General features: G+C 70.9%; 51 protein-coding genes (1 of these 51 only partly in view). 17 read left to right on the forward strand and 34 right to left on the reverse strand.

Translation table 11 applies throughout. The annotated features are described in order from the left end of the window. The 4 genes from ACGFIK_RS15945 to ACGFIK_RS15960 all read right to left on the reverse strand — a co-directional run. Nucleotides 1-228 carry the 5' portion of a helix-turn-helix domain-containing protein gene (locus tag ACGFIK_RS15945; protein WP_327026777.1) on the reverse strand. The gene continues 366 nt to the left of window position 1, outside the view, so 228 of the gene's 594 nt are visible here — the first part of the coding sequence; the start codon lies at nucleotides 226-228; its stop codon lies off the left edge, out of view. Nucleotides 229-421: 193 nt separating this feature from the next. After that, a complete protein-coding gene (locus ACGFIK_RS15950) occupies nucleotides 422-1,237 on the reverse strand; it encodes a sugar nucleotide-binding protein (RefSeq protein ID WP_393339952.1) in 816 nt (271 codons plus the stop codon). 109 nt (nucleotides 1,238-1,346) lie between these two features. Then, nucleotides 1,347-3,152: an aspartate--tRNA ligase gene (gene aspS / locus ACGFIK_RS15955; RefSeq protein ID WP_393339955.1), complete on the reverse strand. Its 1,806-nt coding sequence runs from the start codon at nucleotides 3,150-3,152 to the stop codon at nucleotides 1,347-1,349. Between the two features lie 262 nt (nucleotides 3,153-3,414). After that, complete coding sequence (locus ACGFIK_RS15960) at nucleotides 3,415-4,467, reverse strand: S1 family peptidase (RefSeq protein WP_393339958.1); 1,053 nt, start codon at nucleotides 4,465-4,467, stop codon at nucleotides 3,415-3,417. A 246-nt stretch (nucleotides 4,468-4,713) separates the two neighbouring features. On the opposite strand from ACGFIK_RS15960, the gene ACGFIK_RS15965 reads away from it, so the two are divergent. After that, complete coding sequence (locus tag ACGFIK_RS15965; RefSeq protein ID WP_393339961.1) at nucleotides 4,714-5,544, forward strand: SGNH/GDSL hydrolase family protein; 831 nt, start codon at nucleotides 4,714-4,716, stop codon at nucleotides 5,542-5,544. A gap of 169 nt (nucleotides 5,545-5,713) precedes the next feature. On the opposite strand, the gene ACGFIK_RS15970 is transcribed toward ACGFIK_RS15965, so the two are convergent. Beyond that, nucleotides 5,714-6,184: a helix-turn-helix domain-containing protein gene (locus ACGFIK_RS15970; protein WP_327026782.1), complete on the reverse strand. Its 471-nt coding sequence runs from the start codon at nucleotides 6,182-6,184 to the stop codon at nucleotides 5,714-5,716. A gap of 54 nt (nucleotides 6,185-6,238) precedes the next feature. Here ACGFIK_RS15970 and ACGFIK_RS15975 point away from each other — a divergent pair, with 54 nt between their 5' ends. Beyond that, nucleotides 6,239-6,757, forward strand: a complete 519-nt coding sequence (locus ACGFIK_RS15975) for a PaaI family thioesterase (RefSeq protein WP_327026783.1) — start codon at nucleotides 6,239-6,241, stop codon at nucleotides 6,755-6,757. 97 nt (nucleotides 6,758-6,854) lie between these two features. Here the strand turns inward: ACGFIK_RS15975 and hisS are convergent, their stop codons facing one another. Continuing rightward, nucleotides 6,855-8,183 carry a histidine--tRNA ligase gene (gene hisS, locus ACGFIK_RS15980; protein WP_327026784.1) on the reverse strand — a complete coding sequence of 443 codons (1,329 nt, stop codon included), beginning with the start codon at nucleotides 8,181-8,183 and terminating at the stop codon, nucleotides 6,855-6,857. 54 nt (nucleotides 8,184-8,237) lie between these two features. Then, nucleotides 8,238-8,957 carry an MBL fold metallo-hydrolase gene (locus ACGFIK_RS15985; RefSeq protein WP_327026785.1) on the reverse strand — a complete coding sequence of 240 codons (720 nt, stop codon included), beginning with the start codon at nucleotides 8,955-8,957 and terminating at the stop codon, nucleotides 8,238-8,240. Nucleotides 8,958-9,203: 246 nt separating this feature from the next. Between ACGFIK_RS15985 and ACGFIK_RS15990 the strand changes: the two genes are divergently transcribed. Both ACGFIK_RS15990 and ACGFIK_RS15995 read left to right on the forward strand, forming a co-directional pair. Continuing rightward, entirely contained in the window at nucleotides 9,204-10,103 is a 900-nt protein-coding gene (locus tag ACGFIK_RS15990) for a peptidylprolyl isomerase (protein ID WP_327026786.1), read from the forward strand. Nucleotides 10,104-10,150: 47 nt separating this feature from the next. Beyond that, complete coding sequence (locus ACGFIK_RS15995) at nucleotides 10,151-10,978, forward strand: peptidylprolyl isomerase (RefSeq protein WP_327026787.1); 828 nt, start codon at nucleotides 10,151-10,153, stop codon at nucleotides 10,976-10,978. A gap of 277 nt (nucleotides 10,979-11,255) precedes the next feature. On the opposite strand, the gene ACGFIK_RS16000 is transcribed toward ACGFIK_RS15995, so the two are convergent. From ACGFIK_RS16000 to ruvC, 8 genes are all read right to left on the reverse strand, one after another. Then, the gene (locus ACGFIK_RS16000) at nucleotides 11,256-13,706 is read right to left on the reverse strand and encodes a bifunctional (p)ppGpp synthetase/guanosine-3',5'-bis(diphosphate) 3'-pyrophosphohydrolase (RefSeq protein WP_327027170.1); all 2,451 of its coding nucleotides are present in this window, start codon (nucleotides 13,704-13,706) and stop codon (nucleotides 11,256-11,258) included. A 195-nt stretch (nucleotides 13,707-13,901) separates the two neighbouring features. Further along, nucleotides 13,902-14,468, reverse strand: a complete 567-nt coding sequence (locus ACGFIK_RS16005) for an adenine phosphoribosyltransferase (protein WP_327026788.1) — start codon at nucleotides 14,466-14,468, stop codon at nucleotides 13,902-13,904. Between the two features lie 105 nt (nucleotides 14,469-14,573). Beyond that, on the reverse strand, nucleotides 14,574-15,785 hold the full coding sequence (gene secF, locus ACGFIK_RS16010) for a protein translocase subunit SecF (protein WP_327026789.1): 1,212 nt from the start codon (nucleotides 15,783-15,785) through the stop codon (nucleotides 14,574-14,576). A 1-nt stretch (nucleotide 15,786) separates the two neighbouring features. Then, complete coding sequence (gene secD, locus ACGFIK_RS16015; RefSeq protein WP_327026790.1) at nucleotides 15,787-17,682, reverse strand: protein translocase subunit SecD; 1,896 nt, start codon at nucleotides 17,680-17,682, stop codon at nucleotides 15,787-15,789. A 285-nt stretch (nucleotides 17,683-17,967) separates the two neighbouring features. Further along, the gene (gene yajC / locus ACGFIK_RS16020; protein ID WP_327026791.1) at nucleotides 17,968-18,306 is read right to left on the reverse strand and encodes a preprotein translocase subunit YajC; all 339 of its coding nucleotides are present in this window, start codon (nucleotides 18,304-18,306) and stop codon (nucleotides 17,968-17,970) included. Between the two features lie 136 nt (nucleotides 18,307-18,442). Beyond that, nucleotides 18,443-19,513, reverse strand: a complete 1,071-nt coding sequence (ruvB, locus tag ACGFIK_RS16025; protein WP_393339968.1) for a Holliday junction branch migration DNA helicase RuvB — start codon at nucleotides 19,511-19,513, stop codon at nucleotides 18,443-18,445. 112 nt (nucleotides 19,514-19,625) lie between these two features. After that, nucleotides 19,626-20,228: a Holliday junction branch migration protein RuvA gene (gene ruvA / locus ACGFIK_RS16030; protein WP_327026793.1), complete on the reverse strand. Its 603-nt coding sequence runs from the start codon at nucleotides 20,226-20,228 to the stop codon at nucleotides 19,626-19,628. Next, complete coding sequence (gene ruvC, locus ACGFIK_RS16035) at nucleotides 20,225-20,752, reverse strand: crossover junction endodeoxyribonuclease RuvC (protein ID WP_327026794.1); 528 nt, start codon at nucleotides 20,750-20,752, stop codon at nucleotides 20,225-20,227. The genes ruvA and ruvC overlap by 4 nt, the downstream gene beginning before the upstream one ends. Before the next feature lie 203 nt (nucleotides 20,753-20,955). Between ruvC and ACGFIK_RS16040 the strand changes: the two genes are divergently transcribed. Continuing rightward, nucleotides 20,956-21,738 (forward strand): 3-hydroxybutyrate dehydrogenase, encoded by a 783-nt coding sequence (locus ACGFIK_RS16040; protein WP_393339971.1) that lies wholly within the window; start codon nucleotides 20,956-20,958, stop codon nucleotides 21,736-21,738. 14 nt (nucleotides 21,739-21,752) lie between these two features. Then, nucleotides 21,753-23,666, forward strand: a complete 1,914-nt coding sequence (locus ACGFIK_RS16045) for a helix-turn-helix domain-containing protein (protein ID WP_393340163.1) — start codon at nucleotides 21,753-21,755, stop codon at nucleotides 23,664-23,666. A gap of 22 nt (nucleotides 23,667-23,688) precedes the next feature. Here the strand turns inward: ACGFIK_RS16045 and ACGFIK_RS16050 are convergent, their stop codons facing one another. The 3 genes from ACGFIK_RS16050 to ACGFIK_RS16060 all read right to left on the reverse strand — a co-directional run bounded on the left by ACGFIK_RS16050 (nucleotide 23,689) and on the right by ACGFIK_RS16060 (nucleotide 26,770). Then, nucleotides 23,689-24,402 carry a VTT domain-containing protein gene (locus tag ACGFIK_RS16050; RefSeq protein ID WP_327026797.1) on the reverse strand — a complete coding sequence of 238 codons (714 nt, stop codon included), beginning with the start codon at nucleotides 24,400-24,402 and terminating at the stop codon, nucleotides 23,689-23,691. 186 nt (nucleotides 24,403-24,588) lie between these two features. Next, nucleotides 24,589-25,188 (reverse strand): TetR/AcrR family transcriptional regulator, encoded by a 600-nt coding sequence (locus tag ACGFIK_RS16055; protein WP_327026798.1) that lies wholly within the window; start codon nucleotides 25,186-25,188, stop codon nucleotides 24,589-24,591. Between the two features lie 19 nt (nucleotides 25,189-25,207). After that, on the reverse strand, nucleotides 25,208-26,770 hold the full coding sequence (locus tag ACGFIK_RS16060; protein ID WP_393339974.1) for an MFS transporter: 1,563 nt from the start codon (nucleotides 26,768-26,770) through the stop codon (nucleotides 25,208-25,210). A 337-nt stretch (nucleotides 26,771-27,107) separates the two neighbouring features. Between ACGFIK_RS16060 and ACGFIK_RS16065 the strand changes: the two genes are divergently transcribed. Then, nucleotides 27,108-27,971 (forward strand): SPFH domain-containing protein, encoded by an 864-nt coding sequence (locus ACGFIK_RS16065; RefSeq protein WP_327026800.1) that lies wholly within the window; start codon nucleotides 27,108-27,110, stop codon nucleotides 27,969-27,971. Between the two features lie 125 nt (nucleotides 27,972-28,096). Here ACGFIK_RS16065 and ACGFIK_RS16070 read toward each other — a convergent pair whose 3' ends face one another. From ACGFIK_RS16070 to ACGFIK_RS16085, 4 genes are all read right to left on the reverse strand, one after another. Continuing rightward, nucleotides 28,097-29,134: an aminotransferase class V-fold PLP-dependent enzyme gene (locus ACGFIK_RS16070; RefSeq protein WP_393339976.1), complete on the reverse strand. Its 1,038-nt coding sequence runs from the start codon at nucleotides 29,132-29,134 to the stop codon at nucleotides 28,097-28,099. Between the two features lie 213 nt (nucleotides 29,135-29,347). After that, complete coding sequence (gene dnaE, locus ACGFIK_RS16075) at nucleotides 29,348-32,881, reverse strand: DNA polymerase III subunit alpha (protein WP_393339978.1); 3,534 nt, start codon at nucleotides 32,879-32,881, stop codon at nucleotides 29,348-29,350. Between the two features lie 264 nt (nucleotides 32,882-33,145). Beyond that, nucleotides 33,146-34,726 (reverse strand): MDR family MFS transporter, encoded by a 1,581-nt coding sequence (locus ACGFIK_RS16080; protein WP_327026803.1) that lies wholly within the window; start codon nucleotides 34,724-34,726, stop codon nucleotides 33,146-33,148. 79 nt (nucleotides 34,727-34,805) lie between these two features. Further along, nucleotides 34,806-35,420 carry a TetR family transcriptional regulator gene (locus ACGFIK_RS16085; protein WP_327026804.1) on the reverse strand — a complete coding sequence of 205 codons (615 nt, stop codon included), beginning with the start codon at nucleotides 35,418-35,420 and terminating at the stop codon, nucleotides 34,806-34,808. Between the two features lie 175 nt (nucleotides 35,421-35,595). Here ACGFIK_RS16085 and ACGFIK_RS16090 point away from each other — a divergent pair, with 175 nt between their 5' ends. The 8 genes from ACGFIK_RS16090 to ACGFIK_RS16125 all read left to right on the forward strand — a co-directional run bounded on the left by ACGFIK_RS16090 (nucleotide 35,596) and on the right by ACGFIK_RS16125 (nucleotide 43,726). Further along, on the forward strand, nucleotides 35,596-35,937 hold the full coding sequence (locus ACGFIK_RS16090; protein ID WP_327026805.1) for a PadR family transcriptional regulator: 342 nt from the start codon (nucleotides 35,596-35,598) through the stop codon (nucleotides 35,935-35,937). After that, nucleotides 35,934-36,878, forward strand: coding sequence for a permease prefix domain 1-containing protein (locus ACGFIK_RS16095; protein ID WP_327026806.1), 945 nt, complete (start codon nucleotides 35,934-35,936; stop codon nucleotides 36,876-36,878). Before ACGFIK_RS16090 ends, ACGFIK_RS16095 begins: the two co-directional genes overlap by 4 nt. Nucleotides 36,879-37,025: 147 nt before the next feature. Further along, a complete protein-coding gene (locus ACGFIK_RS16100; protein WP_327026807.1) occupies nucleotides 37,026-37,622 on the forward strand; it encodes a LemA family protein in 597 nt (198 codons plus the stop codon). After that, on the forward strand, nucleotides 37,622-39,637 hold the full coding sequence (locus tag ACGFIK_RS16105; RefSeq protein WP_327026808.1) for a M48 family metalloprotease: 2,016 nt from the start codon (nucleotides 37,622-37,624) through the stop codon (nucleotides 39,635-39,637). The genes ACGFIK_RS16100 and ACGFIK_RS16105 overlap by 1 nt, the downstream gene beginning before the upstream one ends. Nucleotides 39,638-39,707: 70 nt before the next feature. Then, nucleotides 39,708-40,991 (forward strand): sensor histidine kinase, encoded by a 1,284-nt coding sequence (locus ACGFIK_RS16110; RefSeq protein WP_327026809.1) that lies wholly within the window; start codon nucleotides 39,708-39,710, stop codon nucleotides 40,989-40,991. Continuing rightward, on the forward strand, nucleotides 40,988-41,692 hold the full coding sequence (locus ACGFIK_RS16115; RefSeq protein WP_327026810.1) for a response regulator transcription factor: 705 nt from the start codon (nucleotides 40,988-40,990) through the stop codon (nucleotides 41,690-41,692). Before ACGFIK_RS16110 ends, ACGFIK_RS16115 begins: the two co-directional genes overlap by 4 nt. Before the next feature lie 82 nt (nucleotides 41,693-41,774). After that, nucleotides 41,775-42,668 carry an ATP-binding cassette domain-containing protein gene (locus ACGFIK_RS16120; RefSeq protein WP_327026811.1) on the forward strand — a complete coding sequence of 298 codons (894 nt, stop codon included), beginning with the start codon at nucleotides 41,775-41,777 and terminating at the stop codon, nucleotides 42,666-42,668. Next, nucleotides 42,665-43,726: an ABC transporter permease gene (locus tag ACGFIK_RS16125; protein ID WP_327026812.1), complete on the forward strand. Its 1,062-nt coding sequence runs from the start codon at nucleotides 42,665-42,667 to the stop codon at nucleotides 43,724-43,726. Before ACGFIK_RS16120 ends, ACGFIK_RS16125 begins: the two co-directional genes overlap by 4 nt. A 61-nt stretch (nucleotides 43,727-43,787) precedes the next feature. Here ACGFIK_RS16125 and ACGFIK_RS16130 read toward each other — a convergent pair whose 3' ends face one another. Next, nucleotides 43,788-44,411: a DUF402 domain-containing protein gene (locus tag ACGFIK_RS16130; RefSeq protein ID WP_327026813.1), complete on the reverse strand. Its 624-nt coding sequence runs from the start codon at nucleotides 44,409-44,411 to the stop codon at nucleotides 43,788-43,790. A gap of 12 nt (nucleotides 44,412-44,423) precedes the next feature. Continuing rightward, complete coding sequence (locus ACGFIK_RS16135) at nucleotides 44,424-44,612, reverse strand: hypothetical protein (protein WP_327026814.1); 189 nt, start codon at nucleotides 44,610-44,612, stop codon at nucleotides 44,424-44,426. Between the two features lie 106 nt (nucleotides 44,613-44,718). Here ACGFIK_RS16135 and ACGFIK_RS16140 point away from each other — a divergent pair, with 106 nt between their 5' ends. Beyond that, a complete protein-coding gene (locus ACGFIK_RS16140) occupies nucleotides 44,719-45,453 on the forward strand; it encodes a nuclear transport factor 2 family protein (protein WP_327026815.1) in 735 nt (244 codons plus the stop codon). Nucleotides 45,454-45,484: 31 nt separating this feature from the next. Here the strand turns inward: ACGFIK_RS16140 and ACGFIK_RS16145 are convergent, their stop codons facing one another. The 9 genes from ACGFIK_RS16145 to pgsA all read right to left on the reverse strand — a co-directional run bounded on the left by ACGFIK_RS16145 (nucleotide 45,485) and on the right by pgsA (nucleotide 53,534). After that, nucleotides 45,485-46,756, reverse strand: coding sequence for an MFS transporter (locus ACGFIK_RS16145; RefSeq protein WP_327026816.1), 1,272 nt, complete (start codon nucleotides 46,754-46,756; stop codon nucleotides 45,485-45,487). Beyond that, nucleotides 46,749-47,366, reverse strand: a complete 618-nt coding sequence (locus ACGFIK_RS16150; protein WP_327026817.1) for a helix-turn-helix domain-containing protein — start codon at nucleotides 47,364-47,366, stop codon at nucleotides 46,749-46,751. The genes ACGFIK_RS16145 and ACGFIK_RS16150 overlap by 8 nt, the downstream gene beginning before the upstream one ends. Before the next feature lie 145 nt (nucleotides 47,367-47,511). Continuing rightward, entirely contained in the window at nucleotides 47,512-48,261 is a 750-nt protein-coding gene (locus ACGFIK_RS16155) for a YebC/PmpR family DNA-binding transcriptional regulator (protein ID WP_327026818.1), read from the reverse strand. A gap of 321 nt (nucleotides 48,262-48,582) precedes the next feature. Then, nucleotides 48,583-49,170: a pyridoxal 5'-phosphate synthase glutaminase subunit PdxT gene (pdxT, locus tag ACGFIK_RS16160; RefSeq protein ID WP_327026819.1), complete on the reverse strand. Its 588-nt coding sequence runs from the start codon at nucleotides 49,168-49,170 to the stop codon at nucleotides 48,583-48,585. Between the two features lie 76 nt (nucleotides 49,171-49,246). Beyond that, entirely contained in the window at nucleotides 49,247-50,158 is a 912-nt protein-coding gene (gene pdxS / locus ACGFIK_RS16165) for a pyridoxal 5'-phosphate synthase lyase subunit PdxS (protein ID WP_327026820.1), read from the reverse strand. A gap of 129 nt (nucleotides 50,159-50,287) precedes the next feature. Further along, a complete protein-coding gene (locus tag ACGFIK_RS16170; protein WP_327026821.1) occupies nucleotides 50,288-50,794 on the reverse strand; it encodes a hypothetical protein in 507 nt (168 codons plus the stop codon). Nucleotides 50,795-50,820: 26 nt separating this feature from the next. Next, entirely contained in the window at nucleotides 50,821-51,981 is a 1,161-nt protein-coding gene (locus ACGFIK_RS16175) for a glycosyltransferase family 4 protein (RefSeq protein ID WP_327026822.1), read from the reverse strand. A gap of 13 nt (nucleotides 51,982-51,994) precedes the next feature. Continuing rightward, nucleotides 51,995-52,873 (reverse strand): phosphatidylinositol mannoside acyltransferase, encoded by an 879-nt coding sequence (locus ACGFIK_RS16180; RefSeq protein WP_327026823.1) that lies wholly within the window; start codon nucleotides 52,871-52,873, stop codon nucleotides 51,995-51,997. Between the two features lie 28 nt (nucleotides 52,874-52,901). Continuing rightward, nucleotides 52,902-53,534 (reverse strand): phosphatidylinositol phosphate synthase, encoded by a 633-nt coding sequence (gene pgsA, locus ACGFIK_RS16185; RefSeq protein WP_327026824.1) that lies wholly within the window; start codon nucleotides 53,532-53,534, stop codon nucleotides 52,902-52,904. A 241-nt stretch (nucleotides 53,535-53,775) separates the two neighbouring features. Here pgsA and ACGFIK_RS16190 point away from each other — a divergent pair, with 241 nt between their 5' ends. Continuing rightward, entirely contained in the window at nucleotides 53,776-55,926 is a 2,151-nt protein-coding gene (locus tag ACGFIK_RS16190; protein ID WP_327026825.1) for an elongation factor G-like protein EF-G2, read from the forward strand. A gap of 66 nt (nucleotides 55,927-55,992) precedes the next feature. Here ACGFIK_RS16190 and ACGFIK_RS16195 read toward each other — a convergent pair whose 3' ends face one another. Continuing rightward, entirely contained in the window at nucleotides 55,993-56,991 is a 999-nt protein-coding gene (locus tag ACGFIK_RS16195) for an aldo/keto reductase (protein ID WP_327027171.1), read from the reverse strand. Nucleotides 56,992-57,193 lie beyond the last annotated feature (202 nt).

Below are 57,193 nucleotides of genomic sequence, written 5' to 3' on the forward strand. Positions count from 1 at the left end.
CCCCCGGCCGGGTTCCTCGACCACCAAGCCCACCTCGGCCAACTGCCGCAGGTGATAGCTGGTCGCCCCGGTGTTGGTGTCGAGCAGCTCAGCGAGCCCGCTGGCCGTCGCCGGCCCCTTTACCCGCAGGGCCCCCAACAGCCGCGTCCGCAACGGATGCGCCAACACCCGCACCTGCCGCCGATCGATCCGCACCCGCCGAGGCCGATCCCCCGCACTGTACTCCATAAATCCACAATACTTATGCACAACTCCTCTGCACAACTATTGTGCACTCCCCCCTCCCCGTCGATCTTGCACTTTCGGTCGCTCTTTTGCGGCTTATGTCAGCTTTACCCCGACAGAAAGTGCAAGATCGACGGCCCGGGGCGGGCTCGACGGGGCCGGGTGGGGCAGGGGTGAGCTCGGCCCGGGGTGGGGGCTAGCGGGCTAGGAGTTCGGTGATGCCGCGTAGGCGGGTGTGGAGCAGGGTGGTGGCGCGGGTGGTGTCGAGGCGGATCTCGGCTGGGCGGACCAGGCCGCGGCCGGCGGCGGTGGTGGTCGTCAGGGCACTGGTGGCCAGGCCTTCCCGGCGGGCCAGCAGTCGACCCAACTCCGCCCGGCTGACCGGGTCCGGGCCGGCCACGTTCAGCGGTCCGGCGTAGTCCGAAGCCGCCAGTTCGAGCACGGCGGCGGCCAGGTCGGTGACGTCCACCGGGCAGCGCAACTCGCCGGTGAAGAGGGCTCCGCGTCCGGCCAGGGCCTCCCGGCAGAGTCGAATCTGCGGGCTGCCCTCGCCGACGATCAGCGAGGTACGCACCAGCACGGCCCCCGGGTCGATCGCGCGCACGGCCGTCTCCGCAGCTGCCTTCGCCGCACCGTACGGGAAGATCGGGGTGGGTGGATCATCGTCGGCGTACGGCTCGGAGCGCCCGGCGTGCAGCGCGTCGCTGGAGATGTGCACCAGGCGGGCACCCACCTCGGCGGCGGCCCGGGCCACGTACGCCGCCCCGTCGGCGGTGACCGTCCAGTCGTCGTACCGGTAGGAGGTGTTGACCACGACCTCCGGGCGCACCTGCGCGACCAGGGTGCGCACCGCGAGCCGGTCGGTCACGTCCAGCCGCCGGACCGCCACCCCCGGCACCCGCACCGCACCGGAGTGACACGTCCCGACCACCGACCATCCCGCGCCGACTCCCCGCCGGCACACCTCCCGCCCCAGAAACCCGCTACCCCCCCCCACCACCAAAACCCGCATGCTCGCCCTTCCCCGGTTGGCCGATCAAGAAGTTCGCGTCGCCGAGGGCTCAGATCATGACGCAAACTTCTTGATCAACCAGGAATCCGAGGAAGGGCGGGTGGGTCGGTCAGGTGGGGTCGGCCACCGGGGCGGCGGGGCCGGCGGTGCCGGGGTGGGACGGCGCCTGAGGCTTGGGCTTGGCGTCGACGCCGGCCTCGGTGCGCTGCTGGGCGGTGATCGGGGTGGGGGCGCCGGTGAGGGGGTCGAAGCCGCCCCGGGTCTTCGGGAAGGCGATCACCTCGCGGATCGAGTCGGCCCCGGCCAGCAGCATGCAGACCCGGTCCCAGCCGAAGGCGATGCCGCCGTGCGGCGGCGGGCCGTAGTTGAACGCCTCCAGCAGGAAGCCGAACTTGTCCTGCGCCTCCTCGGGCGTGATGCCGAGCAGGTCGAAGACCCGCTGCTGCACGTCGCGGCGGTGGATACGGATCGAGCCGCCGCCGATCTCGTTGCCGTTGCAGACGATGTCGTACGCGTACGCCAGCGCCCGGTCCGGCGCCTCCTCGAAGCGGTCCACCCACTCGGAGTTCGGCGAGGTGAAGGGGTGGTGCACCGCCGTCCAGCCACCCTCGTCGGTCTTCTCGAACATCGGCGCGTCGACCACCCAGCAGAACGCCCAGGCACTCTCGTCGATCAGACCAGCGCGCCGCGCGATCTCGATGCGGGCCGCCCCGAGCAGCTCCTGGGCCTCCCGGGCCTCGGTGCTGGCGGCGAAGAAGATCGCGTCGCCCGGCTTGGCACCGACCGCGTCGGCCAGCCCGTTCAGATGCTCGGCCGACAGGTTCTTCGCCACCGGGCCGCGTGCCTCGCCGGTCTCGGCGTCGAGCACCACGTACGCCAGGCCCTTGGCGCCGCGCGCCTTGGCCCAGTCCTGCCAGCCGTCCAGCTCCTTGCGGGTCTGGGCGGCGCCACCGGGCATGACGACCGCGCCGACATAGCCGCCCGCGTCGATCGCCCCGGCGAAGACCCGGAAGGTGGTGCCGCGCAGGTACTCGGTCAGCTCGGTCAGCTCGACGCCGTAGCGCAGGTCCGGCTTGTCCGAGCCGTACCGGGCCATCGCGTCGTGCCAGGTGATCCGCGGGATCGGCCGGGGGATCTCGTACCCGGCCAGGTCCGACCAGAGGGCGGACACGATCGCCTCACCGAGGTCGATCACGTCGTCCTCGGTGACGAAGGACATCTCGATGTCCAGCTGGGTGAACTCCGGCTGCCGGTCGGCCCGGAAGTCCTCGTCGCGGTAGCAGCGGGCGATCTGGTAGTACCGCTCCATGCCGCCGACCATCAGCAGCTGCTTGAACAGCTGCGGCGACTGCGGCAGGGCGTACCAGCTGCCGGGCTGCAGGCGGACGGGGACCAGGAAGTCGCGGGCACCCTCCGGGGTGGACCGGGTCAGGGTCGGGGTCTCGATCTCCAGGAAGTCCCGCTCGTGCAGCACGGCCCGGGCGAGCTGGTTGGCCCGCGAGCGCAGCCGCATCGCCTTGGCCGGGCCGCCGCGCCGCAGGTCCAGGTAGCGGTACTTGAGCCGGATGTCGTCGCCGGCCACCACCTGGTCGTCCACCGGCAGCGGCAGCGGCGCCGCCTCGGAGAGCACCTCCAGCTCGGCGGCGGTCACCTCGATCTCGCCGGTGGGCAGCTCCGGGTTCTCGTTGCCCTCGGGCCGCCGGGTGACCTCACCGACGACCTTGACGCAGTACTCGTTGCGCAGGGCGTGCGCGTCCTCCTCCCGGAAGACCACCTGGACCACGCCGGAGCCGTCGCGCAGGTCGACGAAGATGACACCGCCGTGGTCGCGCCGGCGGGCCACCCATCCGGCGAGGGTCACCGTGCTGCCGGCGTCCGTCGCGCGCAGGCTGCCGGCGTCATGGGTACGGATCACGGCGTGCGTCTCCCTCGTGAAGCTCTACGTCTGTTGCGGGCATTCTCGCAGCACTCCCCCGCGGCCGTTTGCCGGGTGCAAGGAAGGGCCCCTTCTTAACGCCTCAGGTAGCAAAAGGGTCCCCTGTTAACAGCCAGCCCGCACCCCGTTTACCCCCTGCTCCCGACCCGACGGCACCTGGAACCTCGGCACACGCGGGCGGGCCGCCGGAGGAGGAATCCGGCGGCCCGCTGCGGTGAGGAGGGTCAGGGGGTACGGCAGATCAGTAGACGCTGACGCCGTAGCGGCTCAGCACCGGCCCGACCGGCTGGAAGAAGGTGGTGCCGCCGATGGAGCAGTTGCCACTGCCGCCGGAGGTCAGGCCGAGCGCGATGGTGCCGCTGAACAGCGAGCCGCCGCTGTCACCGGGCTGGGCGCAGATGTTGGTACGGATCAGACCACGGACCTGGCCCTCGGCGTAGTTGACGGTGGCGTTGAGCGCGGTGACCGAGCCGCTGCGCAACCCGGTGGTGCTGCCGGAACGCTGCGCCGACTGGCCGACGTAGGCGTTACCGGAGGCGGTGATGTCGCGGAAGCTGCCGTTGTAGAGGGAGACGTTGCCCGGCTGCACGGTGCTCTGGTTGCTGTACCGAACGATGCCGTAGTCGCTGCCCGGGAAGACACTGCCGGTACGCGAGCCCAGCAGCGCGCTCTGGCTGGAGTTGCTGTACCAGTTCGCCGCGATGTTGGTGCAGTGCCCGGCGGTGATGAAGTAGTACGTGCTGCCGGCCCGGACGTTGAAGCCGAGCGAGCAGCGCCCACCGCCCTGGGCGTAGATGGCCTGGCCACCCGAGATCCGGGTGCTCAGCACACCGGCCTCGGCCTCGATGCGTACCGCGCCGTTGGTCCGCGCCGCAGCGGCCTTGACCCGCTCCAGCTTGGCACCGGTCACGGTGCTGTCGACGGAGACGACGACCTGGTTGGTGGCCGGGTCGACCCACCAGGCGGTGCCCGGGATGGCCGCGGAGCGGTCCAGCTCGGCGGTGGCCCGGTTCAGCTCGGCCGCACCTCGCTTGACCAGCTTCGGGGTGGCGCCGGCCGACGCCACCTGGCGGGCGGCGAGGCTGTCGGTCACCGCGACGACCATCTTGCCGGTCGCGTCGGCGTACGCACCGGCGGCGCGGGCACCGAGCCGCTCGGCCAGGGTGGCGGCGGAGTCAGGCGTGGCGGACCCGGGGGCCGCCTGGGCGGGGGTGCCGGCCAGCACACCGGCGACGAGGGTTCCGGCCGCGGCGACGGTGACCGCGCGGCGCAGCATTGACCTTGTGGGTCGCATGTAACAGCCTCCCGAAGGGGGTTGGAGAGCCCTGTCATGCCGACAGGGCAGGGGGAAACTCGGCCACCTGGGGAAACGGCCAAGCGAAGAGAAGTATTCACACATTTAAGATCATAGACAAGGCCGCCCTTTGCCCCAGTTTCACCGTTCGGTCGAGGTAACCTGCCGGCAACGTTGTGGATACAGACGGTCGTCTATACGCTCTGGTCACCGCCACCACCCGGCAACCGTGACCCGGAGGCCACCATGACCCTCGTCCGACGCGCGCTGGCCACCCTCGCCGGCGTCACCGCCCTCGTCTTGTTCGCCACCAGTCCCGCCGTCGCCGACCCCGGTCCACCACCGAACTCGATGGCCAGCCTCGGCGACTCGATCACCCGCGGCTTCAACGCCTGCGGGTGGTACGTCGACTGCACCAACCGCTCGTTCAGCACCGGCGGCGACGCCACGGTGAACAGTCACTACCTGCGGATTCGCCAGAGCAACCCGGCCATCAACGGCCGCAACCACAACGCCGCCCGCACCGGGGCCAAGTCAGCCGACCTGTACGGCCAGGCCGGCACCGCGGTCAGCCAGGGGGTCGACTACGTCACCGTCCTGATCGGCGCCAACGACGCCTGCACCAGCTCGGAGTCGACGATGACCTCGACGACCACCTTCCGGGCGAACATCGACTCCGCGCTGGCCCGCCTGAAGTCCGGCCTGCCCAACGCCAAGCTCTACGTGATCAGCATCCCGGACGTACACCGGCTCTGGTCGGTCGGCAGGGGCAGCAGCAGCGCCCGTACCGCCTGGTCGGTCTTCGGCATCTGCCAGTCCATCCTGGCCAACCCGACCTCGACCGCCCAGGCCGACGTCGACCGACGCGACCGGGTCCGGCAGCGGGTGATCGCCTTCAACGCCCAACTGGCCGCGGCCTGCGCCGCCTACGGCGCGAACTGCCGGTACGACAACAACGCCGTCTTCAACTACCCCTTCACCCTCGCCCAGCTCTCCACCTGGGACTACTTCCACCCCAACGCCACCGGCCAGCAGATCCTCTCCACCATCTCCTACCCCGCCGGCTACCCCTGGTAGCCCCCCTCCCCGCACGCCCCGCGCCCGTACCCTCCCCGCGATCTTGCACTTTCTGTCGGTGCACACCTGGGCAAAAGCCCCGAAAGCGCGACCGAAAGTGCAAGATCGACGGGCGCGGGGCGGGCGGGGCCGCGCGGGCGGGAGGCCTGCGTGGGGGGCGGGTGGGCTGCTAGCGGGGGTGGGCGCCGGGGCCGGGGCGGGGGATGAGGTCGCGGGGGTCGGTTACGGGGTGGCCTGCGGTGCAGTGGAGTTCCGCGTGGACCTCGGCGCCGCAGTCGCGGTGGCCGACGCTCAGCGGGGACCCCTCCGGATCGGCCAGGTAGCGGTCACCCCAGGCCAGGACGGCGACCAGCACCGGCCACAGGTCGAAGCCCTTGGGGGTGAGCCGGTACTCGTGGCGGATCCGACTGCCCGGCTCCTGGTACGGCTCCCGGCGTAGCACGCCCTGCTCGACCAGGCCGGTCAGCCGGTTGGTCAGCACCTGCCGGGGGATTCCTGTCCGCACCCGCATGTCGTCGAAGCGTCGGATGCCGTTGAACACCTCACGCAACACCACCAGGGTCCACTTCTCGCCGAGGATCTCCATGGCGCGGGCGACCGTGCAGTTGTCCACCGACCAGTCCAACGCGGCGGGTCTCATCCCACCAGGCTAAGTCTCGTTGACAGACTCAGCAACCGCTGCCAGGCTGAGTCCATGACGCAGACGCAGGATGCGACGCGCAGCCGCACCTTCTCGTGGTCCGACCCGAGCATCAACGCCGCGCAGATCGGCCGGCGCAGCGGCCTGGACCTGCTCCGCGCCATGGTCGCCGGTGAGCTAGCCGCCCCTCCGGTGATGCGCCTGATCGACATGGCCAGCATGACCGCCGAGGAGGGGCGGGTGGTGGTCGAACTGGAGCCGCAGGAGTTCCACTACAACCCCCTGGGCACGGTGCACGGCGGGGTCATCTCGACCCTGCTGGACACCGCCGCCGCCTGCGCCGTACACAGCACCCTGCCGGCCGGCATCGGCTACACCACCCTCGACCTGAACGTGAAGTTCCTCCGCCCGGTGACGGTGGACTCCGGCATGCTGCGCTGCGAGGGGACGGTGCTCCAGCAGGGCCGCCGTACCGCCCTGGCCGAGGCTCGGCTCACCGACGGGCGGGACCGCCTGGTCGCCCACGCCACCTCCAGTTGCCTGCTGATGCCCCTGGAACCTCCCGCCGCCTGACGAACCGCAGCACCGCAGGCACCCCGGCGTGGTCGTCGCCAGAGCCAGCGACGACCACGCCCGGGGCTTCACCGGGGTACGGGCACAGCCAGCCCGGTCAGCCGATCAGCGGCTTGAGGTCGGCCTGGGGTGGGGTCCACTCCCCTGCCGCTGCGGCTACCTGGTCGCCGGAGCGGATGTCCTTGACCTCGTCCGGGGCGCCGTCCGTGCCGGGGAACCAGACGTACGGGATGCCGCGCCGCTCGGCGTACCGGATCTGCTTGCCGAACTTCGCCGCGCTCGGCGAGACCTCCGTGGGGATGCCCCGCGAGCGCAGCGCCTCGGCGACCCGGTTGCTGGCGCCACGGTGCTCCTCGCTGGTCACCGCGACCAGCACACAGGTGGGCACCGACCGGGACACCGACAGGGCATCGGCGCCGAAGAGCAGGCCGAGCAGCCGGGTCACCCCGATGGAGATGCCCACCCCGGGGAACCGGACGTTGCCGGCGCTGGCCAGGTTGTCGTACCGGCCGCCGGAGCAGATCGAGCCGAAGCGCTCGTACCCGATCATCTGGGTCTCGTAGACCGTGCCGGTGTAGTAGTCCAAGCCCCGGGCGATGCGCAGGTCGGCCACGCAGAGGCCGGGCGAGTGGGCGGCGGCGGTCTCCACCACCCGGACCAACTCCTCGACGCCCTCGTCCAGCAGCGGGTCGCTGACCCCCAGCCCGCGCACCGCGTCGGCGAAGGAGGGGTCCGGCGCGGAGATCTCGGCCAGCGCCAGCACCGCCTTGGCCTGCGCCTCGCTGGCCCCGGCCGTGGTCGCCAGCAGCTCCGTCACCCCGGCCGGGCCGATCTTGTCGAGCTTGTCGACCGCGCGCAGCGCCGCCTCCGGGTCGGTCAGCCCGATGCCCCGGTAGAAGCCCTCGCAGATCTTGCGGTTGTTGACCTGGATGCGCACCGGCGGGATCGGCAGCGAACGCAGCGCGTCGCCGATGACCAGCGGCATCTCCGCCTCGTGGTGCGGCGCCAGGGTGTCCCGGTCGACGATGTCGATGTCGGCCTGGAGGAACTCCCGGTAGCGCCCCTCCTGCGGGCGCTCGCCGCGCCACACCTTCTGGATCTGGTACCGCCGGAAAGGGAAGTTCAGCTTGCCGGCGTTCTCCAGCACGTACCGGGCGAACGGCACGGTCAGGTCGAAGTGCAGCCCCAGGGTGTCGTCGCCGGAGGGGCCCTCCGGATCCCCCTGCAGCCGGCGGATCACGTAGACCTCCTTGGAGGTCTCCCCCTTGCGCAGCAACTGGTCCAGCGGCTCGACCGCCCGGGTCTCCAGCGGGGCGAAGCCGTACAGCTCGAAGGTCGACCGGATCCGGTCCAGGACGTACTGCTCGATCATCCGCTGGGCGGGCGTCCACTCCGGGAAGCCGGAGATGGGCGTGGGCTTGCTCATGATGCTCCGTTCGGGAACCCGCACGGTCCGCGCGGGTGAGCGTGGCAGCGGCCGCTACAGGCCGCGGGTGGGGGCCGCCGGTCGCCCGCCGCCCATCCCGGCCACCTCGGCGAGGTACGGGTTGGTGGCGCGTTCGCGGCCGATGGTGGTCGCGGGGCCGTGGCCCGGCAGTACGACGGTGTCGTCGGCCAGCGGAAGGATCTTGTCCCGCAGACTGGTGAGCATCGTCGGCATACTGCCGCCCGGCAGGTCGGTGCGGCCGATCGAACCGGCGAACAGCACGTCACCGGAGAGGCAGAGCTGCTCGGCCTCCCAGGGCGAACCGGCACCGGGCAGCCGGAACAGCACCGACCCGCCGGTATGGCCGGGCGCGTGGTCGACGGTGATCTCCAACCCGGCGAGGGTGAGCGTCGTACCGTCGGCCAACTCGGCCACGTCCTCCGGCTCGGCGTACGGCAGCCGCCCGCCGAACAACTGGCTCAGGTCCATCGACAGGCCCTTGGCCGGATCGGCCAGCATCTCCCGGTCCCCCGGATGCACGTAGGCGGTGATGCCCCGCGCCCCGCAGACCGGCGCCACCGAGAAGGTGTGGTCCAGGTGGCCGTGGGTGAGCAGCACCGCGGCCGGATGCAGGCGATGCTCTGCCAGTAGCGCGTCCAGCCGGTCGACCACCCCGATGCCGGGGTCGACCACCACGCACTGCTCCCCCGGCCCGGTGGCGACCACGTAGCAGTTGGTGCCGAAGGCGTCGGCGGGAAAGCCGGCTACGAGCACGTCCGCTCCTCTTTCATCGAACTGTCCGTCGACCGCAGCCTAACCGGCCCGTCTCGCCCATTTCCGCCGCCGCCCCAGCAGCCCATCGGGACGAACCAGGTCACGATCAGCCCGCGCACGGACCTCGTACACGACTTTTCCAGCCAGTACCCGTACACTCTGGCGGGCGTGTGGCGTGGCGCACCCGCCGCCCGACGGGTACGCGCACCAGCGACTGACAACCAGGGTAGAGGAAGGGGAGCACGGGTGGCTTCCAGCAGGGATCGGCAGCGCAAACTCGCGCGGGCCAAGCTCGACCGGCAGATGGCTCGTCGGGCCGCCGCCGTCAAACGGCGCCGACAGATTCGCGCCGGGGTCGGCACCGCCCTGATCCTCGTCCTCGTCGTCGTCGGCTCAGCCTGGGCGCTGGGCGCGTTCGACCGGGAACCGACCGAGGACACCGCCAGCCCGGAGATCTGCCTGTGGACCCCGCAGAACACCCAGGGCAACAGCAACCTCAAGGAGGTCGGGGAGCCGGCCACCACCGGTCTGCCGACCACCGGCACCCGCCCGATGACGGTGACCACCAACCAGGGCGCACCGATCAACATCGAGTTGGATCTCGCCAAGGCCCCCTGTGCCGCCGCGAGCATCGCCCACCTGGCTAGCCAGTCGTTCTACGACAACACCAACTGCCACGAGATCACGGCCGAGGGTGCGCTGCGCTGCGGCGACCCGAGCGGCACCGGGCTCGGCGGCCCGGCGTACTCGTTCTACAGCGAGAACGTCCCCACCGCCCCGGAGAGCAGCCCGGCCCCGGCCACCGAGCCGCCGACGTACCCCAAGGGCACGGTGGCGATGATCTCGAACCCGCCGGGTGCCAACAGCAGCCAGTTCCTGATCTTCTTCAAGGACTCCATCAGCCACGAGCCGGCGTACCCGATCATCGGGCGGGTGACCGGGGGCCTCGACGTGGTGGAGAAGATCGGTGCCCTGCCGACGGTGGACAATGGGGCCGGGGAGAAGGTAAAGCCGGAGAACGACGTGGTCATCCAGAGCCTGACCGTCGGTGAGCCGGTGCTGGACCCGGCATCGCCCACCGACCCCACGGGTACGCCGAGCCCGGCGGTCTCCGGTTCACCAGAGGCCAGCCCGAACGCCGGCTGACCCACGACGGGCAGCGGCATCCACAGACAGTCCAGGAGGATCGAGGCGTGACGTCCACCAGAGAGCGGCAGCGCGCGGCGGCCCGCGCCCGGCTCGAGAAGGAGATGGCCGAGCGGGCCGCCCGGGCCCGCAAGCGCCGGCAGACCCAGGCGGTCGTGGGCGGCGGCGTGGTCCTGCTGCTGGTGGTCGCCGGCACGGTCTGGCTGGCCACCAGCCTGATCGGCGACGACAGCGGCACCGACACCACCGCCCAGAGCGCGGACACGGTGCAGTGTGACTGGGTCGAGCTGCCCAACGGCGAGCGGAGCCCGACGACCAAGGACGTCGGGTTGCCGCCGGTCGAGCAGAGCAAGGTCGGCAGCCAGACCATGACGATCACCACCAACCTCGGTCCGATCACCGCCCGGATCGACCGGTCGGCGGTGCCCTGCACCTCGGGCAGCTTCATCCACCTGGCCGAGCAGAACTTCTTCGACAACACCAAGTGCCACCGCCTGGTGACCGAGGGCATCAAGGTCCTTCAGTGCGGCGACCCTAGCGCCACCGGCGAGGGCTGGCGGGACAGCGACGGCACCGGCGGCCCCAGCTACCGGATGGCCGAGGAGAACCTGCCCACCGACAAGCGCCCGCCGTACCCTGCGGGTGTCATCGCGATGGCCAACTCGGGCCAGCCGGCCAGCAGCGGCAGCCAGTTCTTCATCGTCTACGGTGACTCGCCGCTGGATCCGAACTACACCGTGCTCGGCACCATCACCAGCGGCATGGACATCGTCGAGGACGTCGCCAAGGCCGGCGACGACGGCGCCTTCGCCCAGCAGGCCGGGGGCGGCCACCCCAAGAAGGAAGTCGTCATCACCGACCTGACGATGAGCTGACCCAAGCCCCACACCTTCGAAGCGCCCGCCGGCTGGAGCCGGCGGGCGCTTCCGCATCCCGCCGTCGCGTGCCCCGCACCCGCACCCGCACCCGCACCCGCACCCGCACCCGCACCCGCGATCTTGCACTTTGTGTCGCCCTTATGCGGCATTCACCCCAATATGCGGCGACGAAAAGTGCAAGATCGCCGCAGAGCTCGCCTGACACAGAGCTCGCTCGACGCACAGTCCCGCCCGACGCAGGGCGTGGGCGGGGTGCGGTGGAAGGGTGGGTGGGTTAGGAGCCGGAGGTTACGCGGTAGGCGTCGAAGACGCCGTCTACCTTGCGTACGGCGGCGAGCAGGTGACCCAGGTGCTTGGGGTCGGCCATCTCGAAGCTGAACCGGCTGACCGCCACCCGGTCCCGGGTGGTGGTGACCGTGGCGGAGAGGATGTTGACCCGCTCCTCGGAGAGCACCCGGGTGACGTCGGCCAGCAGCTTGTGCCGGTCGAGGGCCTCCACCTGGATGGCCACCAGGAAGGTCGAGGCGGAGGTGAGCTTCCAACTCACCTCGACCACCCGTTCCCCCTGGGCGCGCAGGTCCTCGGCGTTGGCGCAGTCGTCGCGGTGCACGCTGACCCCGCCGGAGCGGGTGACGAAGCCGAAGACCGAGTCCGGGGGCACCGGGGTGCAGCAGCGGGCCAGTTTGATCCAGACGTCGCTGACCCCGCGTACGACCACACCCGGGTCGTGGCTGGAGACCCGGCTGCGCGGCGGCCGGGTGGCCACGGCGGTCTCGGCGATGTCCTCGGCCGCGCCCTCCTCCCCGCCGTAGGTGGCCATCAGCTTCTGCACCACCGACTGGGCGGAGACCTGGCTGTCGCCGACGGCCGCGTACAGCGAGGCCACGTCGGCCAGGTGCAGGTCCCGGGCGATCGCCATCAGGTTGTCGGAGGTGAGCATCCGCTGCAGGGGCATGCCCTGCTTACGCATCGCCTTGACGATCGCGTCCTTGCCCTCCTCGATCGCCTCCTCGCGACGCTCCTTGTTGAAGTACTGCCGGATCTTCGTCCGCGCCCGGGGGCTCTTGACGAAGCCCAGCCAGTCCTGCGTCGGGCCGGCGGTCTCGGACTTCGAGGTGAAGATCTCGATCACGTCGCCGTTGGACAGGGTCGATTCCAGCGGCACCAGCTTGCCGTTGACCCGCGCGCCGATGCACTTGTGCCCGACCTCGGTGTGCACCGCGTACGCGAAGTCCACCGGGGTGGACCCGGTAGGCAGGGGGATGACGTCGCCCTTGGGGGTGAAGACGTACACCTCCTGGCTGGACAGGTCGAACCGCAGCGCGTCCAGGAACTCGCTCGGGTCGGCGGCCTCCCGCTGCCAGTCCAGCAGCTGCCGCAGCCAGGTCATCTCGTCGATGTGCGCCGGTGGGCCGACGATCTGGGTGCCCTTGTGTTCCTTGTACTTCCAGTGCGCCGCGATGCCGAACTCCGCCGTGCGGTGCATCGCGTACGTGCGGATCTGCATCTCCACCGGCTTGCCGGTAGGCCCGATCACGGTGGTGTGCAACGACTGGTACATGTTGAACTTGGGCATGGCGATGTAGTCCTTGAACCGGCCCGGCACCGGCTGCCAGTTGGCGTGGATGACCCCCAACGCCGCGTAGCAGTCCCGTACCGTGTCGACCAGGATCCGCACACCTACCAGGTCGTAGATGTCGTTGAAGTCCCGACCCCGCACGATCATCTTCTGGTAGATCGAGTACAGGTGCTTCGGCCGACCGGTGGTCTCCGCCTTGATCTTGGCGGCCTTCAGGTCGGTCTGCACCTTCTGGGTCACCTGCCGCAGCAACGCCTCCCGCTGCGGCTGGTGCTCCCCGATCAGCCGGTTGATCTCCTCGAACCGCTTCGGGAACAGGGTGCCGAAGGCCAGATCCTCCAGCTCCCACTTGATGGTGTTCATACCGAGGCGGTGCGCGAGTGGGGCGAGGATCTCCAGGGTCTCCTTAGCTTTCTGCTCCTGCTTGGGCCGGGGCAGGAAGGTCAGGGTACGCATGTTGTGCAGCCGGTCGGCCAGCTTGATCACCAGAACCCGGGGGTCCTTGGCCATGGCCACGACCATCTTGCGGATGGTCTCCGCCTTGGCCGCGTCACCGAGCTTGACCTTGTCCAGCTTGGTGACCCCGTCGACCAGCAGGGCGACCTCGCCACCGAAGTCGGCACGCATCTGGTCGAGGGTGTACTCGGTGTCCTCGATGGTGTCGTGCAGCAGCGCGGCGACCAGGGTGGTGGTGTCCATGCCCAGGTTGGCCAGGATGGTGGCCACCGCCAGGGGATGGGTGATGTACGGGTCGCCGGACTTGCGGTACTGGCCGGAGTGCCAGCGGGCCGCGGTGTCGAAGGCGCGCTGCAACAGCCGCGCGTCAGCCTTGGGGTGATTCTCCCGATGGGAGGAGATCAGAGGCTCAAGAACCTCGCTGACCTGCGAGGACTGCCAGGGGGCGTTGAACCGGGCCAGCCGGGCCCGGACCCGCCGCCCGGTGGGCGCGTTGGACAGGGCGAAGCCACTGCTGGGCGGGGAGTCGACAACGGGGTCGACCGGTGCCACCTCGGCTCCGACACCCGTTCGGGCCACATCGCCGGTGGGCAGCACCGTGGCGGGCCCGCCGCCCGGCGCCGCAGCGGCGCTGTTGCGATCGGTCACCGAGCCGTCCGCGTCGCCTGTCGGGTGCACCGTGCCCTCCACCGGAGGGGCGACATCGTGGGACACCGGCCTCCTCACCGCTCGCCGGAACGAACCGACCGTGCGCCGGCCGGCCTGGTCTCGTGCCGCTCGGACGGGTCACCGTCCGGTCAGCAATGGGCAATGCTACCCGCACCCGCAGTGCCCTGCCGCTCCGCCGGACGTACCGTGCCGACTCCGCCCGGTGGCAGTCGGACCTCAAACGGTCAACAGGGCATGGACGGTACGCGGCGCCAGCCGCTCCCGCCCCTTGAGGAAGGCCAACTCCAGCAGCACGGTGAACCCGGACACCGTGCCACCGGCCCGTTCCACCAGATCCAGGGTCGCCGCGGCGGTCCCCCCGGTGGCCAGTACGTCGTCCACCACCAGGACCCGATGGCCGGCGGTGAAGGCGTCCTGGTGCACTTCCAGGGTGGCCTCGCCGTACTCCAGGGCATAGGAGGCGGCGTACGCGGGGCGGGGAAGCTTGCCGGCCTTGCGGACCGGCACCACCCCTACCCCGGTGGCGTACGCGATGGCCGCGGCGACGACGAAGCCCCGGGCCTCGATGCCGACCACGGTGTCGAAGGACTCCGGTCCGTGGTACGCGACGATCCCGTCGATCACCTCACGGAAGGCCGCACCGTCGGCGAACAACGGCATGAGGTCCTTGAACATCACACCGGGCTTGGGGAAGTCGGGCACGTCGAGCACCCGGCCGGCGACCAGCTGGGCCACCTCCGGGCCGAAGTCTCCCCGTACCCCGCTGCTGTGGGTCTCCGTCACGGTAGCTGCGCTCCCCTTCCATGACGCCGACGGCGTCCGGCATTCTGCTCGCACAGCATGCCGGACGCCGCCGGATCAGTTCCTACCGGGTGTACCCGGGGTCGCTCAGCGTCGCTTTGCGCCACCCGGGCGGTTGCCCCCGCCGGGCCGCCCACCGCGGGCCCCGCCGGAGCGCTTGCCGGCCGGACGGGCACCCACCTTCGGGGCTGCCGCACCGGCCAGAGCCGCATCGGCCAGAGCCGCATCGGCCTGCGCCGGTACCGGCTCCTCGTCCTCCCGCTCGGCCGCGGCGGCCGGAGCCGCCTTGCTGCGGGTCTCCTTGACCGGCACCGGGTTGGCCCGGCGGGCCTCCACCCGCTTGTTGTGCGCCTGGATCCGCGGGTCGCGGTTCTTCAGCACCACCAGCAGCGGGGTGGCCAGGGTGATCGAGGTGACGAACGCCATCGCCATACCGACGAACAGCACCAGACCCAGGTCCTTCAGGGTGCCCGCACCGAGCAGGCCGGCACCGATGAAGAGGATGCCGCCGACCGGCAGCAGGGCCACCACGGAGGTGTTGACCGAGCGCATGAGGCTCTGGTTGACGGCCAGGTTGGCCGCCTCGCCGTAGGTCTGGTTGTTGCTCGCGGTGATGCCCTTGGCGTTCTCCTGCACCTTGTCGAAGACCACCACCACGTCATAGAGCGCGAAGCCCAGAATGGTGAGGAAACCGATGATCGTCGACGGGGTGACCTCGAAGCCGACGATCGAGTAGATGCCGGCGGTGAGCGCCAGGTTCGTCAGCAGGGAGAAGATGGCCGCGGCCGCCATCTGCCACTCGAAGCGCATAACCAGGTAGACCGTCACCAGGGCGATGAAGATGACCAGACCGAGCACGGCCCGGTTGGTCACCTGGCTTCCCCAGGCCTCGCTGACCCGGTTGGCGCTGATCTCGTTCGGGTCGATGCCGAACCGCTCGGCCATGTCGAGCCGGACGGTCTCGGCCTGCGTCTGGTCGAGCTGGGTGGTCCGCAGCTCGTAGAAGGAGCCACCGGCCCCACCGACCTGCTGGGCGGTGACCACGTGGGCACCCTCGGTGCTCAACGACTCACCGGCAGTGGTCTCGGCCTGCTGCATGCTGCCCACACTGGTGGGGATCTGGAACGAGTTGCCGCCGGCGAACTCGATGCCCGGGTTGAACCCCTTGATGAGGATGCTGCCCAACGCGATCAGCACCAGGATGGCCGCCGCGGTGAACCACATCTTGCGCCGGCCGACGACGTTGAGGCCGGCGTCGCCCCGGTAGAGGCGGCTTGCCAGAGAGTTCTCAGCAGCCATCTCAGGCCTCCTTGACACGCGGGTTGCGGGACTGGGGCTGCTCCGTCTTGGCCGGTAGCACCCGGCCCAGACCACTGACCCGCGGGGACAGGAACGCCCGGCTCCGGGCGAGCATCGTCATCATCGGGTGCCGGAAGAGGAAGACCACGACCAGGTCCAGCACGGTGGCCAGACCCAGGGCGAAGGCGAATCCCTTGACCGCGCCGACCGAGACGACGTAGAGGACCACCGCCGACATGATCGTGATGGCGTTCGCCGAGATGATCGTACGGCGGGCGCGGACCCATGCACGGGAGACCGCGCTGCGCGGGTTGCGGCCCTCGCGAATCTCGTCCTTCAATCGCTCGAAGTAGATGACGAAGGAGTCCGCCGCCACACCTAGCGAGACGATGATGCCGGAGATGCCGGCGAGGGTGAGGGTGAAGCCGATCTGCCGGCCCAGCACCACCAGGGCGCCGAAGAGCAGCAGGGCCGACAGCACCAGGCTGGCGAAGATCACCGAGCCGAGCAGTCGGTAGTAGAAGAACGAGTAGATGATGACCAGCAGCATGCCGATGCCGGCCGCGAGCAGACCGGCCCGCAGGTAGCTGGCGCCCAGGGTGGCGGTGACGTTCTGCTGCTCCTGCGCCTCGAAGGTGACCGGCAGGGCGCCGTAGTTCAGGTAGCCGGCCAGCTCGCTGGCCTCGGCGTTGCTGAAGTTGCCGGTGATCTGGGAGTTGCCGGTGAGCACCCCCTGGATCTGCGGCGAGGAGATGATCGCGTTGTCCAGCACCACGGCCACCCGGCACCGGCCCTCGTCACCGAGCGCGGAAGGGTCACAGGCCTGGCCCTCGTTGTTGAAGGCCTCGCGGGTCAGCGCGGTCCACTTCTCCTGGCCGTCGCGGGTGAAGTCCAGGCTGACCACCCACTGGCTGGTCTGGTCGCGCACCGCGGCGGCCGAGTCGACGTCGGTACCGAGCACCTTGGCCTGGTCCAGCAGGTTCTTGGCGTAGCCGCCCTCACAGGCGACGACCTGCTGGTCCGGGGCGGAGATGGACGCCGGGGGCCGGTCGTCGAGCTGAAGGCAGCCGATGGTCGGCACGTTGAACTGCATCTGGGTCGGGAGCACCGCGACCTCACGGCCGGTCAGCTCGGCGAAGGGCTTGAGCTTCTCGGCCAGCGACGGATCGGCGCTGAAGTCGGCCGGGGCCTGCAGCCCGCTGGCGGCGGCCCAGGCCTCCGCGCCGACCTTCTCCTCGACGGCCTTGCGCTGCTCCTCCAGGGTCTGCGGCACCGGCTCCTCGCTGGCGCCCGGCGACGGGCTGGCGCTCGGCGACGGGGCGGCGCTCGGGCTCTGCGAGGGGTCCGGGGTGGGGGCACCGCCGCCCTGACCGCCGGACGGCGAGGCGCTGGCCTCGGCGTTCGGGGTGGGGCTGGTGCTGCCGGAGGGGCTCGGGGTGGCCGCGGGCTCCGCGTCCTCGGACGGGGCGGGTGCCGGTGCCGGAAGGGCACCGCTGCCGTCCACGATCTTCAGGACCTTGCGGAAGCGCAGCTCGGCGGCGCTACCGATCTCGGTCAGGTCGCGGTTCTCGCCGGGCAGGGAGACGACGATGTTGCGGTCGCCTTCGGTGACCACCTCGGCCTCGGCCACGCCGTAGGCGTTGACCCGGCTCTCGATGATCTGGCGGGCCTGTTCGAGGTTGTCCGCCGTCGGGGCCCGACCGTCGAGGGTGTTCGTCGCCTCCAACGTCAGCCGGGTACCACCGACGAGGTCAAGACCGAGGCGGGGTTCGAGCCGGTCCTTCCAGCCTCCGCTGGCACCGCCCGCAAAGAACACCAAAAGATAGAGGACGACGAAGATGCCGCCCAGTACGGCCAACTGCCGTCCCGGGCGCATCTGTCCCTGAGGTGGTGCCACGGCTGTCTTGTCTCCCTGTACGGTCGCGCCGCCGCAGGCGCGACGGCGGGTCTGCCGGTCTCCCGGCCGACGATCTGCCTTCCGACGGCGCCCGGGGCTGACGCCGCCGCCTGGAGTGGTCGACGCGGGCGCGTGGACCGGAGGCGAGCCGGCGCGCCGACGCCCGGCGTCGGCCTGCTATTCAGTTGTCGGCGCCGCCGCGGCGGCGGCCACCCGCCGGGGACGCGGCGGGTGTTCTCCCACCTGGTCGTGCCGGGGCACCGGCAGACCAGGTGGGTGCGATGCTCACTCCTTGACGGCGTCGGTCTCCTCGGCCGCTGGCTCAGTGGCACGCTCCGCCTTGGTCACCACACGGGCGATCGCGGGTCGGGCGTACCGGGTCTGCACTCCGGGGGCGACCTCGAGCAGGACGCTGTCGTCCTCGACTCCGGAGACCGTGCCGTACAGCCCGCCGATGGTCACCACCTCGTCGCCGACGGAGAGACCGGTCTGCATCGCCTCGGCCTCGCGGCGGCGCTTCTGCTGGGGGCGGATCATCATGAAGTACATGACGCCGAAGAGCAGCGCGATCATGAGGATCGGGGTGAAGTTACCCGCTCCGCCGCCTTCTGCTGCGTGAAACACGGTTGTCGACCTTCCCATTAGCCCCGATCCGGCACGTGGCGCCGGAGCGGAGGCGGATTTTCACATCCTGTACAGACCGCGGCGAGTCTAGTCGCTGTATCTGGGAACGCCGAACGCGCCGCAGATCACGAACAGATCACGGCTCCCCCGTGTCCACGGAAAACAGATCGGGCGCGAGGGGAGCTTCAGCAGCAAATGTACCATTTGGCGGAGTACGGCCAAGGTGCCGCCAAGCGGCCTCGGTGGCCACCCGGCCCCGCGGCGTACGGGCCAGCAGTCCCGCCCGCACCAGGAACGGCTCGCACACCTCCTCCACCGTGTCCGGCTGCTCCCCCACCGCCACCGCGAGGGTGGACAGGCCGACCGGACCACCCCGGAACGAGTCGACAAGCGCGGTGAGCACCGCTCGGTCCAGCCGGTCCAGCCCGAGCGCATCCACATCGTAGACCGTCAATGCGGCCCGGGCGGTATCCAGGGTGACCACTCCGTCGGCGCGTACCTCGGCGTAGTCGCGCACCCGGCGCAGCAGGCGGTTGGCGATCCGGGGGGTGCCCCGGGACCGGCCGGCGATCTCGACGGCCCCCTCCTCGGTGATCGGTACGCCGAGGATGCGCGCCGAGCGGTGCAGCAGGATCTCCAGGTCGGCCGGGGAGTAGAAGTCCAGGTGGGCGACGAAGCCGAACCGGTCGCGCATCGGGCCGGTCAGCAGACCGGACCGGGTGGTCGCGCCGACCAGGGTGAACGGCTCGACGTCCAACGGGATGGCGGTGGCCCCAGGACCCTTGCCGACCACCACGTCGACCCGGAAGTCCTCCATCGCGCTGTAGAGCAGCTCCTCCGCGGGTTTGGCGATGCGGTGGATCTCGTCGATGAAGAGCACGTCCCCCTCGGCGAGGCTGGTCAGGATCGCGGCCAGGTCACCGGAGCGCTCGATCGCCGGCCCGCTGGTCACCCGGATGCCGGAGCCCAGCTCCGCGGCGACGATGTTGGCCAGGGTGGTCTTGCCCAGGCCGGGCGGCCCGGACAGCAGGATGTGATCCGGCGGCGAACCGCGCCGCATGGCCCCCTGCAACAGCAGATCGAGTTGGTCACGGACCCGATGCTGGGCGATGAACTCGTCCAGGCGCTTGGGCCGGACGCTGACCTCCGCGTCCCGCTCGGCCTCGTTGACGTACGCCGAGACCAGGCCGCCGTCGGGGCCGGTCACGGGATCATCTTCATTCGCGACTGCGGGGCCGGCAAACCCGGCTCACTCCTCGCGCACGCGATCATCTTCATTCGCGACTGCGGGGCTCGCAAACCCGGCTCACTCCTCGCGCTCATCGGGTGCGGCCCAGCATCCGGATGGCCTGCTTGAGCAGCACCGGCACCGGCGGGGTGGCCCCGTCCACGGTCTCCGCCACCGCGGCCACCGCCTGGTCGGCCTGGCCGGCCGTCCACCCCAGGCCGATCAACGCCTGGCGGACCTGCTCCGGCCAGGCACCACCGGTGACCCCGGCCGCGCCGTCGGCGCCCACGGCCACCGGGCCGATCCGGTCCCGCAGCTCCAGCACCAGCCGTTCGGCCCCCTTCTTCCCGATGCCGGGGACCCGGGTCAGGGCGGCCGTGTCGGCGTTGGCGATGGCCTTGCGTACCGCGTCCGGGGTGTGCACGGCCAGCACCGCCTGGGCCAGGCGGGGGCCCACCCCACTGGCGGTCTGCAAGAGCTCGAACAGGGACTTCGCGTCGTCGTCGGCGAAGCCGTAGAGGGTCAGCGAGTCCTCCCGGACGACCAGGCTGGTGGCCAGTCGGGCCTGCTGGCCGACCCGCAGGTCGGCGATGGTGCCCGGGGCGCACTGCACGGCCAGGCCGACCCCGCCGACCTCGATCACCGCGTGATCCGGGCCGGTGGCGGTCACCACGCCACGCACACTGGCGATCATCTCGCTCCTCCTCGTCTCGCCCGGTCCGCGGCGGCGGCCAGCTTGGAACGGGTACCACCCCGCCACACGTGACAGATGGCCAGGGCCAGGGCGTCCGCGGCGTCGGCCGGGCGGGGTGGCTCGGGCAGCCGCAGCAGCCGGGTCACCATGGCCGTCATCTGCGCCTTGTCGGCCTGACCGGAACCGGTCACGGCCGCCTTGACCTCACTGGGGGTGTACGTCTGCACCGGCAGCCCGGCCCGGGCCCCGGCGAGTACGGCGATCCCGCTGGCCTGCGCGGTGCCCATCACCGTACGCACGTTGTGCTGGCTGAACACCCGCTCCACGGCCACGCTGTCCGGCCGGTGCTCGGCCACCAGATCGGTCAGCGACCGGTCCAGGTGCAGCAGGCGGGTCGGCAGTTCGTCGGCCGGATCGGTGTAGATCACGTAGTAGGCCACCAGGGTGCAGGGACGTCCGGGCACCCCCTCGACCACGCCGACCCCGCACCGGGTGAGCCCCGGGTCGACGCCGAGCACCCGCACGCCTCCCCCTCCCAGCCGTCGAGCAGTACGTGTGTTCGACACCCTACCGATGCCGTCTCCCGGCCGCGCCCCGGGACACGCGGCACCGCCTCAGGCGGCGACCTCACCCGCCCCGAGATGTATCCGTCGGCCACCTGATCCCACCGGAGTATGTGCTGCGCCGCCATGTGCCCTCGGCCGTACAGCTCGTAGTTTCATGCGCCATGACGGCAGAACCCGTGGCGCTCCCCCACGTCGTGAACGTCGACCTCACCGGCCGCACCGCGCTGGTGACCGGTGGCGGCAGCGGCATCGGTCGGGCCTGCGCCCTGCGGCTGGCCGCGGCCGGCGCCGAGGTGCTGGTGGTCGACCGCAACGCCGAGGCGGCCCAGGTGGTGGCGACCGAGGCCGGCGGGCGGGCCGTCGGACTGGACCTGGCGGACGTCGCCGAGGTGGACCGGCTCGACGCCGAGGTGGACATCGTGGTCAACAACGCCGGCCTCCAGCACGTCGCCCCCGTGCAGGAGTTTCCGGTGGAACGCTTCGAGTACCTCCAGCGGGTGATGGTCGAGGCGCCGTTCCTGTTGATCCGGCGGGCCCTGCCGCACATGTACGCCCGGGGCTGGGGTCGGATCGTCAACATCTCCTCGGTGCACGGGCTGCGCGCCTCGCCCTACAAGGCGGCGTACGTCGCGGCCAAACATGCCCTGGAGGGACTGTCCAAGGTGGTGGCCCTGGAGGGGGCGGCGCACGGGGTCACCGCCAACTGCATCAACCCCGCCTACGTGCGTACCGCCCTGGTGGAGGGTCAGATCGCCGACCAGGCCGCCACCCACGGCATCCCGGAGCACGAGGTGATCGAGAAGATCATGCTGGCTCGGGCCGCGATCAAACGCCTGATCGAACCGGAGGAGGTGGCGGAGCTGCTGGCCTACCTGTGCGCACCCCCGGCGGCCTTCCTCACCGGCACCTCGATCGCGCTCGACGGGGGCTGGACGGCGAACTAGTGGCCCCCCGCACAATGTCGGTCATGTCCTCGCCGCTGGAGTTCCTGGAACTACTGGCCCGGGAAGCCGCCCCGGTCGAGTTCGAGGGGCCGCTGGTGGCCGCCCGCTCCGCCGGGCTGCCGGCCGACCGGATCGCCGAGTTGGAGCAGGCCAAGACGGTGGCGCTGCGGGTCCGGGCGCTGCTGGAGCGCCGCCGCCGTCGGGAGAGCGAGCTGCTCAGCCTGTACGACACCGTCAGCGACCTGGCCGGGCTGCGTGACCTGGACGAGGTGCTGCGGGCCATCGTGCACCGGGCCCGGCATCTGCTCGGTGCCGACGTCGCCTACATGACCCTCAACGACGCCGAACGCGGCGACACCTACATGCGGGTCACCGACGGCTCGGTGTCCGCCCGGTTCCAGCGGCTGCGGCTGCCGATGGGGGCCGGACTGGGTGGGTTGGTGGCCCAGTCCGGGGCCCCGTACGTCACCGCGAACTACCCGCAGGACGAACGTTTCCACCACACCCGGGAGATCGACGCCGGGGTGGGTGAGGAGGGGCTGGTAGCCATCCTCGGGGTGCCGCTGCGGCTCGGCTCCACCAGCATCGGGGTGCTCTACGCGGCGAACCGGTCGGCCCGACCCTTCGCCCGGGAGGAGGTGGCCCTGCTGCTCTCCCTGGCCGCGCACGCCGCGGTGGCGATCGACACCGCCCGGCTGCTGGCCGAGACCCGGGCCGCCCTGGCGGAGCTCTCCTCGGCCAACACCACCATCCGGGCGCACAGCGCCTCGGTGGAGCGGGCCGCCGCCGCCCACGACCGGATGACCGCCCTGGTGCTGCGCGGGGGCGGGGTGGAGGACGTCACCGCGGCGGTCACCGAGGTGCTGGGTGGGGCCCTGCTGGCGCTGGACACCGAGGGTCGGCTGCTGGCCCGGGTCGGTGAACTCGACGAGCCGGACCGGGCGGACATCGTGGAGGCGGTGGCCGCCTCCCGGACCGAGGGACGCAGCGTACGCCGAGGTCAGCTGTGGTACGCCGCCGTGGTGGCCGGAGCGGAGAACCTGGGTGCCCTGGTGCTGCACCCCGAGGGGGAACTGGCCGACGCCGACCAGCGCATCCTGGAACGGGCCGCGCTGGTGACCGCCCTGCTGCTGCTGTTCCGGCGTACCGTGGCCGAGGCGGAGGGGCGGGTCCGGGGCGAGTTGCTCGACGACCTGATCGCCCGCCCGCTGCGGGACATCGAGGCGCTGCGCGGCCGGGCCCGCCGCCTCGGCGTCGACCTGGACGCCCCGCACGTGCTGGTGGCCGTCGACGACGACGCCATCGCCGCCACCGGTTCAGCCCGACAGCGGGTGCTCTCCTGGGCCACCACGTACGCCTCGACCCGGGGTGGGCTGGCCGCGGCGCGGGACGGGCGGGTGGTGCTGATGCTGCCCGGGCAGGATGCCGGCGGCAGCGCCCGGGCGGTGTCGCGGGATCTGTCCCGGGTCACCGCCCGACCGGCGACCGCCGGGGCCAGCGGCCCGGTGACCGGCCCCACCTCGCTGGCCACGGCCTTCCAGGAGGCCGACCGTTGCCTGGCCGCGCTGGGCGCTCTGGGCCGGGCCGGGCAGGGTGCCAGCACCGCCGAGCTGGGCTTCGTCGGCCTGCTGCTGGGCACGGCCTCCGGCGGCGGTGACGCCGAGGTCAGCCGGTTCCTGGCCAGCACCATCGGCCCGGTGGTGGACTACGACGCCCGGCGGGGCACCGCCCTGGTACGCACCCTGGAGTCCTACTTCGGGGTCGGTGGCAGCCTGGCCCGGGCCGCCGAGGTGCTGCACGTGCACGTCAACACGGTGACCCAGCGGCTGGAGCGGGTCGGGCAGTTGCTCGGCGCGGACTGGCAGAAACCCGAACGGGCCCTGGAGGTGCAGTTGGCCCTGCGGCTGCACCGGCTGCGGACCGGCTGAGCCGACCGACCCGGGCCTGCGGTCAGTGCTTGCCGTAGTGCTCCCGGGTCTCCCGGATCGCCTCCTCGGCGGCGGCCCGCTCCTCGGGGGTGACTCCCCGCCGGGCGCCCAGCCAGGCCCGCAGCAACTCCACCGCGATCGGCAGGACGGAGATCCCCACGATGCCGATCAGGATGAACTCGATGTTGGCCTTGACGAACGGGATCTGCCCCAGGAAGTAGCCCAGCACGGTCACCCCGGTGCCCCACAGGATGCCGCCGACGACGTTGTAGATGACGAAGGTGCGGTAGTTCATCCGGCTGACCCCGGCCACGATCGGGGTGAAGGTCCGCACGATCGGCACGAACCGGGCCAGCACGATCGACCGGGCACCGTACTTCTCGAAGAACTCGTGCGCCTTGAGCAGGTTCTCCTGTTTGAACAGGCGGGAGTTCGGCCGCCGGAACAGGGCCGGGCCGACCTTGCGGCCGAACAGGTAGCCGACCTGGTCACCGGCGATCGCGGCGATGGTGATGAGCAGACACACCAGCCACAGCGGATATTTGAGGTACTGCCCGTCGGCCACCAGCAACCCGGTGGTGAACAGCAACGAGTCACCCGGCAGGAAGAAGCCGATCAGCAGCCCGGACTCGGCGAAGACGATCACCAGGATGCCGATCAGCCCGAAGGTCGAGATCAGCCACTCCGGGTCCAGCCAGTCCGGCCCCAGGGCCAGGTTGGTGACGGGTGACAGCACGAAGACCTCCGATGGCTGGGAACGATCCCGATGACTGTGGGACGCCCGTAGTCTAGGCCCCTACCGACCGCCCGTGGCCCCGACACCGACGCATGCCGATATCCCACCCCGCACCGGATCGTCCGTCCTGGTCACCCCCGGTCGGGTACCCCCGCCCCGGCGCATCGCGGACGGCCAGCGGCCCTTTCAGCGGGCCCGGATGCCTGCCAGCACCTGGTCGACGACCTTGGCGGCGAGGGTCGACTCGTCGAGTTCGGGGTTCCAGTTCATCACCCGCTGGATCAGCATCGGACCGGTGATCATGGCCAGGGTGACCTCGATGTCCAGGTCGGCCCGCAGTTCCCCGTCGCGGATGCCTCGCCGCAGCACCTCGCGCATCACCGCCCGGCGGGGCTCGACGATGCTCTGGTAGAGCGCGTACCGCTCGGGGTTGCGTTTCACCTCGGGCACCAGACAGGGCATGATCTTCGCCGCGCGGGGGTCGACATTCTGCCCGACCGCCCCGACCAGGGTGATCAGGTCCTCCCGGACGGACCGGCCGGTCGGCTGCGGCTGCTCACCCTTGAGGGTGCGCAGGGCGTCGTGCAGCAGGGCGTCCTTGCCCGACCAGCGACGGTAGATGGTGGCCTTGCCGACCCCGGCCCGAGCGGCGATGGCCTCCACCGAGATCGCCTCGATCGTGCTGCCCTCCGCCAGCAGGTCGAGGGTGGCCTCGATGATCGCTCCGGCCGCGTGGACGCTGCGCGGCCGACCGGGCGGCCGCGGCGCGTCTGCCGTGCTAGTCATGCCCGCATTGTTCCCGACGCTACGCCGCACCAGCCAGTTCGGGTTCACCGACCGGGTCCGGCACGGCTGCCCCGGGCCGGGCCGGCATCCAGCGCAGCGCCACCAGGGCGCCGCCGACCGTGATCACGGCGGCCAGCGCCGCGGAGACGTGCATCGCCGAGACGAAGGCGTCGTTGGCCGCCGTGATCAGCTGCGGCGCCGCCGGCCCGAGCTGACCGGCGACGGCGTACGCCCCGGCGATCGACTCCCCGGCCGACTCGCGCGCCCCTGGCGGCAACTCCTCCAGGGTCGGCGCCATGCCGTTGCGGTAGCCGGCGGCCAGCACCGAGCCGAGCACCGCCACCCCCAGCGCGGCGGCCGTCTGCCGGATGGTGTTGCTGACCGCGGAACCGACACCGGCCTTCTCCCTGGGCAACGAGGACATGATCGACTCGGTGGCCGGGGGCATGATGTTGGCCATCCCGGCCCCCTGGATGAAGAAGAAGACGAGCACCACCCAGATGGGGGTCACCGCGTCGATGAAGGCGAAGGCGGCCAGCGACACGGCCGCCAGCAGCAACCCCACCACCGACACCGCCCGGGGGCCGTACCGACGCACCATCGAGGCGCTGGTCGGGGCGAAGACCAGTTGGGCGACCGCGAACGGCAGGAAGATCAGACCGGTCTGCAAGGGACTGTAGCCCCGCACCATTTGCAGGTAGAACGAGCTGAAGAACATCACCCCCATGGCGGCGAAGAAGACCAACCCGATCAGAGCCACCGGTACGGCGAAGCGCGGCTCCCGGAACAGCCGTACGTCCAGTGCGGGATGGCTGCTGCGCCGTTCAAAGGCGACGAAGGAGGCCAGCACCACGATCCCGGCCACGATGGTGGCCCAGACCACCGGCCGACCGAAGCCGTGCTCACCACCGTCGATGATGCCGTAGGTCAGGGTGACCAGACCCACCACCGACAGCAGTACCCCGACCACGTCGACCCGGCCCGGGTTCGGATCCCGGGACTCCGGCACCAGCAGGGCCACCAGGACTATGCCGAGCCCGATGACCGGCACGTTGATCAGGAAGACCGAACCCCACCAGAAGTGCTCCAGCAGCAGGCCCCCGAGGATCGGGCCGATCGCCATCGCCAATCCCACCGCGCCGGCCCAGATGCCGATGGCCCGGGCCCGCTCCCGGGGGTCGAAGACATTGGAGATGATCGACAGGGTGGCCGGCATGACGGCCGCGCCGCCGGCCCCCATCAACGCCCGGGCCGCGATCAACTGGGTGGGATTCTGCGCGTACGCCGAGGCCAGCGACGCCAGGCCGAACAGCACCAGGCCGATGAGCAACATGCGACGCCGACCGGCCCGGTCGCCGAGCACCCCGAAGGTGAACAGCAGTCCGGCGAAGGCCAGGGTGTAGGAGTTGACCGACCATTCCAGCTCGCCGTGGCTGGCCCCGAGACCGTGTACCGGATCGGCGATGGTCCGCAGGGCGACATTGAGGATCGTGGTGTCCAGGACGACCACGAGCAGACTGACCACCAGCACCCCGAGGATCGCCCATCTCCTCGGATGTCCGGTGTTTTCAGCAGGCGGCATCCCCGCACCCCCGGTTTTCGATACGGCCGCGTCCGTAATTAAGTCCGAGCCTAGGCTGACGAGTATCGATACGGAACCGTTTCGTATCTGATGTGACCGCCGTCACTCCTCGGTCCGCTCCCGCTGTGCGCGTCGATGCGCCACGGGCGGGCGCGGGCCTTTGGGTGCACTTGTTGCTGCCCCAGCGACAACAGACGCACCCAAAGGTCGAGGGAGCTTCCCCGGGCGCCGAGAAGGAGCCCTTCCTTACACCTGCGCCGGCGGGTGGGCGGAGGGGTTGCCCAGGGTGAGTAGGTTGATGATCCACTCAGCAATTCGCCCCGGAAGGTCCGCACCCATGCCCCTCGGCTTCATCCTCTCGATCGCCACGGCGGTCATCACGGCCATCGCGGTAGCGGTCGCTCTGCTCGGCGGCCAGCGAAACGTGCGACAGTTCGGTGCCCTCGCGGCGGTCGTCGCACTGGGCGTGACGCTCCTGCTCACGGTCACCTCCAGCGCCCACTCGGTACCGATCCGCTCGGTCGGGATCGTCACCAGCTTCGGCAAGCCGACCGGTGAGGTCACCGGCTCCGGGCTGAAGTGGGTCGCGCCGTGGCAGCGGGTCGGCGAATGGGACGCGGGCCGGCAGAAGTACGACCACATCGGCAACGATGCCTGTGTGCGGGTGCGTACCGGCACCCTCGCCGACGCCTGCGTCGAGGTGCTGATCGAGTGGCAGGTCAAGCCGGAGAACGCCCCGCAGCAGTTCATGGACTACAAGGGCGACTTCGGCAGCTTCCGGGGGCAGCGGGTCGGGGTGCAGCTCGACAGTGCGGTCAACGACGCCTTCGCCTCCTACAACCCGCTGGAGCGCATCGACGCGAAGACCGGCAACCTGAACGTCGACCTCAAGCCCTTCGCCGAGAGCATCAAGTCCAGCGCCGAGACCCGGTTGGGCAGCGACGTCGACATCCTGTCGGTGACCATCACCCGGGTCAACCACGACGACAAGACCGAGGGCAACATCAAGGCCTTCCAGGACAAGCTCGCCCAGACCCGCAATCTCGAACAGGACCGCCGCAACGCCGAGATCCAGAAGGAGATCACCGAGACCAACGCCAAGGTGGACAAGGTGACCCGCTGCCTGGAGATCGCCGAGAAGAACGGCAGCTCCCCGGGGCTGTGCATCAACCCGGGCATCGTCACCGGCACCGCGAGGTGACCCGGCACCCCTCGCCGGACGGCGACCGACTCGGACGGTGACCGAACCGGGCGGTGACCGCACACGGCGGCCACCGAACCGGGTGGTGAGGAGTCGTGCGGGCGGTCCGGCGAGGGGGCGGGTGGTCAGCTGGTCAGGGCCTCCAGGGCCAGGTCGACGTCCTGCTGGGTGGAGTACAGGTGGAAGGAGGCCCGGACGTTGCCGGCGCGTACCGCCGCCCGGACCCCGGCCCGTTCGAGCTTCTCCTGTGCGTCCGCTACCTGCACGGTGACGATCGCGCTGTTCCCCGGCGGCTGTCCCAGCCCGGCGAGGAACCGGTTGGCCAGCGCCACGTCGTGGGCGTGCACCGCCGCCACCCCGATCTCCAGCAGCAGCTCCAGGCTCGGGGCCGCGCCGACCCAGCTGAACCAGGCCGGCGAGATGTCGAACCGGCGGGCGTCGTCGGCCAGTCGCAGCGGCGGACCGTAGTAGGAGCTGTGGGGATCACGTCCGGCGAACCAGCCCGCCGCGTCCGGGCGCAGCCGGTCCCGTAGCTGCGGCGCCAGGTAGGCGAAGGCGGTCCCGCGCGGACCCATCAGCCACTTGTACCCGCCGGCCACCACCGCGTCGGCCCGGCCCGCCTCGAAGGGCAGCCAGCCGCAGGCCTGGGTGGCGTCGACCGCGACGAGCGCACCGTGCGCCCGGGCCGCCGCGACGATCTCGTCGTACGCGGCGATCGTGCCGTCGGCGGACTGCACCAGGCTGAACGCCACCAGGTCGGTGTCGGCGTCGATCGAGGTGGCCAACTCGGCCAGCGGCACCGTGCGTACCTCGACCCCCCGGTCCTGTTGCACCAGCCAGGGGAACAGGTTGGAGGTGAACTCCACCTCGGGCACCACCACCCGGGCGCCGGGGGGCAGTGCGGCGGCGATCGGTGCCAGCAACTGCGAGACGGTGACCCCGACGGCGATGTCGGCCACCGGCACCCCGGTCAGGCGGGCGAAGGCCGCCCGCGACCGGTCCGTCGCCGTACTCCAGTCCTCCCAGGACCCGGTCCCGCGACGCCAGTCGGTCAGGGCCTGCTGCACCGCGTCCCAGGCCGGGTCGGGCGGTAGACCGTAGCTGGCGGTGTTCAGCCATCCGGGTTGCGGTTGCCACAGCTTCTGTGCCTGCTCAAGCTCCACGCAGACCGACGCTAGTCGCCGGTGCCGACGGCTGCGCAGCGCCAATCCGCACCCCCTGGCCCTCGACACCGGCCGACCACCGCCCTGGCCCGTCTCCCCTGGTGGAGATCAACACCGTTTCGCCGATGTGGCGGTGTCCCGGCCGGCCTGTTACCGCCACATCGCCGAAACGGCGCTCAGCCACAGCCCCGCCCAGCCGGGTCCGGCGCGGGGTCAGCTGACGTTGGCTGGGCCCAGGACGCTCTTGAGGTCGGCCATCAGGGCGGTGGTCGCCGCCACCCGGACCGGCCCCAACCGCAGCAGGGTGGTCCGGCTGCCGTTGAGCAGCTTGACGTGCACCTCGGCGTCGCCGGGGTGCAGCACCAGGGTCTCCTTGAGCCGTTCCACCAGGGGTGGGGTGCAGCGGGTCACCGGGATGGTGAGGGTGACCGGCTTGTTGGTCGCGCTGGCGCTGACGTCCGGCAGGGACATGTCCATCGCCATGATGCGGGGGATGTCGTCGCGCCGGTCCACCCGGCCCTTGACCACCACGATGGCGTCCTCGGCGATGTACTGCCCGATCACCTCGTAGGTGTTCGGGAAGAACAGGGTCTCCACCCCACCGGCGAGGTCCTCCAGGGTGGCCGAGGCCCACGCCCGGCCCTGCTTGGTGACCCGCCGCTGCACCCCGGAGAGGATCCCGGCGAGGGTGACCACCACCCCGTCGGGCACGGTGCCCTCCTCGGACAGGGCGGAGATGGTGCAGTCGGCCGCCGACCCGAGGATGTGCTCCAGGCCGAACAGCGGGTGGTCGGAGACGTACAGGCCGAGCATCTCGCGCTCGAAGGCCAGCTTGTCGCGCTTGTCCCACTCCGCCTCGCCGATGGTCGGCATGACCGTGGTGTTGGTGGCCACCTCGGCTTCGCCGAAGCCCGCCCCGAACAGGTCGTACTGGCCGACGGCCTCCTTGCGCTTGACGTCGGCGTACGCGTCGATGGCGTCGGCGTGCACGGTGAGCAGTCCCTTGCGGGAGTGCCCCATCGAGTCGAAGGCGCCCGCCTTGATCAGGGATTCGATGGTCTTCTTGTTGCAGACCACCGCGTCCACCTTGGACAGGAAGTCGTAGAAGTCGGCGTACCCGCCCTTCTCCTCCCGGCAGCGCATGATCGAGGTGACCACGTTCGCGCCGACGTTGCGGATCGCGCCCAGACCGAACCGGATCTCCGTGCCGACCGGGGTGAAGGGGCCGGCGGAGGTGTTCACGTCCGGCGGCAGCACCTGGATGCCCATCCGGCGGCACTCCGACAGGTACAGCGCCATCTTGTCCTTGTCGTCGCCGACGGAGGTGAGCAGCGCCGCCATGTACTCGGCCGGGTAGTGCGCCTTCAGGTACGCCGTCCAGTACGACACCAGCCCGTACGCGGCGGAGTGCGCCTTGTTGAAGGCGTACCCGGCGAACGGGACCAGGACGTCCCAGACCTTCTGGATCGCCTCGTCGGAGTAGCCGTGCTCGCGGCAGCCGTCCCGGAACGGGATGAACTCCTTGTCCAGGATCTCCTTCTTCTTCTTGCCCATCGCCCGGCGCAACAGGTCGGCCTGACCCAGGGTGTACCCGGCGAGGATCTGCGCGGCGCGCTGCACCTGCTCCTGGTAGACGATCAGGCCGTAGGTGGGTGCCAGGATCTCCCGTAGCGGCTCCTCCAGCTCCGGATGGATCGGGGTGATCTCCTGGAGGCCGTTCTTGCGCAGCGCGTAGTTGGTGTGCGAGTCCACCCCCATCGGGCCGGGCCGGTACAACGCCAGCACGGCGGAGATGTCCTCGAAGTTGTCCGGCTTCATCATCCGCAGCAGGGACCGCATCGGCCCGCCGTCGAGCTGGAACACCCCCAGGGTGTCGCCTCGGGCCAGCAGCTCGTACGCGCCCTTGTCGTCCAGCGGCAACCCGAGCAGGTCCAGTTCCTTGCCGTGGTTGAGCTGGATGTTCTTGACCGCGTCGTCGATGATGGTCAGGTTGCGCAGGCCGAGGAAGTCCATCTTCAACAGCCCGAGCGACTCGCAGGTCGGGTAGTCGAACTGGGTGATGATCACCCCGTCGGAGTCCCGGCGCATCAGCGGGATGTGGTCGATGATCGGCTCGGCGGACATGATGACCCCGGCGGCGTGCACCCCGGTCTGCCGGATCAACCCCTCGATGCCCCGGGCCGTGTCGATGACCTTCTTGACGTCGGCCTCCGACTCGTACATGCCGCGGATCTCGCCGGCCTCGGCGTAACGCGGATGCTTCGGGTCGAAGATCCCTTCCAGGGGGATGTCCTTGCCCATCACCGCCGGGGGCATGGCCTTGGTGATCCGGTCGCCGACCGCGTACGGGTAGCCGAGCACCCGGGCCGAGTCCTTGATCGCGGCCTTCGCCTTGATGGTGCCGAAGGTGGCGATCTGGGCGACCTTGTCCTCACCCCACTTGTCCGTGACGTACTTGATCACCTCGCCGCGCCGACGCTCGTCGAAGTCGATGTCGACATCCGGCATGGAGACCCGCTCGGGGTTCAGGAACCGCTCGAAGATCAGCCCGTGCGGGATCGGGTCCAGGTCCGTGATGCCCAGGGCGTACGCGACCAGGGAACCGGCCGCCGAGCCACGGCCCGGACCTACCGCGATGCCCTGGTTCTTGGCCCACTGGATGAAGTCGGCGACCACGAGGAAGTACGAGGGGAAGCCCATCTGGATGATGACCCCGAGTTCGTACTCGGCCTGCACCACATGCCCCTCGGGGATGCCGTTCGGGAAGCGGCGGGCCAGGCCCTTGAAGGTCTCCTTGCGGAACCAGGACTCCTCGGTCTCCCCCTCGGGCACCGGGAAACGTGGCATCAGGTTGTGGAACTCGAACATCCCCGCCGGGTCGACCTTCTCGGCCACCAGCAGGGTGTTGCGGCAGCCCTCCAGCCACACCTCGGAGCTGTCCACGCCGCGCATCTCGTCGGCGGACTTGATGTAGTAGCCGCTGCCGCCGAACTTGAACCGGTTCGGGTCGGCGACGTTGCTGCCGGTCTGCACGCAGAGCAGCACGTCGTGCGCCTCTGACTGAGCCTCGTGGGTGTAGTGCGAGTCGTTGGTGACCACCGGCGGGATGTTCAGCTTGCGGCCGATCTCCAGCAGCCCGTCCCGGACCTGCTTCTCGATGTCCAGGCCGTGGTCCATCAACTCCAGGAAGAAGTTCTCCTTGCCGAAGATGTCCTGGTATTTCGCCGCCGCTTCGAGGGCCTGCGCGTCGTGGCCCAGCCGCAGCCGGGTCTGCACCTCGCCGGAGGGGCAGCCGGTGGTGGCCATCAGCCCGTCGGCGTACTCGGCCAGGAGTTCCGCGTCCATCCGGGGCCACTTCACGAAGTAGCCCTCGGTGTACGCCTTGCTGGTGAGCTTGAACAGGTTGTGCAGGCCGACCCGGTTGCGCGCCCAGATGGTCATGTGGGTGTAGCCGCCGCTACCGGAGACGTCGTCGCTCTTCTGCTCCGGGCGGCCCCACCGCACCCGAGACTTGTGGAACCGCGACTCCGGTGCCACGTACGCCTCGATGCCCAGCACGGGGGTCACCCCGGCGGCCATGGCCTGCTTGTAGAAGTCGTTCGCGCCGTGCATGTTGCCGTGGTCGGTCATCGCGACCGCCGGCATTCCCTGCCGCTTGACCTCGGCGAACAGGTCCTTGAGCCGGGCCGCCCCGTCGAGCATCGAGTACTCCGTGTGCACGTGCAGATGCGCGAACGAATCGCCCATGCCAAGCCCCCCGGGTCGGCTGATCAAGTCGAGTCGACTTACCCTAACCCGCCACCGGAGAGCCTTCCGAGCGGCGCGCACAGGCGTACCGCAGACCACTCGATCCTTCACGGAGAGTCACAGATCGGCGACGCTGGCGTGTTCGGCGTAGCCGTCCGGCCGACCGCTGCCCCACCGGGAAGGGCACCGAGGAGGTCTGCCAGGACACCCTGCTGAGCGGGTCGGGCGGCTCCCGTGGAGTACGGGGGCCGCCCGGCCTCGGCGTCAGTGCGCGATGGGCAGGTTCGCCTCCTGGCGGGCCCGCTCGTCGCCGCTGAGGGTGTGCAGCGGCTTCTCCCGGACGAACAGCACCGCCAGCAGGGCTAGGAAGGCGATCGGCGCGCTGATCAGGAACAGCTCCGAGGTGGCGATGGCGTACGAGTTCTGCACGATCCGCAGCACCGGCTCGGGCAGGGTGGACAGGTCGGGCACCTCGGTGGTGCCGCCGCCGGTCGCCCCGGCGGCCGGTCCGAGCTGCTCGGTCATCAGGCCGGTGACCCGGTTGGCCAGCACCGCCCCGAGGGCGCTGACTCCGATCGCGCCGCCCATGCTGCGGAAGAAGGTGAGCACCGAGGTGGCCGCGCCCAGTTCGTGGGCGGGTACGTCGTTCTGTGCCGCCAGGACCAGGTTCTGCATCAGCATGCCGACCCCGACGCCGAGCAGCGCCATGTAGCTGAACAGCAGCGGCAGGGGGGTGTCGATGTCGATGGTCGACAGCAGCAGCATCGCGGCGACCATCACGGCGGCCCCGGCCACCAGGTACGCCTTCCACCGGCCGTACTTCGTGATGAGCTGGCCGGCGACCGTGGAGGAGACCAGCAGACCCAGGATCATCGGCAGGCTCATCAGCCCGGCGACGGTCGGCGACTTGCCCAGGGAGGTCTGGAAGTACTGGGACAGGAAGACCGTACCGCCGAACAGGGCTACCCCGACCAGCATGCTGGCGACCGTGGTCAGGGTGACCGTACGGCTGCGGAAGATCTCCAGCGGAATGATCGGCTCGGACGCCCGGGACTCGACCCAGACGGCAGCGACCAGCAGCAGCACCCCGCCGATGACCATCAGGGCGGTCCAGCCGGAGGCCCAGGCGAACTTGTGTCCGGCCAGCGAGGACCAGATCAGCAGGGTGCAGACGCCGGCGGTGATCAGCGCCGCGCCGGCCCAGTCGATGCGGGCCTTGCGGCGGATGACCGGCAGGTGCAGGGTGCGCTGGAGCAGGACGATGGAGATGATGCTGAACGGCACCCCGATCAGGAAGCACCAGCGCCAGCCCAGCCAGGAGGTGTCCACCAGGACGCCGCCGATCAGCGGGCCGGCGATGGTGCCGACCCCGAACACCGCACCGAAGATGCCGGCGTAGCGGCCCAGCTCACGGGGCGGGATCATGGCCGCCATCACGATCATCGCCAGGGCGGTCATGCCGCCGGCGCCGATGCCCTGCACCACCCGGCTGAACAGCAGCACCTCGACGTTCGGGGTGAGTCCGGCGATCAGCGAGCCGAGCACGAACAGCCCCAGGGAGAGCTGGATCAGCAGCTTCTTGCTGTAGAGGTCGGCCATCTTGCCCCACAGCGGCACGGTGGCCGTCATGGCCAGCAGTTCGCTGGTGACGATCCAGGTGTAGACCGTCTGGCTGCCGTTGAGGTCGGCGATGATGCGCGGCAGCGCGTTCGCCACCACGGTCGAGGCGAGGATCGCCACGAACATCCCCACCATCAGCCCGGAGAGGGCCTGGAGGATCTCCCGGCGGGACATCCGGCCGTCGGCCGCTCCAGCGGCGTCGACCGGCTCGATCGAAGTCTTCATGACGCTTCTTTCTCACACGTGGTACGGCCTCGGCGCGAGTACGCCGGGCCAGTGGTGGTCGGGATGCCGGCCTCGGTGATCAACCGGTGCGGGGGTCGGGCAGGCCGGCGGCGACCGCGGCGAACGCCTCGTCGAGCAGCGCGGTCAGGGGGCCGGCGCCGCCGGTGGACCAGCGGATCATCGCGGTACGCAGTGCGGCCCCCGCGACCCCCACGACCAGCGCCGGGTACGCCTCATCGGCCGACAGTCCGGTACGCGCGGCGACCGCCTCGATCAGGGCCCGTTCGGTGGTGGCGTTGCCGGTGACCAGGCGGCCCAGCAGCACGGGATGCTGGGTGACCACCCGCAGTCTCAGTTGCCACAGTTCGGCATCCCCCTGGGCCTCCTCGACGGCCTCGATGAAGGCGCGGCGCAGCGCCTCCAGCGCGGGCTGCTCCGGGGGTACGGCGGCCAGCGCCCGCAGCACCCGCTCCCGGTCCCCCTCGCTGTCGCCCACCAGGGCGTCGTCCTTGGTCGGGAAGTAGTTGAAGAAGGTCCGGGCGGAGACGTCCGCGGCCTCACTGATCTCCTCGACCGTCACCTGGTCCAGGCCACGCTCGGCGACCAGCCGCAGCGCGGCGGCCGCCAGGGCGGCCCGGGTCTGCCGCTTCTTACGGTCTCGCCGACCCAGCGTCGTCATCTCGTCCACCGGCACGGCAGTCACCGTACGGCCAAAGGTGCACTCGCTGCAAAGTTTTACCGTGTGACGCAAATTTCCCCGGCGGACACCATGTCGGGCGACCGACATCGTTGGTGCGGAAGACACCAATGGGCCGTCAGCATCAATGGTGGCTGGACATTAGTGTGTGGCACACAGTATGGTGTGACGCATGGGCAGCGACGACGTGTTGCGGACACATCTGCAGGAGTTACGCCGAGGAACGGTGGTGGTGGCCAGCCTGGTGGCCCTGCGCCAACCCGGCTACGGGTACGCACTGCTGCAACGGCTCACCGGGCACGGCTTCCCGGTGGACGCCAACACCCTCTACCCGCTGCTGCGCCGGCTCGAGGAGCAGGGGCTGCTGACCAGCGAGTGGAACACCGAGGAAAGCCGGCCGCGAAAGTTCTACCGCACCAGCGAGGCGGGTGAGCAGGTGCTGGAACGCCTGCTCACCGACCTCGCCGCCGTGCAGACCTCGCTGACCACCCTGATCGAAGGAGCCCCCCGATGACGACCTCCCTGACCGACCGATACCTCGCCGCCACCCTGCGCTCGGTGCCGACCGCCCGCCGCGAGGAGATCGCCGACGAACTGCGCGCCTCGATCGCCGACATGATCGACGGCCGTACGGCTGAAGGGGTCGACGCCACCACGGCGGAGCGCGAGGTACTCACCGAGCTGGGCAACCCGGCCGAACTGGCCGCCCGGTACGCCGACCGAAGACTGCAACTCATCGGCCCGACGTACTACCTGGCCTGGCAACGCCTGATGATCGGGTTGCTGAGCACCGTCCCCGCCATCATCGGGGTGCTGATGGGGGTGCTGGAGGCCACCGTCTCCGACAACGCCGCCGGGGCCATCGGCAAGGGCATCGTCGCGGCGTTCAACGTGGCGGTGCAGATCGCCTTCTGGGTGACCCTGATCTTCGCGATCATGGAGCGGGTGGGCACTCCCCTCAACCAGCCGCAGTGGAGTGTCGACCAGCTCCCGGACGAGCCCGTCGAGCGGGACGTCACCCTCACCGACGTGTGCGCCTCGATCGTGTTCCTGGTCCTGCTGATCGCCGCCCTGCCGTGGCAGCACTTCCAGACGGTGGTCGGCGACGGTGACCGGCTGCCGATCCTCGACCCCGCACTCTGGAGCTTCTGGCTGCCGGCGCTGCTCGCCATCCTGGTCGCCAGCATCGGCCTGGAGGTCGCCAAGTACCGGGCCCGCCGATGGACCTGGCCGCTGGTCGCCGTCAACGCCGTCCTCAACCTGGCGTACGCCGTGCCGGTGATCTGGCTGCTGAGCACCGACCGCCTGTTCAACCCCGAGTTCGTCGCCCGCTTCACCTGGCTGCGCGACAACGGCATCGACACCGTCACCCAGATCAGCATCGTCGTCATCGTCGCCACCACCCTCTGGGACATCACCGACAGCACCCTGAAAGCCCGCCGCCCCACCCCCTGACCTCCCCGTTGATCATGAGGTTAGCGGCAGTCGTCGATCTCCAGACTGCCGCCAACCTCATGATCAACGCACTGAGGGCGGGGGTGGGGGTGGTGGGGCGAAAGTAGGCTGGCCTGCGACAGGGGTGTCGCGTAAGCAGGGGGTGCCGTGGAAGTCATCATCGGATTGGTGTGCCTGGTCCTGATCGTCGTGGCGGTGCTCGGCTTCGGGGTCTCGATCTACAACGGGCTGGTCCGGGCCCGCAACACGTACCGCAACGCCTTCTCCCAGATCGACGTGCAGTTGGTCCGTCGGCACGATCTGATCCCCAACCTGGTGGAGACCGCCAAGGGGTACCTCAAGCATGAGCGGGAGACCCTGGAGGCGGTGATCACCGCCCGCAACGCCGCCGTCAACGCGCAGGCCGCCGCCGCGGCCGCACCGGGCGATCCGGCGGCCATGCAGCGGCTCAGCGGGGCGGAGAACGCCCTGACCGGCACCCTGGGTCGGCTGTTCGCGCTCTCCGAGGCGTACCCGGATCTCAAGGCCAATCAGAACATGATGCAGCTGTCGGAGGAGTTGACCTCGACGGAGAACCGGGTCGCCTTCGCCCGGCAGGCCTACAACGACGCCGTGATGGCCTACAACAACAAGCGTGAGGTCTTCCCCTCCAGCCTGATCGCGGGGATGTTCTCCTTCGGACCGGCCGCCCTGTTCGAGCCGGACGACCCGCAGCAGCGGCAGGCCCCGCAGGTCAGCTTCTGATGAACTTCTTCGAACGGCAGCGCCAGGTACGCCGGCTGTCGACCCGGCTGGTGCTGCTGTTCGTCCTGGCCGTGATCGGCATCGTGGTGGTGGTGAACCTCGCGGCGATCTTCGCCTTCAACGCGACCGCCGCCGACCCGGCGCAGTTGGCCGGCTTCGTGGCCATGGTGACCGTGGCTACCGTCGCGGCGATCGGGCTGGCCGCGTTGGTGCGTACCCTCGCGTTGCGCGGTGGCGGCGGGAAGGTGGCCCGTGAGCTGGGCGGGGTGCCGGTGCCGCCGAACACCACCGACCCGGAGCTGCGTCGGCTGCGCAACGTCGTGGAGGAGATGGCGCTGGCCTCCGGGGTACCGGTGCCGGAGGTCTACGTCCTGCCGGAGGAGACGGCGATCAACGCCTTCGCCGCCGGTTGGGGTCCCTCGGACGCCGCCGTGGCGGTGACCCGAGGAGCCTTGCAGCGACTGAACCGCGACGAGCTCCAAGGGGTCATCGCCCATGAGTTCGCGCACGTGGTCAACGGGGACATGCGGCTCAACATCCGGCTGATGGGCCTGCTGTTCGGCATCCTGTTCCTGACCGTGATCGGCCGGGGCCTGTCCCGTTCCGGGCTGGTCAGCGGCGGCAACCGGCAACGCGGCAACAACGGTGGCGCCAACCCCCTGCTGCTGGTGGGGCTGGCCCTGCTGGTGGCCGGGTATATCGGGGTGCTCGCCGGGCGGCTCATCCAGGCCTCGGTGTCCCGGCAACGGGAGTACCTGGCGGACGCCTCGGCCGTGCAGTACACCCGGCAGACCCGGGGCATCGCCGGTGCGCTGAAGAAGATCGGTGGCCTCTCCGAGGGTTCGGAACTGAAGTCGCCCAAGCGCGACGAGGTGGGGCACATGCTCTTCGGCGAGGCGGCGACCTCCTGGTTCGCCACCCACCCGCCGCTGGCCGACCGGATCCGTGCGTTGGAGCCCTCCTTCGACCCCGCCGAGCTGCAACGGCTGTCCCGGCAGTGGGCGGCGGCCCCGCCGTCCGGTCGGCAGGAGGACCTGGCCCTGGGCCTGGCCCCGACCGCACCCCCACGCTCCGCAAGCCAGACCACCCCCAGCCAGGCCACACCCGGCCAGGCCACCCCCAGTCAAGCCACAACCGGGGAGGTACGCCCGACCGGGGCGGCGTTGCCGGGGGCGGGGACCCGGGTACGGGTCGCGCCGACCGAGGTGCTCGGGCGGGTGGCCGCGCCCACCGAGAGCGCCTACCAGCACGCCGCCGCCCTGCTGGACCAGATCCCGGCCGAGCTGCTGGATCGGGCCCGGGACCGGAACACCGCCGTACCGCTGCTGCTCGGCCTGCTGCTCAGCGCCGATCCGCAGATCCGGCAGCACCAGTACGCCGCCCTGGCCCACCAACACGGCCTGGAGCTGGCCGAGGCCGCGATCGGTCAGGCGCAGGCCCTGACCGGGCTGCACCGGATGCTCGTACTGCCGCTGGCCGAGTTGACCTTCCCGGCGTTGCGGGACCGGCCGGCCCCGGAGCTGGAGTCGATCCTGGCGGCCGTGTTCACCCTGATGAACGCCGACGATGCGATCGACGTGTCCGAGTACTGCCTCTCCCGGCTGTTGCTGGCCGAGATCCAGGAGTCCCTGCGGCCGGACTCCCGCTGGCGTACCGACCGGCGGAGCATGACCGACGCCCGGTCGGCGGCGGGTTTCCTGCTGGCCACCCTCGCCCAGGTGGGGCATGGCGGGCAGGCCGAGGCCGCCCGCGCCTTCCAGGCCGGCATCGACACCCTGCTGCCGGGCACCTCGTGGGCGTACGCCCCACCGGAGAACGGGGTACTCGCCCTGGAGACCGCCTGGCCGGTGCTGGACGGGCTCCGCCCGGCGGACAAGGAACGGCTGGTGGCCGCCGTGGTGGCGGTGATCAGCCACGACGGGATGATGACGGTGGCCGAGTTCGAACTGCTGCGGACCATCTGTGGCCTGCTGCACTGCCCTCTGCCCCCGATGGCCGGCGCGGGGGTCGGCTGAACGCGGCGTCGAGCACACCGATGCGGGCTCAGGTTGGGTCAGCGGGCGTCGGGCTGGCATCCTGGCCCGGGTGACCAGCGAGAAGGCCGGGGGGTGGCGGCGACCCGGGCCCACCCCCGAGCAGCAGCGGGTCGACCTCTACGCCGGTCTGGCCGCCACCGTCCTGGCCCTGCTCAGCCTCACCCTGGCCCAGAGCACCGGGTACTTCCTGCTCGGCCCGCCGCCCTCCGGCCCGGAACAGCTTCTCTGGACCGTCGCGGTGCCCCTGCCGCTGATCTGGCGGCGCCGGCACCCCACCGCCACCACCCTGCTCATCTCGGCCGCCTTCATCGGGTCGCAGGTGCGGGCCGTACCGGAGTGGCAGCTTTCCCAGTGGGCCCTGTTCGCGGCCATCTTCACCCTCGGCGCGTGGGGACGCGACCGGAGGCTGTCCCGCCGGGTACGGATCAGCGTGATCGTCGTCATGTTCCTGTGGCTGGCGATCTCCTACGGGATCAACCTCGACCGGGTGCCCCCGGACGCCTTCGCCGACGCGATCGGGCCGGTGCCGCCGACGATCGCCGCGATCGTCACCGGGGTACTGGCCAACGCCCTGTTCTTCGGCTTCGCGTACTTCTCCGGGGAGATCGCCTGGATCGCCGCCCGCCGGCAGCACGAGCTGGCCGAGCAGGCCGAGGCGCTGCGCCGCTCGCAGGCGGAGGCGCGCGAGCACGCGGTGGTCGGTGAGCGGGTCCGCATCGCCCGTGAGCTGCACGACGTGGTGGCCCACCACGTGTCCGTGATGGGGGTGCAGGCGGCGGCCTGCCGCCGGGTCTTCGACAAGGACCCGGCCAAGGCCCGGACCGCCCTGACCTCGATCGAGGGGTCCGCCCGGACCGCCGTGGACGAGCTGCGCCGGATGCTCGGGGTACTGCGGGCCAACGACGGCGAACCGGACGAGGCGGCGGCTCAGGCCGGCGGGATCGCCCAGGTGGAGGCGGTGGTAACCCGGGCCCGCGAGGCCGGGCTACGCGCCACCCTGGGGGTGTACGGAGATCCGACCCCGATTCCCGAGTCGGTCTCCCAGGCCGCCTACCGGGTGGTGCAGGAGGCGGTCACCAATGTGTTGAAGCACGCCACCGGAGCACGGATTCTCGATGTGCGGATCCGCTATCTGGCCCAGGAGGTGGAGGTCGAGGTGACCGACGACGGCCAGGTCAGCCGCTCCCCCAACACCGACGGGCTGGGTCTGATCGGGATGCGGGAACGGGTGGCCACCCACGGCGGTGAGCTGGAGGCCGGTCCGTGTACCGGGGGTGGCTGGCGGGTACGGGTGCGCTTCCCCCTGCCGATCACGGCGGGACAGTCGGCATGAGCACCGCGCAGGGCAACCGGCTCGACCGGCCGATCCGGGTGCTGCTGGCCGACGACCACCATCTGGTGCGTACCGGCTTCCGGGTGATCCTGGAGATCGAGGACGACATCGAGGTGGTCGGCGAGGCCGCCGACGGGCAACGGGCGGTCAGCATGACCCGGGCGCTGCGCCCGGACGTGGTGCTGATGGATGTGGAGATGCCCGAGGTGGACGGGTTGGAGGCGACCCGGCGCATCCGGGCCGAGCAGGACCAGGCCGGTCCGGCCGTGTTGATCCTCACCACCTTCGACCGCGACGACTACCTGTTCGCCGCGCTGCGCGCCGGGGCCAGCGGCTTCCTGCTGAAGAACGGCACCCCGGAGGCGTTGATCGAGGCGATCCGGGTGGTGGCCCGGGGTGACGGTCTGCTCGCCCCGGAGATCACCCGCCGGGTGATCGCCACCTTCGCCCGGTCCGGCGGGCCGAGCGCCGGGGGGCCGGATCCGCAGGCGGCCCTGGCCGACCTCACCCCCCGGGAGCGGGAGGTGCTGATCCTGGTGGCCGGGGGTGCCAGCAATGCCGAGATCGCCGGCGCCCTGCACCTCGGCGAGGCGACCGTGAAGTCGCATGTCAGCCGGGTGCTGGCCAAGCTTGAGCTGCGGGACCGGGTGCAGGCGGTGGTCTTCGCGTACGAGCAGGGGGTGGTCCGTCCCGGCGGGTGACCGGCCTCCGCCGCGAGGATGAGACGTGATTTCCGTCCCCGGAGGGACGGCGGTAGATCATGAAAGATCTAGCGTGTAAGCCGTGACCACAGTCCTCCGCCTCGACGGTGTCGACCGCAGCTTCGGCGACCGTCAGGTGCTCAAGAACGTGTCCTTCGAGGTCGCCGCCGGTCGGATGACCGGCTTCGTCGGCGGCAACGGCGCCGGCAAGACCACCACCATGCGGATCATCCTCGGGGTGCTGGCCGCCGATGCGGGACAGGTGACCTGGGGCGGCAGGCCGCTGAGCCGCCAGATCCGGGGACGGTTCGGCTACATGCCGGAGGAGCGCGGCCTCTACCCGAAGATGAGTGTCCGGGAGCAGGTGGTCTACCTGGGTCGGCTGCACGGGATGACCGCGGAGGGCGCCCGTCGCGCCACCGACACCCTGCTGGAGCGGATCGGGCTGGACGAGCGGGGCGACGACCTGCTGGAGACCCTGTCGCTGGGCAACCAGCAGCGGGCCCAGATCGCCGCCGCCCTGGTGCACGACCCGGAGGTGCTGGTGCTGGACGAGCCCTTCTCCGGGCTGGACCCGATGGCCGTGGACACCGTCATGGCGGTGCTGCGGGAGCGGGCCGCCGCCGGCGTACCGGTGCTGTTCTCCAGCCACCAACTCGACGTGGTGGAGCGGCTCTGTGACGACCTGGTGATCATCGCGGACGGTGCGATCCGCGCCGCCGGCAGCCGGGAGCAGTTGCGCGCCTTCTCCGCCACCCACCGCTTCGAGTTGGTGGTGGACACCGACGCGGGCTGGCTGCGGGATCAGGCCGGGGTCAGCCTGGTGGACCTGGACGGGCCCCGCGCCGTCTTCGACCTCGCCGCCGAGGCCGACGAGCAGAAGGTGCTGCACGCCGCCCTCGCCCGGGGCCCGGTGCGCGCTTTCCGTCCGGTCACCCCCTCCCTCGCCGAGATCTTCCGAGAGGTCACCCAGTGAACACCTTCGAGGCCACCCGGCTGGTAGCCGCCCGGGAGATCCGGGTCAAGCTGCGCGACCGCACCTTCCTGATCAGTACGCTGTTCTTCCTGCTCATCGCGGCGGCGGCGACCGTGCTGCCGCCCCTGCTCTCGGGTGGGCCCTCCACGGTGGCGGTGACCGAGGCGGCGGCCGGTCCGCTGCGGCAGGCCGGGCTGGAGGTGCGGGTGGTGGCCGACGACGCCGCCGCCGAGCAGGCGGTCCGCGACGGCGAGGCCGATGCCGCGGTGGTCTCCGGCCCGGCGGTGCTGGCCATGAACGAGGCCCCCAGCGACGTGGTCTCCGCGTTGAGCAGCGCGCCCCCGGTGCGGCTGCTGAACCCGGACGCGGTGGACCCGCTGTTGGCCTTCCTGGTGCCGATGGCCTTCGCCTTCATCTTCTTCATCACCTCGCAGACCTTCGGTATGCAGATCGCGCAGAGCATCATCGAGGAGAAGCAGACCCGGATCGTGGAGATCCTCGTCGCCGCGGTGCCGGTGCGGGCCCTGCTGGCCGGCAAGATGCTCGCCGGCACCCTGTTGGCGCTGGGGCAGATCGTGTTGATCGCCGCCGTGGCGGTGGCCGGCATGGCCTTCGGCGACAGCAACGAGTTGCTCTCCCTGCTCGGCCCGGCGATCGGCTGGTTCGTGCCGTTCTTCGTGCTCGGCTTCGTGCTGATCGCCTCGATGTGGGCGGCGACCGGCGCACTGGTCAACCGGCTGGAGGACATCAGCGGGGTGTCCATGCCGGTGCAGCTCGCGGTGATGCTGCCGTTCTTCGCGGTGGTCTTCCTCAACGACAACCCCGGTGCCATGCAGGTGCTGTCCTACCTGCCGTTCTCCTCGCCGACCGCGATGCCGCTGCGGCTGTTCAGCGGTGACGCCGCCCTCTGGGAGCTGTTCGCCTCCCTGGCCCTGCTGCTGGTCGCGGCGCTCGGGTTCGTGCTGGCCGGGTCCCGGGTGTACGAGGGTTCCCTGCTGCGCACCAACGGCCGCACCTCGATCCGTACCGCCTGGCGGGAGCGCGAGACTCTGAGCTGAGCAGTGCCACTGCGCTCGTCCGCATCCCGGTGACCGACCCTGGTCGCCGGGATGCCGGCGTTCAGCCCTGGTCGATCGGGACGGTGGCCCAGTCGGCCGGCAGGCGGGGAGCCGACCAGGCCGGGTCGGGCTGCCAGGTCGCCCAGGACTCGTCCCACCAGCGTCGGCCCGCGTCGAGCAGGGCGGCGATTCGGTCACCCTCGGCCCGGATCGCCTCGGCCATCCCCGGGTAGCGCCCCTCGACCAGCCGCTGGGCGAACAGTTCCACATCCTTGAAGACGTACCGGTCGGCGTCCGCCGCCCACCACAGGTCAAGCTCGTGGTCCAGGGTGTCCACCCCGATGGGGGTACGCCGGAAGGGGTCCTGGAGGTTGAAGTACCAGCCGGCGAAGGTGCGCTGCGGGCCGGACCAGAAGACCTCGACCGCGTGGGCCTCGCCGGGGCGGTGCAGCATCAGCTTGCCGTGCCCGGTCCAGGCGTAGTGACCGGCCACCTGCCAGGGGTGCCGGCCGGACGGGAAGCGGCCCTCGGTCGGGAAGCCGAACTCCGTACCGGTTGGCAGGTAGAGCGCCAGCAGGTCGGGGCTGTCCTGGACGCAGATCGTCGGGCAGCCGAACCAGACCTCACCGTGCAGGATCTCCCGCCGGACCACCACGTCTCCGGGGCTGAACCGTTCGACCGCCACCACTCCCCCTGGTCAGTCCTGGGCCGACTCCGGCCGATGCGCCCTGATCCAGGCTTCCACATCCGACTTCCGCCACACCTTGCCCTGCATCAGATCCGCTACCGGCTCAGGGAAGTTGCGGTGGCTGGTGATCACGTAAACCCGCTGTTTGCTGATGCCGCCGAGCATGATCCGAATCTCGTGCGAACCGACCAGCTCCATAAAACGGACGCTAGACAGTTGCCGTAGCTCCTTGACCCGGGGCAACGCATGGGCCATCGTGTGGGTTATGTCGTCACTGAACCCTTCACCCGATCAGGGGCAGCCGGTGAACTCGTGGCCTGCGGTGCAGCGGCATCCGCCCGTACGCCCGGGGTGGTCTTGTGGGGTGTGCGCGGGGCCCTGGCCGTGCCCCAGGGCGCGGAGGCTGCTGCGGGTCGAGTACGGCGGCGACCGGGTGGGTCTGTCGGTCTACCTGGCCGGGATGCTCTTCGACGCCACCGGCGACCTGCTGCGGCACGCCGGGGGCCCGCTGCCCGCGCCGGAGGAACTGTTCGACCGCTTCCTGGCCTGGGCCGCTCCCCCACCCCGGGCCCGGCACCGGGCCGCAGTGTCGCAGCCCGGTGGTAGAACTCCGAGCACCACCTGCCCGAGGAGAATGATCATGGATGTACGGGATGCCGCGCAGCGCTGGGCGGACGCCTGGACCCACGGCTGGCCCAGCAAGGACGTCGAGAGCATCGTCAAGCTACAGGCGACCGACGGGGTCCACTGGGCTTCACTGTTTCGTCCCTGTCGAGGGCGGGACGGGCTGCGCGCCTATGTCGAGGAGTGTTTCCGTGAGGAGACCCGCCCGGCCGAGGTGTGGTTCGGCGCACCGCGCAGGGACGGCGACACGGCGACGGTCGAGTACTGGGCGATCACCTACCCGTACGATGCGCCGCTGACCATCTCCGGCTGCACCCTGCTGCGCTTCGACCCCGACGCCCTGGTGGCCGAGTCGCGCGACTACTCCCACGCCCGGGAGGGCCGGTTCCCGCCACCGGCCGGCCTCTTCGACTGACGGATCTGCCGATCGAAAGCGCGGCGGGGTGTCACTCTTCGGGCAGCCTGCGCATGCCGCGCAGCGGTGAGAAGACCACCCAGAGCACCCCGAGCAGGGCGCCGAGGCTGGCGATCCAGAGTGCGGGGCGTACCCCGATCGCGGCGCCGAGTGTCCCGCCGACCAGGGCGCCGATCGGTCGGATGCCGTGGTTGACGGTGCGCCTGAACCCGGAGACCACGGCGAGCATGGCCACCGGGGTGGCCGCGATCTGCACCGAGCCGACCGCGATGTCGAGGACCATGACGCCCAGCGCGGAGACCAGCTCGGCGGTGAACAGCAACGCGAGCACCACCGGCTCCGGCCCCATGGCCAGCGGCACGAGGATCAGAGGGGCCGGGAAGGCGACGAACCCGACGAGCACCGCGGGGCCGATGCCGATCCGGCGACTGACCGGGCCGGTCACGGCCGCACCGAGCAGTCCGCCGACCGCCCCGGCCCCGATGACCAGCCCCAGGATGCCGGGTGAGACACCCAGCTCGGTGGTCACGTACAGCACGAAGAGCGCCGCGAACATGTAGTTGAACAGGTTGAGGGTGGTGGTGCCGAGCAGGGTCGCCCGCAGCACCTCGGAGCGGGCCACGAACCGTACCCCCGCCGCCATGCCCCGGGCGGGGCCGGTGGTCACGGCGCGCTCCGTGACCCTGGTCCGGGCCAGGAAGACCGCCGACACCAGATAGGTGAGCACGCCGGAGAGGAGGGCGACCGGTGCGGTGAGCACCTGCACGAGCACCCCACCGATGCTCGGACCGGCCACATGGGACATGGCCCGGCTGCCGTTGACCAGACTGTTGGCGTCCACATAGTCCGATCGAGGGACCAGGGCGGCGAACAGGCTGCTGTGCGCCACCTCGAAGAAGACCGAGAGACAACCGATCAGGAAGGCCACGGCACACAGCAGCAGCAGATTCAGGGCGCCGGCCCACCAGAGCAGCGGTACGAGCAGCAGCAGAGCCGCCCGACCGAGGTCGGCGACGATCATCACCCGACGTCGGCGCGGGTGGCGGTCCACCCAGGCGCCGGCCGGCAGGGAGAGGAAGAGGTTCGGCAGCAGCGAGGCGGCGGTCAGGTAGCCCATCTCGGCCGGTCCGGCACCGACCGCGAGCAGGGCCAGCAGCGGCACGGCGAGCATGGTGACCTGGTCGCCGAAGAGGGAGACGGTCTGCGCCGACCAGTAGCGACGGAAGGCCGTCTGCCGCAGCAGGCGTGGGATGCGGGGCCGGCGCGGCGGCGCCGGGTCGGCCAGTACCAGGGGTTCAGTCATGGTCGGACTCCGCTCGCCGGCCCTCGACTGGTACGGCGCCGCGCGGGAGCGCCATCTGGACGAAGGTCACCGGGCGGGACCCGGGCGGACGCTTCGCCGGGTCGGTGATCCGTTCGTCGTACCGGGCCAGCAGCGCATCGACCTTGGCCGTGAGCTCGCGCAACTCGGCGGCGGTGACATGCAGCAGCGTGTCGCCGAAGCCGGCGGCCACCCGCCACTCGACCGGCTCGTCGGCGCGGATCGCCAGGTAGTCCTGTCCACGTTGCAGGTAGACACCGAGCATCACGCTGTTGATCTGGTCCGTCGCCGCCCTCATGTCCGGGTCGTCGGAGTCGTCGTCCCAGGAGGTGTACAGGGTGGTGGCCCGCCAGGGCCGTTCCCTGCCGTCCGCCCCGGGCACCCGTTCGGCGAACCCGTACTTGGCGAGTTGCCGCAGATGGAACGAGCAGTTGGGCACGTTGTCGTCGAGCCGGGCGGCGGCCTGCGTCGCGGTCATCGGGCCTTCGCCACGGAGCAACCCGATCAGACGCATCCGCAGCGGGTGCGCGTACGCCCGCAGGGCGCGTGGATCGGTGACCTTGACGGCTCGCGGCGGCAACTCTTCGGGCATACCCTAAAGAATGCTTTAGAAAGGTGTCTCTAGCAACCCCGGGAGGCCGATGGTCTTCGATCGGGGATGCGGAACGCAGCAGGGCGCGCACCCGAGCCCGAGGCTCGCGTACGCGCCCTGAGGTCGCGCCAGTGGTCGGGTCGGCTCAGCCGACCGCCGCCATGATCTCGTCGGAGATGTCGAAGTTGGCGTAGACGTTCTGCACGTCGTCGCAGTCCTCCAGCACGTCGATCAGCTTGAAGACCTTCCGCGCACCCTCCTCGTCCAGCGGCACGTTGACGCTGGGGATCAGGGCGGACTCGGCCGACTCGTACTCGATGCCGGCGTCCTGCAGGGCGGTGCGGACCGCGATCAGGTCACCCGGCTCGGAGACCACCTCGAAGGCCTCGCCCAGGTCGTTGACCTCCTCGGCCCCGGCGTCCAGGACGGCCAGCATCACGTCGTCCTCGCTGGTGCCGGCCTTCGGCACGATCACCACGCCCTTGCGGGAGAACATGTACGACACCGAGCCGGCGTCGGCGAAGGAGCCGCCGTTGCGGGTCAGGGCGGTGCGTACCTCGGTGGCGGCGCGGTTGCGGTTGTCGGTCAGGCACTCGATCAGCAGCGCGACCCCGTTCGGGCCGTACCCCTCGTACATGATCGTCTGGTAGTCGGCGCCGCCGGCCTCCAGGCCGGAGCCGCGCTTGACCGCCCGGTCGATGTTGTCGTTGGGGACCGAGTTCTTCTTGGCCTTCTGGATCGCGTCGTAGAGGGTCGGGTTGCCGGCCGGGTCGCCACCGCCGGTCCGCGCCGCGACCTCGACGTTCTTGATCAGCTTGGCGAACATCTTGCCGCGCTTGGCGTCGATGACCGCCTTCTTGTGCTTGGTCGTCGCCCACTTTGAGTGGCCGGACATCTGTTACCTCCGTTGCTACCCGCCGTCTGCATCGACCGCACCGCGCACGCCCCGCTCCGCACCGGCGCACGCGGTGGTGCCGGTCTGCTCTGGTGGAAGCCGTGGCGGCCAGAAGGCCCTGCCGAATCTCGACAATCCTACCGAGGGACCCCCGGGGCTCGTCACCCGCCGCACACCGGTAACACGGACCGCCGCCACAATCCCGCTGATATGGCACAAAACCGATTATTCACCCTTTGGGTGGCCGGGTCGCCCGCCGAATCTTGGACAGTTGTCGTCAGCGATTGACGACAACTGTCCAAGATTCACACGAAAGGGTGCTCAGGCGCGGACCAGGTTCACGAAGTGCCGGTGCAGGCGAAGGTCGCCGGTGAGTTCCGGATGGAAGGAGGTGGCCAGCAGGTTGCCCTGGCGGACCGCCACGATCCGGCCGTCGGAGACCCGGCCGAGCACCTCGACCCCCTCGCCGACCCGCTCGACCCAGGGGGCCCGGATGAAGACCGCGTGCAGCGGGCCGCCCTCGATCCCGGCGATCTCCACCGGGGCCTCGAAGGAGTCGACCTGCCGACCGAAGGCGTTGCGTCGGACGGTCATGTCGATACCCTCGAAGCCACGCTGGTCCGGACGCCCGTCGAGAACCTCACCGGCCAGCATGATCATGCCGGCGCAGGAGCCGTAGACCGGCAGGCCGGCGGCGATCCGCTTGTCGATCGGTTCGCGCAACTCGAAGATGTCGACCAGTTTGCTGATGGTGGTGGACTCTCCGCCCGGGATGACCAGGCCGTCCACCGCCTCCAGCTCCGCGGGTCGGCGTACCGGGCGGGCTTGCGCGCCCGCGCCGGTCAGGGCGGTGAGGTGTTCGCGGACGTCGCCCTGAAGGGCGAGCACGCCGATCACGGGTGCGGGCACTGTGCTCCTTCCGGGAAGCGTTAAGAAGGGGCCCCTTCTCTACCGCAGGCGTTAATAAGGTGCCCTTCCTTGCACCTCACCAGCCGCGGTCGGCCAGGCGGTGCGGGACGGGGATGTCGTCGACATTGATGCCGACCATCGCCTCACCGAGCCCCCGGGAGATCTTGGCCAGCATCTCCGGGTCGTCGTGGAAGGTGGTCGCCTTGACGATCGCGGCGGCCCGCTGGGCCGGGTTGCCGGACTTGAAGATGCCGGAGCCGACGAAGACCCCCTCCGCCCCGAGCTGCATCATCATCGCCGCGTCGGCCGGGGTGGCGATGCCACCGGCGGTGAACAGCACCACCGGCAGCTTGCCGGTCTCGGCCACCTCCTTGACCAGCTCGTACGGGGCCTGCAACTCCTTGGCCGCGACGAACAGCTCATCGGTGGGCAGCGTGGACAGTCGACGGATCTCCTGGCGGATCTTGCGCATGTGGGTGGTGGCGTTGGAGACGTCCCCGGTGCCGGCCTCCCCCTTGGAGCGGATCATGGCAGCGCCCTCGGTGATCCGGCGCAGCGCCTCGCCCAGGTTGGTCGCCCCGCAGACGAAGGGGACCGTGAAGGCCCACTTGTCGATGTGGTTGGCGTAGTCGGCCGGGGTGAGCACCTCGGACTCGTCGACGTAGTCGACACCGAGAGCCTGGAGGATCTGGGCCTCGACGAAGTGACCGATGCGGGCCTTGGCCATCACCGGGATGGAGACCGCGTTGATGATCCCGTCGATCATGTCCGGGTCGCTCATCCGGGAGACCCCGCCCTGGGCGCGGATGTCGGCGGGTACCCGCTCCAGCGCCATCACCGCTACCGCTCCGGCGTCCTCGGCGATCTTCGCCTGCTCGGGCGTCACCACGTCCATGATCACGCCACCCTTGAGCATCTCGGCCATCCCCCGCTTGACGCGGGCGGTGCCGACGGCCGAACTGGTGGCGCTGGGATTCGGGGAAGTCACGGCTGATCGCTCCTTGAGGCGCGCGGGTGGGGGCAGCGGAATGCTATGGCCGCGGCGGCGCCGTTTCCGACAGCCAATCGCAGCGCCGGTGGCCTGGAATGTGGCCCCCGTCACCCACGACGGCCCTGGTCAGCGGGGGGAGACGTCCACGATCGGCACGGTGAGGGTCGGGTCGTCGATGTCGAAGTAGCGCGGCCAGGTGTGCCGTCGTCCCATCCGGAACAGGCGCACCAGGCGGCGGCTGCGCGCGGTACGGGCGTCGCGGACCAGGTCGGTGTGCACCTGGCGGGCCAGGGCGAGTCGCCGGCTGGCCGCGATGACCGCCTCGCAGTCCGGGTCGGCCGGGTCCAGTTGGACCGCCCGCAGTTGCCGGGTCAGGTCGTTCTCGGCCGCCTCCCGCTCCTGGGGCTCGGCGTCCAGGGCGATGCGGGCCGCCGCGTACAACTCGACGCCGTAGCGGCGTTCGGCCAGCACCGCGGCGGCGGCGGCGCGGCGCAGCAGGTGGGCGTCCAGGGCACGGGCCGCCAGCTCCGCACGAGCCTGCAGGCGCTCGACCCGACCGGCGGTCCAGATCAGGTACGTCGCCACCAGGGCGACGACCACCGTCGCCCCCACCACCCACCACATGCCCGGCATCGTAGTGCTGCTCCCGTTCCTCCCGGTCAGTCCAGTCCCACCCACTCCTGGTCGATCACCCGCCCGTCGGTCGCCTCGATCGCTGCTGCGTATACCTCCAGAACCCGGCGGGCAACCACGGGCCAGTCGAAATTCGCCACCACCTGGTCGCCGCAGGCGGTCAACTCCGCCCGGGCGGCCGGATCGTCCAGCAGTTCGGCGAGGGTACGGCCCAGGGCGGCGGCGTCACCGGTGGGGAACAACCGTCCGGCCCGTCCGTTGTCCAGCACCCGGCGGAAGGCGTCCAGGTCGCTGGCGACCACGGTGGTACCGGCGGCCAACGCCTCGGTGAGGATCATGCCGAAGGACTCGCCCCCGGTGTTCGGCGCCACGTAGAGGTGCACGCTGCGCAGCATCCGGGCCTTCTCCGCCTCGGGCACCAGCCCCAGGAAGGTGACCCGGTCCCGAAGCTCGGGGGGAAACCGGTCGAACAGGTCGTCCGGGTCGCCGGGGCCGGCGACCAGCAGGCGCAGCCCGGGTCGCCGGGGGGCCAGCTCGACGAAGGCGTCCCGCAGGATCGGGAAGCCCTTGCGGGACTCGGTGAACCGGCCCAGGAAGCCCAGGGTGCCGCCGCTACCCGGGCCGCACTCCCCCGGCCAGCCGGGCAGCGGGGGCATTCCGGCGAACTTGGCCACCGCCACCCCGTTGGGGATCTCCACCGCACCGCCGTCGAGGTGCTCCACCTGCACCTTGCGGGCCAGGGCACTCACCGCGATCCGGGCGGTGATCCGTTCCAGCACGATCTGCAGGGCCCCCTGGGCGGCCGACAGCACCCGGGACCGGGTCATCGCGGTGTGGAAGGTGGCCACCACCGGCCCGCGGGCGGAGAGCACCGCGAGCATGGAGATGCTCAGGGTCAGCGGCTCGTGCACGTGCAGCACGTCGAAGTCGCCCCGGGTGATCCACCGGCGGACCCGGGCGGTGGAGACCGGGCCGAAGGCGATCCGGGCCACCGAGCCGTTGTACGGCAGCGGCACCGACCTACCGGCCGAGACCACGTACGACGGCAGGGGGACGTCCTCGTCCGCCGGGGCGAGCACGCTCACCTCGTGGCCGAGCCCGATCAACGCCTCGGCGAGGTCCATGACGTGGTTCTGCACCCCGCCCGGCACATCGAAGGAGTACGGACAGACGATGCCGATCCGCATTGCGCCCGTCCCCTCAGTCCAGCCACATCCGCTGCAACATATGCCAGTCTTGCGGATGCCGCGCGATGCCCGCCGCCAGACCGTCGGCGATCAGCTGGGTCAGCGACCGGACCCGGGTGTCCAGGGCGCCTTCTTCCGGACCCGGCACCGGCAGCGGACCCTCGATCGCCGCGCGGGCCGCATCCGGTTCGTACCACAACGAGGCCACATACAGCGGCGCTCCGGTGCGCAACGCCAGCAGAGCCGGACCGGCCGGCATCCGGGTCCGGCCGCCGAAGAAACTGACCTCCACCCCGCGGGCGGACAGGTCCCGGTCGGCCAGCAGCGGCACCACCGCCCCGGCGTTGAGCCGGTCGGTCAGCACGTCCAGGGGTGGCCGGTGACCACCGGTGGTGGGCAGGATCTCCATGCCCAGCCCTTCCCGGAAGGCCACGAACCGCTGGTAGACCGCCTCCGGCTTGAGCCGCTCGGCGACCGTGGACAGCGGCCAGCCGTTGGCCACCACCCAGGCCCCGGCCAGGTCCCAGTTGCCGGCGTGTGGCAGGGCCACCACCGCACCCCGTCCGGCGGCCACGTCGGCGGCGAGCAGCTCGGCGCCGTCCAGCCGGAAGGTGGACAGCACCTGCTCCCGGCTCAGCGAGGGCAGCCGGAAGGCCTCCATCCAGTAGCGGGCGTACGACCGCAGGCCCGCGCGGACCAGGTCGTCCAGTTCGGCCTCGGGCAGCTCCGGGCCGACCACCCGGCGCAGGTTGGCCCGCAGCCGGGTGACGCCGGCGCCCCGACGACGGTGGGCCCGGTCGGCACCGGCGTTGAAGGCCGCCGCGGCCACCGGGCGGGGCAGGGCCCGGACCAGTCGCCAGCCGGCGACGTAGCCGAGTTCGGTGAGATTCACCGGCACCCCCGGGGTCGGGCTGTGCCGCTCACCCCTGGCCGCCCGGCACGTCGACCTGCTGGGCCTGCCGGTAGACGAACCGCATCCGCTGCCCCACGGTGAACAGGGACACCGCCGCCAGCAGCCACAGGGCGATCGGCAGGGCCACCGGGTGGACCAGTTCGGCGAGCAGGCCACCGATCCCGACGATCAGCAACCGCTCGGTGCGTTCGGCGATGCCGACGTTGCCGCTCATGCCGAGCCCTTCGGCGCGGGCCTTGACGTACGAGACGAGTCCACCGGCGGCCAGGCAGATCAACGCGGCGGCCGTGCCGGCGCGGTCCCCCTGCCCGGCCAGGTAGAACGCGACCGCGCCGAACACCGCGCTGTCTGCCACCCGATCCATGCTGGAGTCCAGGAACGCGCCGAATCGGGTGGATCCGCCACTCATCCGGGCCATCGTCCCGTCGAGCATGTCGGTGAGCGCGAAGACCGTCACGATCAGCGCACCGGCGACCAGGTGGCCGCGGGCGCCGAAGCCGAGGGCGCCGACGAGCACCCCTACGGTGCCCGCGACGGTGACCGCGTTGGGGGACACGCCCGCGCGCAGGAGGCGGCGGGCAATCGGCTCGACGACGCGGGTCATCCCCGCGCGGACCGACACTTGGAAGATCTTCGCCATGGCGGTCCCACGATAACGGTCGGCCCGGCGACGGCAACAACGCCGGTCCTAGCCAAGAGGGTTGTGCCGGTCGGCCATCGGGTGTGGGATCGAGGGGGGGAGGGTGACCCAGCTCACCCGACCGCCCGTTGACTGCCCGGTCCGGGGCGAACCACCGGAGGATGATCGCCGCGGTACCCCGTCCGGGCCGCATCCCGTCGCGCGCGGCGGTCGCCACCACCGGCTGAGGGAGGTGCGCCCGATGGCGCAGAAGAGTCAGGACAAGCACGCCACCGGGGTGCCGGTGGTGACGGACCCGGCGAAGATTCGCAACGTGGTGCTCGTCGGGCACTCCGGTGCGGGCAAGACCACCCTGGTCGAGGCGCTGCTGGCGGCCACCGGCACCATCTCCCGCGCCGGTTCGGTCGCCGAGGGCACCACGGTCTGCGACCACGACCCCGCGGCCGTACGCCAGCAGCGGTCGGTCGCCCTGGCCTGTGCGCCGCTGATGCACGACGGCATCAAGGTCAACCTGCTGGACACCCCCGGGTACGCCGACTTCATCGGCGAGTTGCGGGCCGGGCTGCGGGCCGCCGACGCCGCCCTGTTCGTGGTCTCCGCGGTGGACGGGATGGACGCCGCCACCGCCGCCCTGTGGGAGGAGTGCGCCGCGGTCGACATGCCCCGGGCGGTGGCGGTGGCCCGGCTGGATCACCCCCGCGCCGACTTCGACGAGGCGGTGGCGCTGTGCCAGCGGGTCTTCGGCGACAACGTGCTGCCGCTGTACCTGCCGATGCTCGGCGATGACGGGGTCTCCACCGCCGGCCTGCTGGGGCTGATCACCCGGCGGGTCTTCGACTACACGGAGGGGCTGCCCGCCCAGGTGCGTGAGCCCGACCCGGAGCACCTGCCGGCCATCACGGAGTCCCGGGACGAACTCATCGAGGGGATCATCGCCGAGAGCGAGGACGAGACCCTGATGGACCGGTACCTGGCCGGGGAGGAGATCGACCCCGCCGTCCTGGTCGAGGACCTGGAGAAGGCCGTGGCCCGGGGCCACTTCTACCCGGTGGTACCGGTCTGCGCGGCCACCGGGGTAGGGGTGGACGCCCTGCTGGAGGTGCTCACCGCCGGTTTCCCCTCGCCGCTGGAGCACACCCTGCCCGCGGTCACCGGGGTGGACGGCTCCCCCCGGCCGCCGCTGACCTGCGACCCGGAGGGTCCCCTGGTCGCCGAGGTGGTCAAGACCACCATCGACCGGCATGTCGGCCGGGTCTGCGTGGTGCGGGTCTTCTCCGGCACCCTGCGCCCGGACCAGACGGTGCACATCGCCGGGCACGGGCTGGCCGAACGCGGCCACCCCGACCACGACGCCGACGAGCGGGTCGCGCACCTCTACAGCCCGCTGGGCGCCACCCTGCGTGAGGTCGGTGCGGCGGTGGCCGGGGACATCTGCGCGATCACCAAGTCCGGCAGCGCGGAGACCGGGGACACCATCTCCGCCAAGGAGGACCCCCTGCTGATCGCCCCGTGGGAGATGCCGGAGCCGCTGCTGCCGGTGGCGATCGTGGCCCGGACCCGCTCGGATGAGGACGCACTGGCCCGCAACCTGGGCCGCCTGGTGGCCGGCGACCCGACGATGCGGCTGGAACGCAACCCGCAGACCCATCAACTGGTGCTCTGGTGCATGGGCGAGGCGCACGCTGACGTGGTCCTGGACCGGCTGCGCGCCGGCGGGGTGGAGCTGGACACCGAGCCGGTCAAGGTGGCGCTGCGGGAGACCCTGACCGCACCGGCGGCCGGGCACGGCCGGCATGTCAAGCAGTCCGGCGGGCACGGCCAGTACGCGGTCTGCGACATCGAGGTGGAGCCGCTGCCCCGGGGCGCCGGCTTCGAGTTCGTCGACCGGGTGGTCGGCGGGGCGGTCCCGCACAACTACATCCCCTCGGTGGAGAAGGGGGTACGCGCCCAGATGGAACGCGGCCTGCTCGCCGGACACCCCGTGGTGGACCTGCGGGTGACCCTGGTCGACGGCAAGGCGCACAGTGTCGACTCCTCCGACGCGGCCTTCCAGACCGCCGGGGCCCTGGCCCTGCGCGACGCCGCCGGCAAGGGCCGACCGGTGCTGCTGGAGCCGGTCGACGAGGTGACCGTGCGGGTGCCGGACGGCAGCGTGGGCACCGTGCTGGGTGACCTGTCCGGCCGTCGGGGCCGGGTGCTCGGCACGGAACCGGACCCGCAGGCCGAGGGGCGCAGCCTGGTCCGGGCCGAGGTGCCCGCCACGGAGCTGCTGCGCTACGCCGTCGAACTGCGGGCGTTGACCGCCGGGGCGGGCACCTTCCGCCGCCACTTCGTGCGGTACGACCCCATGCCGGAGCACCTGGCGGACCAGGTCCGCAAGGAGCACGCCTGAGGCCGGGTGGCGGGCGTACCCCGGTTAGGGCCGCCCGCCCGAGGGCCGGGCCGAGGGCCGGGACGGTCAGGGGCGGGCGGTGGGGAGCATCGGGCTGGGCCAGTAGGGGCGGTCGGCGGCCCGCAGGGCGGCGGCGCGCAGGGCGGCCAGTCGGTGTTCGACCTCGGCGAAGTGGTCCGGGGTGAGTGGGCCCAGGGTCAGCGCGGCGGCGTTCTCCTCGACCTGGGCCACCGTGCGGCAGCCTGGGATCGGGATGGTCCGGTCGCTGCGGGCCCAGATCCAACCCAGCGCCCCCTGGGCCAGGGTACGGCCGTCGGCGGTCAACGCCTCCCGGACGGCCTGCACCCGGCGCAGCCACTCCGGGGCGGGACGACCACCCCGGAACCACTCCAACCAGCCTGAGGTCATACCCCGGATGTCGTCGTGGGGCAGGATCGAGGCGGGGTGGTACTTGCCGGTGAGCAGCCCCATGCCCAGCGGCCCCCGGTTGACGCTGGCCAGGTCGTACTTCTCGCACAGGTCGAGCAGTTCCGGGGCGTCGCGCAGCACCGACAGGCTGTGCTGCACGGCGGCGGCGTGCGGGGCGTCGCCGAGGGCGGCGGCCCGGTCGGTGCGGTCGGTGCTCCAGCCGTACGCCCGGATCAGGCCCTCGGTGACCAGCTCCTCCAGGGTGCCGATCAGCTCCTGGGCCCGGGCCACCGGCAGGTCGGCCAGGTGCAGTTGATACAGGTCGATCCGGTCGGTGCCCAGCCGCCGCAGCGAGGCCCGTACGGCCCGGTGCAGGTAGGCCGGTGAGGGGTCCGTACCGGTGGCCTGTCGGGTCTGCTCGTCGAAGGTGTAGCCCCACTTGGTGGCGATCACGGCTCCGTCGCGCCGCCGGGCCAGGGCCCGCCCCAGGAGGCGCTCGCCGTGCCCGGCGCCGTAGGTGTCCGCGGTGTCGAACAGGGTCACCCCCAGGTCCAGGGCCCGGCGGATCGCCCGTACCGACTCGGCGTCGTCGACCGCCCCCCAGCCCAGGGGGGTACGCCCCTCCGCCCAGGGACCGGCTATCGCCCAGCAGCCCATGCCCAGGGCGCTGACCCCGATGCCGCTGCGACCCAGCGTCCGTCTCGACTCCGCCACCGGCGCATCGTGCCATCCCCAGGGCGGTGCTGGGCAGATATTCATCACGATCATCCGTACGAGGGACCGGGCCGCACGGATCAATCCGCCGCGGAAAGCACCCGGTTCGGCCACGGCGAGTGGCCGGCGTCGGACATCCGTCTTA

This window comes from Micromonospora sp. NPDC048871 (genome assembly GCF_043198155.1).
Taxonomy (GTDB): Bacteria; Actinomycetota; Actinomycetes; order Mycobacteriales; family Micromonosporaceae; genus Micromonospora.

What these genes read in the sequence shown, in the direction of transcription:
- ACGFIK_RS15950 (WP_393339952.1), bottom strand. Translation starts at nt 1,237, where the DNA reads ATGCGGGTTTTGGTGGTGGGGGGGGGTAGCGGGTTTCTGGGGCGGGAG.
- ACGFIK_RS15960 (WP_393339958.1), bottom strand. Translation starts at nt 4,467, where the DNA reads ATGCGACCCACAAGGTCAATGCTGCGCCGCGCGGTCACCGTCGCCGCG.
- ACGFIK_RS15965 (WP_393339961.1), top strand. Translation starts at nt 4,714, where the DNA reads ATGACCCTCGTCCGACGCGCGCTGGCCACCCTCGCCGGCGTCACCGCC.
- ACGFIK_RS15970 (WP_327026782.1), bottom strand. Translation starts at nt 6,184, where the DNA reads ATGAGACCCGCCGCGTTGGACTGGTCGGTGGACAACTGCACGGTCGCC.
- ACGFIK_RS15975 (WP_327026783.1), top strand. Translation starts at nt 6,239, where the DNA reads ATGACGCAGACGCAGGATGCGACGCGCAGCCGCACCTTCTCGTGGTCC.
- hisS (WP_327026784.1), bottom strand. Translation starts at nt 8,183, where the DNA reads ATGAGCAAGCCCACGCCCATCTCCGGCTTCCCGGAGTGGACGCCCGCC.
- secF (WP_327026789.1), bottom strand. Translation starts at nt 15,785, where the DNA reads ATGGCTGCTGAGAACTCTCTGGCAAGCCGCCTCTACCGGGGCGACGCC.
- ruvA (WP_327026793.1), bottom strand. Translation starts at nt 20,228, where the DNA reads ATGATCGCCAGTGTGCGTGGCGTGGTGACCGCCACCGGCCCGGATCAC.
- ACGFIK_RS16040 (WP_393339971.1), top strand. Translation starts at nt 20,956, where the DNA reads ATGACGGCAGAACCCGTGGCGCTCCCCCACGTCGTGAACGTCGACCTC.
- ACGFIK_RS16045 (WP_393340163.1), top strand. Translation starts at nt 21,753, where the DNA reads ATGTCGGTCATGTCCTCGCCGCTGGAGTTCCTGGAACTACTGGCCCGG.
- ACGFIK_RS16055 (WP_327026798.1), bottom strand. Translation starts at nt 25,188, where the DNA reads ATGACTAGCACGGCAGACGCGCCGCGGCCGCCCGGTCGGCCGCGCAGC.
- ACGFIK_RS16060 (WP_393339974.1), bottom strand. Translation starts at nt 26,770, where the DNA reads ATGCCGCCTGCTGAAAACACCGGACATCCGAGGAGATGGGCGATCCTC.
- ACGFIK_RS16065 (WP_327026800.1), top strand. Translation starts at nt 27,108, where the DNA reads ATGCCCCTCGGCTTCATCCTCTCGATCGCCACGGCGGTCATCACGGCC.
- dnaE (WP_393339978.1), bottom strand. Translation starts at nt 32,881, where the DNA reads ATGGGCGATTCGTTCGCGCATCTGCACGTGCACACGGAGTACTCGATG.
- ACGFIK_RS16080 (WP_327026803.1), bottom strand. Translation starts at nt 34,726, where the DNA reads ATGAAGACTTCGATCGAGCCGGTCGACGCCGCTGGAGCGGCCGACGGC.
- ACGFIK_RS16090 (WP_327026805.1), top strand. Translation starts at nt 35,596, where the DNA reads ATGGGCAGCGACGACGTGTTGCGGACACATCTGCAGGAGTTACGCCGA.
- ACGFIK_RS16095 (WP_327026806.1), top strand. Translation starts at nt 35,934, where the DNA reads ATGACGACCTCCCTGACCGACCGATACCTCGCCGCCACCCTGCGCTCG.
- ACGFIK_RS16105 (WP_327026808.1), top strand. Translation starts at nt 37,622, where the DNA reads ATGAACTTCTTCGAACGGCAGCGCCAGGTACGCCGGCTGTCGACCCGG.
- ACGFIK_RS16115 (WP_327026810.1), top strand. Translation starts at nt 40,988, where the DNA reads ATGAGCACCGCGCAGGGCAACCGGCTCGACCGGCCGATCCGGGTGCTG.
- ACGFIK_RS16135 (WP_327026814.1), bottom strand. Translation starts at nt 44,612, where the DNA reads ATGGAGCTGGTCGGTTCGCACGAGATTCGGATCATGCTCGGCGGCATC.
- ACGFIK_RS16145 (WP_327026816.1), bottom strand. Translation starts at nt 46,756, where the DNA reads ATGACTGAACCCCTGGTACTGGCCGACCCGGCGCCGCCGCGCCGGCCC.
- ACGFIK_RS16150 (WP_327026817.1), bottom strand. Translation starts at nt 47,366, where the DNA reads ATGCCCGAAGAGTTGCCGCCGCGAGCCGTCAAGGTCACCGATCCACGC.
- ACGFIK_RS16155 (WP_327026818.1), bottom strand. Translation starts at nt 48,261, where the DNA reads ATGTCCGGCCACTCAAAGTGGGCGACGACCAAGCACAAGAAGGCGGTC.
- ACGFIK_RS16170 (WP_327026821.1), bottom strand. Translation starts at nt 50,794, where the DNA reads ATGCCGGGCATGTGGTGGGTGGTGGGGGCGACGGTGGTCGTCGCCCTG.
- ACGFIK_RS16175 (WP_327026822.1), bottom strand. Translation starts at nt 51,981, where the DNA reads ATGCGGATCGGCATCGTCTGTCCGTACTCCTTCGATGTGCCGGGCGGG.
- pgsA (WP_327026824.1), bottom strand. Translation starts at nt 53,534, where the DNA reads ATGGCGAAGATCTTCCAAGTGTCGGTCCGCGCGGGGATGACCCGCGTC.
- ACGFIK_RS16190 (WP_327026825.1), top strand. Translation starts at nt 53,776, where the DNA reads ATGGCGCAGAAGAGTCAGGACAAGCACGCCACCGGGGTGCCGGTGGTG.
- ACGFIK_RS16195 (WP_327027171.1), bottom strand. Translation starts at nt 56,991, where the DNA reads ATGGGCTGCTGGGCGATAGCCGGTCCCTGGGCGGAGGGGCGTACCCCC.